We start from the raw sequence: 56,196 nt of genomic DNA on the forward strand, positions 1-56,196 counted from the left end.
CGAGGTAGTCGCGGTACCGGGCCCCGTGCGTACGCGGCTGGGTCAGGAAGCGCTACCGCGCGGGAAGGACACCTCCACGCGCCGGTTCTTCTTCCGGCCCTCTTCCGTGCTGTTGTCGGCGATCGGGTACTGCTCGCCGTAACCGCGGATCTCGAAGGTGATCGACGATCCGAGCGACTCGACCAGCACCCCGTGCACCGCGTCGGCACGCTGCTTGGACAGCACGTCGCCGTGTGCGGCAGACCCGAGATTGTCGGTGAAGCCGAAGACGCGCACCTTGGTGGCGTTCTGCTTCTTGATCTCGGCTGCGACGGCTGCGATGCGGGACTTGGCTGCGGCGCTCAGCTTCGCACTGTCCTTGCCGAAGAGGACTTCCGCCTGGAGCGCGAACTTGATGCTGGCGTTGCTGTCCTCGCGGCGCTCCTCGCCGCCCTGGTCCTCGACGACCTGGATGATGTCGAGGACCTTCGCCGGGGCGAGTGTGGCCCCCTCGGCCATCTTGAGGTCGGGGTCGTTGCCGTCCACCTTGACGGGTGGCACCGACGACGCCTCGGTGCCGGGCGGCACGCTGGGACCGTCGTCGGCAACGGCCTGCGAGGCCCCCAGCATGGTGACGCTGGCCATCAGCAGTGTGGCCGCGATGACCTGTCCCGCGAGACGCGGCGGCCTGCGGTGCATACGGGTATGGGTCATGTCGGCCGTCACTCGGAGATCTTCAGCGAGGTGGTGGCAAAGGTCGGGAGCATGAAGTCGACCTCGGTCGTGCTGCTGGGCGGCGCGGGGAACTGCATGAAAACGGAGGTTGACTTACCCGGCTGAAGCGGCAGGATGCCTGTCGTGCACAGGCAGCGGTTATCGGTGTCCCGAAGAACGTAGTAGCGCTTCTTCCCGACCTTGTCGATCAGTGCAGCACCAGCGACCGAGTTGGGGTTCTGCGGAGCAACTCCTGCCTCCGTACCGGCCCAGCCCGAGGTGGGCTGGTTCCTGTCGCTCCCGTTCTTGATCTCACCTTGCACTGTGACAAATCCACCTGAGTCGCGCTTCACCTGATTGATGACGAGCGTGACTCCGTCCTGCCCCCTGGCCTCGGCGAGCTTCACATTCGGGTCCACTTTCTCCCCGGCGGCAGTGTCCTCCTGCTTCGCCCCCTTGTCCCCGTCGGAGGACTTGGAAGGCGAGGAGGACGACTCAGAACCCGTGTCCTTCGTCTTTCCACCGCCGTCGTCAGCACCGCACCCGGTGACGGCCAGGGCCAATGCCGCTGTCAGTGAGACAGCTGCCACAACCCTTCGGGACTTGGTGGTGCGCCGAATGCTCATGGGTTCTGATTCCTTTAGTCGTCGTTCGCTGTCAGTCGTCGATCAGGTGCACGTCGTAGAGAATCTTGCTCACCTGGGACCAGGGCGGTGGGCTGCCAGGTGCAATTTCGACGACCCCGCCGCCATCGCACTTGAAGATGTACAAGTCCTGGACTCCGTCATCATTGAAGTCCAATGCCTTCCAAGTGCAGCGGAACTCGATCTCGGCAGTCGCCTCGGCCGTCGCGACCTTCTTCTTCGACCCGGGAAGCACAGACGAGTCCACCGCCTTGCGTCCCTGGACCTCGACCTTGATCCGGTCTCGGTAGCCACCAGGAATCGGCCAGCAGCGCTTGAGATCCGCCTCGTTGGCTGCGGCATAGCCCTGAGCGGCAGTGCACCCGCCAACGGGGTGCGCGCGGAGGTACAGGTCCAGCGTGTTCCCTGGAAGTGACGCGAGGAACGGCGCCTCGAACTCCTCACGAGCCTGCTGGGCGGCGGCGAGTGCGGCGGCGTCCGCCGCACCCTGGGCCCCATTGCGCAAGGCTGCAGCCTTACCGACAGCGAAGAACGCCAACGCGAGAAAGAGCAGGCCCGCCACCATCACTACATAGATGGGGAAGGCCTGCCCTGAATCGCGGCGTCGACGGACAATCATCAGCCCGCGGTGATGGAGTTCACCAGGCCGGAGATCCGAGCCGAGATCGCACCACCGATACCCGTAGCCACGATCGCACCGATGATCGCCACGACCACGAGGATGATGCCCAGGTACTCGAAGGCCGTCTGGCCGCGGTCCTTGGCCTCGTAACGCTTCTGGATCTTGCTGACGGCAGTGTTGGCCCAGCCGTTGACGCGGACGGCGGTCTTCAGGGTGATGTTCGACATGGTGTTCCCCTCCGGGTTCGGCCGACCGGTAGCCGGCCGACTCGCACGTTTCTGTGGTGCCACCCGCGGTACCGGCTTCCTCCTGGCCGGTCCCGCTGGCGACATGAGAAACATACGGCGGCACGCCCTGTCCACCAGAGGGTCCCAGGGCCCATTCCCGGGCCCAAAAGGGGAGTTGGGTCCCGAGGCCCGCACTTCTGTCCGGTGTCCTGCCCTTCACCTCAGCCACGACCACCAGTCCCCCGCGCGCCGGGCCCACCCGTCGGGGCCGTGCCGAGCCAGCGGGCGATCGCCTCGCTGCGGCTGCCACTGTGGAGCTTGGTGAAGATGCGGTTGATGTGGTTCTTGACCGTCTTCTCGCTGATGAAGCAGGTGGCGGCGATCTGCTGATTGCTCATGCCGGACGCGATCAGCTCCATGACCTCCACCTCCCGCGAACTCAGCCCGTACTGCTGCCTGTTGGGTACCGCTCCCGGCGTCCCTCTCAGTGAAGACTGTGCCACAACCGATTGCAGATGCGAAAGACCCTGAGCGGTTCGGCCCGGTTGCGGCGCAGGTGGGACCATTTCGGGCCCCGAACCATGTGCATGCGCACCGTCCTGCTGCGCCACGCCCGCCGGGGGTCCGTCGTATCCGGGCCTCGGGTAGGGGACGCCCGTGGTCAGCGCCGTCCCCAGCCCCTCCGGAAGAGGTTGCCCCTGTGGTGCCGTTCCCTGCCGCATATGGGCCAGGAGCGCGTTCGCCGCGGTCACGGTGAAGTGGGCGCGGCCGCTCTTGGTGTCCCGGACCGCCTGCACCAGTTGGTCCGCCGTGAACTCGCCGTGCACCAGATAGCCACCGGCGCCCAGCCGCAGCGCCTCGTGGACGATCTCGCTCTCGCGGCTGTAGGTCAGCATCATGACGGGGGCGACCCGCACGAGGTGCGGCAGCGCGGAGATGCCGTCGACGCCCGGCATGCGGACGTCGAGCAGGACGACGTCCGGGCGGTGCTGCACGGCCATGTCGTAGGCCTGGCGGCCGTCCACGGCCTCCGCCACGACTTCGATGTCCTCACGGCCGGAGAGCAGCACGCCCAGGCCGGCCCGGACCACGGGGTTGTCGTCGGCGACGACGACCCGCAGGGGGCTGGGGAGAGCCAGGGGCGGGGCTGCGGGGAAGGGAGGTGTGACCTCGGATGCCGCGGGCTGCTGGGGGACGGGGAACCCGGAGGAGCTGAGCTCCGAGTTGAGCGGGGTGAGGTGCGAGGACGTGTGCTGGGAGGTGTGGTTCTGTGCCGCCCAGTTCTGGCCCGACGCGCGGGAGACATCGTCCGGCATTCTGCGACCTCCTCTCAGGATCTATGGGGGGTGAGGGTGGGGTGGAGCGGGTCAGTTCACTTGCTGTGTTTCCGGACCGGCAGCGAGAGCGGCCACCGGGAGTTCCAGGCGTACTTCGGTGCCCTTGGCCGCCTTGCCCTTGCCGATGCGGATGCGGGCGCCGATGGACGCGGCGCGTTCGACCATGCCGACGAGACCGAAGTGGCCGGCGCGCCTGAGGTCGTCGAGCGTCGTGCCCGGGGGCAGGCCGCGCCCGTCGTCGTACACGCTGATGCGCAGGACATCGCCCTTCACACCTGCGAGCACGACGAGATAGGTGGGGTGGGCATGGCGATGGGCGTTCTCCATCGCTTCGGAGGCGACCGTGAGCAGCTGGCGGGCGACCACATGCGGCACGGACGGGACCGGGTCCTCGTTGAGCATCCGGAAGATGGCCGTGAGTCCGTGGCGGCGGGTGAAGTCGTCCGCGCGGGCGCGGAGCTCGCCGACCACGTCCACTCCCCCGTCGAGTCCGGACTCACGGCGCAGGTCGGAGAGGAGTTCCCGCGATTCCGCCGCTGCCCGGCGGGCGGAGCGTGCGACCAGTTCTGCCTGGTGCTTGACGGTGAGCGGATCCATCCGGTCGGAGGAGCTGGCCAGACCGTCGGCTGCCAGCGCCAGACCGTGCAGGGTCTTGGCCACCGAGTCGTGCATCTCCCGGGCGAGCCGGGTGCGCTCGCCCTCCACTGCCTCGTTCACCGCGAGCCGTGCCCGGGTCTCGGTGAGCGCCTGGCTGGCGGCGCCGAAGCGCAGGAGCAGATTGCGCAGAGTGACCCCGACGGCGCCCGCGATCACACAGAAGCCCGGAAGGAGAAACGCCGTAGCGTCGGCGGGCTCCAGTTTCGGATCGGTGCCGTACACGCCGAAGACGATCAGCGTTTGGAGCGCCGCGAAGACCGCCGCGCCCCGCCAGCCATAGACGAGTCCGGCCAGCAGCGGGGTGCAGACGGTGACGTACGCGAGGGTGGACTCGGGCGTGGCGGTGATCAGCAGCAGGGCACCGAACACTGCGTCTATACCGAGCAGCCAGGGGTGGCGGAGCAGGACGGGGCCGAAGCGCTCCCAGTCGCGGAAGAGGACGTACGAGCCCATGAAGGTGACGAGGATCGCCGAGCCGATCAGCCAGGTGGCCGGTCCCGGTGCGGTGTGCGCGATTGCGAACGGGGTTGCCATACCGATCATGGCCAGCCGGAATCCGAAGACCTGCCGGCACATCGCCTGGAGCGCGTTGAGCTGGATCGCGAACGCCGGGCGAGGCCCGGGGTCGGCGATCGCCTGGCGTACGTCCGACGCCAGTCCTGTCTGCGCGCTGCCGAGTGGGAACGACATGTGCCTGTCACCTCCTCCGTGGATCGTGGTCATCGACTCCGCCGTCCATGTCATCCGCCCGTGAGGAAGCTGAAGTCGACGTTGGCTCCGTAGACGAAACCGACCGTCAGCAGCACGAGCGTCCCGGGGAGCAGGAACGTGGTGACCGCGAAGGTCGCCTTGGGTACGGCCCTGGCCGCCTTCCTGCGGGCATTCTGGGCGTCCGTGCGCCGCATGTCGTTGGCGATCTGGATCAGCGTCTCGACGATCGGCGCACCGAGCTCCTCACCCTGCTGGAGCGTGGTCACGAACATCGCGACCTGTTCCGAGTCGTTGCGCTTGCGCAGCTGCTCGAACGCCTCGCGGCGGCTCACACCCATGTCCATCTGGCGCAGGGTGATGCGGAGTTCGTCGGCCCAGGGACCCTCGTACTTCTCTGCGACACGACCGAGCGCCTGGCGGAAACCGAGGCCGGCAGAGACGACGACGGCGAGGACGTCGAGGAAGTCGGGGAGCGTCCGGTCGATGTGGTCCCTGCGGATGCGAACCGCCGCCAGGATGCCGACCTCGGACCAGAACAGGCCGAAGGCGATCAGCACAATGGCGAGAAAGAGCTGACCGCGCATCAGCATCGTGAGCGCACCGAACGCGCCGAGGGCGCCGTAGACGAAGCGGCGGGCGGCGTAGCGGTCGATGGTCAGACCGCCCGGGTTGCCCGCCATGTCGATCTGGCGGCGCTTCTTGTTGACCGCCTTGGGGCCCATCATCCGCAGCACCATGGGGGCCCAGCGCATGCCCATGCGGTCGATGCCGGAACCCACCGCGTTGGTGCGGGTGGCACCTACCTCCAGGGCAATCGCGAGGTCTCCGGGGAGTTTGGCGTCGGCCCGGTACATGCGGATACCGGCAATGGCTCCGAACACCGCGAGCCCTACGACGCCTGCGAGGAGCAGGTCCATGTTCCCTCCGCCCATCAGACGTCGATCCGGGACAGGCGGCGGATCACGATGAATCCGATCGCGTACAGGGCGATGGAGATGACCACTGCGACCTGGCCGATGAAGGCTCCGGTCATGCGGTCGAGTGCACCGGGCATCACCGCATTCATCAGGAGCATGGCGCCGAGTCCGAAGATGGGGACGGCGTAGGCGGTGACCGTGACCTGGGAGAGCTGGGTCTTGACCTCGCGCCGGGTCTCCTTGCGCTCCTCCAGCGTCTCGGTGAGGTTGCGCAGGGAGCTGACGACCGTACCGCCGGCCCGGTTGGACAGCACAAGGGTCGTCACGAGGACGACGAGTTCGCGCGACGGCAGCCGGTCGGTCAGTTCGCTCAGCGCGTCGTCGAGGGATTCACCGACGGCGAGGCGGCGGGCGACCCGGGCCAGCTCCTCGCCCGCCGGGTCCTCCATCTCGTCCGCCGCCATGCTGATGGACGTGCGGAGCGCGAGCCCTGCCTGGGTGGCGTTGGCGAGGATGCGGGCGAGTTCGGGGAGCTGGTTGATGAAGCGTTCGGTGCGCTTGGTCCGCTGCCAGTTCAGGAAGGCGTTGGTGCCCCAGAGGCCGACGAGTGCCGCGACCGGACCGAAGAAGCTGGCGAGGATCGACGAGGCGATCATCCACAGTGCGGCCATCGCGGCGAGCGCGTAGACGAAGAATTCGCCCGGCGTGATCTCGAGTCCGGTGGCCGCCAGTTTCAGTTCGAGCTTGCGGCCCAGTCCGGTCTTGCGCAGCCTGCGGTCGACGCCCCGGAAGCGGCGGTGGCGCCCTGCCTCGGGGATCTGACCGGTGTGCGACAGCCGGTCGACCAGCGCTTCCTGGTCGGCCTTCCCGCCGGAGTAGGCGTGCAGACCCATGACGCCCGTCACGCCGCAGAGCAGCGTGACACCGATCGTGAGAAGAGGAAGATTTGTCATGGCACAGGTACCTAGTTGGCCTCTCGGGTGGCGAGCTGTTCGGCGGACGCGGCGACTCCGAAGGCCTGCGGGATGGGCTGGCTGGCCATGTAGAGACGGTCGGCGATCTTGCGTGGGATCGGGAGGTACTGGAACTCGCCGTAGATCCGCCCGTCGGCGGCCATAGGCTGGGCGTTGAACCGGGCGACGGTCACGATGCGGTAGGGGTCGCGACCGTGCGAGTCGAGGACGGCGATCTCGGTGACCTTGCGGGAGCCGTCGGCGTGCCGGGTGAGCTGGACGATGACATCGACGGCGCTGTTGATCTGGTCGTGCAGGGCCTCGAACGGGATCTTGATCTCGGACATCGACGCCAGGGTCTGCAGACGCATGAGCGCGTCCTCGGCGTTGTTGGCGTGGACGGTGGCGAGCGAGCCGTCGTGACCGGTCGACATCGCCTGGAGCATGTCGAGCGATTCGCCGCCACGGACCTCACCGACGACGATCCGGTCGGGGCGCATACGCAGGGAGTTGCGGACCAGGTCACGGATGGTGATCTGGCCCTTGCCCTCGACGTTCGCCGGGCGGGACTCCAGGCGGATCACGTGGCTCTGCTGGAGCTGGAGCTCGGCGGAGTCCTCGATGGTGACGATGCGCTCCCTGTCCGGGATGAGCCCGGAGAGAGCGTTGAGCAGCGTCGTCTTTCCCGTGCCGGTGGCCCCGGAGACGATGACGTTGAGCTTGGCCTGGACGAGCCCGGAGAGCAGGATCAGCATCTGCTCGTCGAGCGAACCGATGTTGATCATCTCCTGGAGCGTGAAGGCCCGCGGGAAGCGTCGGATGGTGAGCGTCGCACCGGACAGCGAGAGCGGCGGGATGATCACATTGACACGCTCGCCGCTGGGCAGGCGTGCGTCGACCATCGGATTCGACTCGTCCACCCGGCGGTTGACGGTCGACACGATGCGCTCGATGGTCTGCATCAGCTGCTCGTGCGAACCGAAGCGCATCGGGAGCTGCTCGACCTTGCCGCTGCGCTCGACGAAGATCTGGTCCGGTCCGTTCACCATGATCTCGGTGATGGACGCGTCCTCGAGGAGCGGTTCCAGGATGCCGAGGCCGAGAGCCTCGTCGACGACCCGGCGGATCAGTTGCGTGCGTTCGACGGTCGAGAGGACCGGTCCCTCACGGCTGATGATGTGGCTGAGGACGCGCTCCAGCCGAGCCCGCCGGTCGGCCGCGGCGAGCGAGGACATCTCCGCCAGGTCGATCTCTTCGAGCAGCTTGGCGCGGTAGGTGGCGACCATATGGCCGTCCTCCCTCGCCCCGCTGTGCTTCTCGGGGGCGGTGACGCGTGCCCGCAGACTCATGTCCGTAACTCCTCGTTCTGGCTTACCGGTGGGGCCTCAGCCGTACGTGCGGCGCGCTGGGGGGGGGTCAGGTGCGGGGCATCGTGGAGCTCCGTTCGGCCCAGCCCCAGATGTCGACGCCGGGAATAATGCGCGGCACCTTGACGCGGACGGTGCAGGTGACCTCGTCGAAGGAGGGCTTCGCCCAGAAGTGGGCCCTGTTCGCGGTCCAGTCGCTCATCGCGTCCCTGCCCGCCCCCGCGCAGTCGGACCCGCTGGCGGACATGCTGGACAGGCGGGCTCCCGCACGGGCGCCGGTGCCCGCCTGGTTGGCGGCGTACGCGGCAAGGCCCATCTGGATCGCGAGGAGGCCGACCAGGAGCAGCAGCGGGATGAAGCCCATGTACTCGATGGCGACCTGACCGCGGTCGCGGCGGCGGGTGGTGCGTGCGGGTGTGTGCGTGCGTGTGTTCATCGCTCAGCCCTCCAGCGGTGCGGCGGCGTTGCCGGTGACGTGGAAGGGCCAGTTCAGGACACCGGGCACCAGGACCGGCACCTTGAGCTTGACCTCGGCCCTGTACATGTCAGACGAGGAGCGGCACGTCGTCCTGGACTTCTCCCGCCATGCCTTCGGAAGGTGCTCGGTGGCGACCTGCCTGCATGCCTGTGCGCGCAGACCGCCGGAGATGGCGCCCTTGTGGGCGGCCTCGTCCGCCGAGTTCCCCGCCAGGGAGAACGTGTAGCCGATCAGCGCGCACTGCCACAGCGCGATCATCAGCAGGATGATCAGCGGTGTGACGCCCAGGAACTCGATGGCGGTCTGCCCGCGGTCACGGTCCCGCCCCGTGGCGCGGCAGCCGTCGTGCTCACGGTCGGCCGTGCGGTAACGCCGTCCCCGTATTCCCTGTGTTTCCCGTATCTCCGGGCCGTTCATCTCGGTGGTCACCATGGCTCAACGTGCCTCCTCGGTCGTCGCACGGCCCCCGGTGTCGCCGTCGCGCCGTCTGCGCGGGCGTCCGATCGAGCCTCGGTCGTTCTTGAACTTGCCGCGCTTGTCCGCGTTTTCGGGGACCTTCACGATCCCCAGTTCTCCGGCCAGGCCCCACAGCGCCTGCTTCACCGTGCTCTTGGCATCGAGTTCATGCATCCGCCCCGCGTCGACGGCGCCCTGGAGCTCCTTGAAGTTCGCGGGGACGGCCGTGTTCGCCATCCGGGTCCCGGTGATCTTCTCGATCAGCGGGGGCTGGATCTCGGTGTTGCGGATGAACCGGTTGACGAGGGTCAGTGTCTCCTCCGCCTTGCGGATCTGCAGCCGGTCCCACATCCGCACGGTGCGCTTCGCGCCGCGCACCGCGATCACGTCTGGAGTGGTGACCAGCAGCGCCACGTCCGCCATTTCGATGGCCGCCGCGTTCGCGCCCTGGAGCTGGCTGCCGCAGTCGATGACCACGACCTCGTACCGCGACCGCAGGGCGCTGACGATCTGGCGGGCCGACCGGTCGCTGACCTCCTCCCCGCGTTCGCCCTCGCCGGGCGCCAGCAGCAGGGCGAGGCCGGAGCTGTGGCTGAACACGGCGTCGGACAGGACGCGGGGCGAGATGTCGGTGATCGCCGCCAGGTCGACGATGGAGCGCCGGAACTGCACATCGAGGTACGAGGCGATGTCGCCGGCCTGGAGGTCCATGTCGACGAGAGCGACCGTACGGCCCGACGCCTGGGAGGCCAGGGCGAGCTGGACCGCTGTGACGGTGGCGCCCACCCCGCCCTTGGCGCCGCTGACCGTGACGACCGTGCCGCCGGGGCCGGTGAAGACATCGCCTCCGGTGCCCAGATGGCGACGTACTCCGACCGACCACTGGGCGGCGGACTGGACCCGGTTGACCAGCTCCTCGTAACTCAGCGGGAGAGTGACCAGGCCGCGGGCGCCGGACTCCATTGCCGCGGCGAACAGGCCGGGGCTGGCGTCGGCGGTGATCAGCACGACCCCGATGGCGGGGAAGCGCAGCGAGACCTCCCGGATCAGTTCCAGAGCCGGCACCGGGCCGATCCGCTCATGGACCAGCACGACCTCGGGCAGTTCGTCGAGGGACTCGCCCGCGAGCCGGGCGAGGGTGTCGATCAGTTGCGTCGAGTCGCCGACGGGAGCCCCTGGCTCGGCGTCGGGGAGCTGGCTGAGCAGGGTGGTGACGGATCTGGCCGCGTCGGGGTCGCCGACCGCCGGGAGGATCCTCGTGGTCATTCGATCCTCACTTGTCCTTGTCGAGCGTGTAGGTGCGGTCGCCCGGGCGGATGGTGCTGTCGCTGCCGGAGGCGAGGAGCGCAAGGCGTACGTGCTCCGCGAAGGACTCGGCGTAGGCGACGCGCTGGGTGTCGAGCGTGTTGAGCGCGAAGGTGATCGGGACGGCCTCGGTGCCCATGTTCGACTTGGCGTCCCGGCCCGGCTCCAGGGCGGTCAGCTTGCCGACGTCCAGGACCTTGGCGTTGGAGACGATGACCTTCGACTGGGACGCCGCGCCGTCCCGTTCCCCGGCGAAGGTGGCATAGATGTTGACCGTCGCACCGGCGGTGATCTTGCCCGCGACACCGGTCGCGGCGTCGATCATGATGGCGATCTCCTGCTCACCGGGCTGCAGTTCGGGGCGCTTCTGCATCATGTCCGACTGCAGCAGCGAGCCCTTGCGCAGCTGGGTGACGGCGATCTTGCCGTTGACCTCGGAGAGGTCGGTCACGGCGTTGGTCGAGAGCCAGCGCTTCGGCATCGTGATCTTTTTGAACTGGCCGGTGGACAGCGCCGTATAGGGGGCGACGTCGGCCTTCAACTGGTAGGCGGAGACCTCTGGTCCGACCTTCGAGTTGACGTCGCTGATCACCGAGAGCACCCCGGCGAAGGCGCCGAAGGCGCACAGGACCGACAGGAGCAGGAGTATCACGCCGCGGCGCTGGCGGGAGTTCATGGGCCGGACAACCTCGTTCGTATGGATGCGTGGGGCAGCTGACAGAAGGGTGTGCGGTGACTCGGTTTATGTCTGAATCTGCGTCTGTATCTGCGCGTAGACCTCTCTATGGGCCTTGTGCGCAGCTTGACGGGGATTGCGGATGACAGAGAGCGGGGCTCAGGAGCGGTGGTCGAGGAGCGGAGCTCAAGAGCGGTGGTCGAAGAGCGGTGGCAGAGAACGGGGCTCAGGAGCGGTGGTCGAGGAGCGGAGCTCAAGAGCGGTGGTCGAAGAGCGGTGGTCGAAGAGCGGGGCGCATGAGCGGTCATCGGGGAGCGGGAAGCATTTATATGCGACTGCGGAGGAATCCGGGGGGCGCTAGGAGCCCGGTGGTGCAGGTGCCCCCTGGCTCAGGACACCGTTGGAAGGCATTCGGTTCTCGGGAGCGTGAAGCGGTGACGTACAGAATCCGCAACGGTCCCCGATGAGCTCCATTCCGCACCAGTGGCAGATCTCCCGCCTTACCGAGGCGACGAGTTGGTACAGCACGGAGATATCCGGAAGATAAGCCGCAAATTCCACCAGCTTTCCGGTCCCCCACCAGCCGGGGGAATCGGAAGGCAGGGCGGCCTCATGAATGGCCTGGACCTTCCATGCGGGGGCCAAGGTCTGTTGCACCCACTCGGACTGCGACTGCCCCTTGGCGACCAGCAGATCCGTCGCGAATTCGGGGCCGTCCAGAGGTTTGACGGTCGGACCGACCTTGATGAGTTGCGGGTCCGGGCCCGCAAGTACAGCGAACTGGGACCCCGGGACCCAGGACTTGGCATGCGTCTTCAGGCTGACCGGAACCCGGTCCAGCTTGGTGACGGAGTTCAGCAGGGCGCCGGCGTGGATGTAGTGGGGCAGCAGCCGAGCGGCGGATGCCACCACTCCCGGACTGAAGTCGCAGATCGACAACTGACGTAGCTGACGCACCAGTACGGCGATGCCCAACGGCGGCAGATCCACCTTGAGCAGGGCGATCCGGTCACTCTCCAGGACAGATCTGACGGAGTGCATCCTGCGCTCATGGGCGATCGGCAGGTTGGCCGAGTAGATGGCGACGACATACCCGTGCTGCTCCAGCAGCACATGCATGTCGCCGATCGCCTGGTCCATGGTCTGGTCTTCCGGAGCCCGGAGTAGAGCGGCTGTCGGTGTCTGCTGGTCGGTCGGCGGCAGCACGAGATCAGCACTGGTCACTGTTATTGCGGTCGGCACGCTGGTTCCCCGTTCGGCTCCGGCCGTTGTCGTCACGACAACGGCCGCAATCGCTCCTGCTCCGTGCTTCTGCGTCAGCACTTTATCCACGTCTTACCAGCCAGAGAACACTTTTCGGAGGCCAGTACGACAAGGTGCGCGCGGTGCGGGGGCGACCCGCCCGCAACGCACCGGTGCGAAATCGGACCAAACCCAGACTCGTTAACTTCCGTACCACTGCGGAGGGTTACTGGACTCCGTTCCGATTCCCGATGTTCAGAATTCGTATCCGCACGTCAGAATGGATCTCCGGCGATCGACGGCAGGCTCCGAGTCTGGTCTCGGTCACTGTCCGACGATCTCGGCCCGCCCACCCGCGAGAGTGCTCGAACTGTGCCCGAAAAGTTCACCGGAAAGCGTCAACGGAGGCTGCCTCCGGGCGACTTCGACCGGCGGCGGTACGGACCACTGAACCTCGCGATTGCGTCGCGCCCACCACGGCCACGAAGCCCGTCACCCAAAGCCGTTGCCGCCAGAGGTCTTGACAACTCGATTGGTCTGGACCAACTTATCGCCCAGCGGTGGTCACCCTTCCTCGTCCCACCTCCGCTCCACCCCCGCAACACCCCCGTGTCCTACCCCGACACTCGCCGGCACCCCCAGGCACCACTCCAGGCATCCCCCACTCCCCCACGGAGGCAGCAAGTGGAACGTTCACCCGGCACCCGGCACAGAAGAGGTCACACCCGCCCGCTCCTCGGCGCGGGCATGGCCGTTGTCGCCGCCGGCGCGCTGACCGCCACCGGCCTCGTCGGCACCGCCCAGGCGGCCGACGTCAACGTCGCCAAGAACGCGGGCTTCGAGTCCGGACTCGCCAACTGGACCTGTTCGGGCGGCAGCGGAACCACGGTCTCCTCCCCCGTGCACGGCGGCGCCGCGGCTCTGAAGGCGACCCCGGCCGGCCAGGACAACGCCCGGTGCACACAGACCGTGGCCGTGAAACCGAACTCCACGTACGCGCTCAGCGGCTGGGTACAGGGCGGATACGCGTACATCGGCGTGACCGGCACCGGAACGACCGACGTGTCGACCTGGTCCCCCGACTCCAGCAGCTGGACCAAGCTCTCCACCGGCTTCACGACCGGCCCGAGCACCACCTCGGTGACCGTGTACCTCCACGGCTGGTACGGGCAGGCCGCCTACCTCGCCGACGACATCTCCGTCACCGGCCCCGACGGCGGCGGCGGCACCGACCCCGCGCCGACGGTCCCGGCCGCTCCCGCCGGTCTCACCGTCGGCACGACCACGTCCTCCTCCATCGCCCTGTCCTGGAACGCGGTGTCCGGTGCGACGGGCTACTCGGTCTACAGGGACGGTACGAAGGTCACCACGTCCACCGGGACCTCGGCGACGGTCACGGGGCTGGCCGCCGACACTGCGTACCAGTTCGCGGTGACCGCCACCAACGCGGCCGGTGAGTCCGTCAAGTCCTCGACGGTCAGCGGGCGCACGGCCACCTCCGGCGGCGGCGGCACCGACCCCGGCACCTCCGTCCCCAAGCACGCGGTGACCGGCTACTGGCAGAACTTCAACAACGGCGCGACCGTGCAGAAGCTCAGCGACGTGCCCGCCAACTACGACATCATCGCGGTCTCCTTCGCCGACGCCACGACCACACCCGGCGCCGTCACCTTCAACCTGGACACGGCAGGCCTGAACGGCTACACCGTCGACCGGTTCAAGGCCGACATCAAGGCCAAGCAGGCGGCCGGGAAGAACGTCATCATCTCGGTCGGCGGCGAGAAGGGATCCGTCTCCGTCAACAGCGACGCGTCCGCCACCAACTTCGCCGACTCCGTCTACGCGCTGATCCAGGAGTACGGCTTCAACGGCGTCGACATCGACCTGGAGAACGGCCTCAACTCCACCTACATGACGAAGGCGCTGCGCTCGCTCTCGCAGAAAGCCGGATCCGGTCTCGTCATCACGATGGCCCCGCAGACCATCGACATGCAGTCGACCTCGGGCGAATACTTCAAGACGGCACTCGCCGTCAAGGACATCCTGACCGTCGTCAACATGCAGTACTACAACAGCGGTTCGATGCTCGGCTGCGACGGCAAGGTCTACTCGCAGGGCTCGGTCGACTTCCTCACCGCACTCGCGTGCATCCAGCTGGAGGGCGGCCTCGCCCCGTCGCAGGTCGGCCTCGGCGTCCCCGCCTCCACGAGCGGCGCGGGCAGCGGCTACGTCTCCCCGTCCATCGTGAACGCGGCCCTGGACTGCCTCGCCTCGGGCACCAACTGCGGCACCTTCAAGCCCGCGAAGACCTACCCGGGTATCCGCGGAGCCATGACCTGGTCCACCAACTGGGACGCCAAGTCGGGCAACGCCTGGTCGAACGCGGTGGCCCCGCACGTCCACGGCCTGCCGTAACCCATCACCCCGGTGTTCCCGGCACCAGCCCTTGACCAGCAGCGCCGCCGCTCCCCCGGTGGCGCTGCTGCATGGTCGACGGCGGAGGCCGGGCGGTGGCGCAGGGGCGACGCCGCCCGACGCGCCGCACGGTGGGGTGGCGTCTCGACCGGCTGTGGGGTGGCGGCGAGCAGCATGGGCAACTCCGTTGCGGACAGGATTTTCGGGCAGGGCGGTGCGCGGCACGGCGCCCACGCGGTGCGGGGCGCCGTGCCGTACGGCGTGGTGGTGCGGTGGGGCCAGCGGATCAGCCGCGGATCGTTCAGCTCAGGACGGCGAGCGCGTCGATCTCGATCAGCAGGCCCTTGGGAAGGCCGACGTACACCGTCGTACGGGCGGCAGGGGCCTCCTTGAGGTTCTGCTCGCCGAAGTAGGCGTTGTAGATCTCGTTCATCTCCGCGAAGTGGTCCACGTCCGTGAGATAGACGCGCATCATCATCACGTCGTCCCAGCTCGCGCCGCCCTCCTCCAGGATCGCCTTGACGTTGGCGAACGTCTGGAGGGTCTGCTCGCGCAGCGTCGGGCCGGCCGGGGTGGGGGCCTGGCCCTCGACGGCGGGCAGGAAGCCGACCTGGCCGGCGACCTGGAGGATGTTCCCCTTCTTCACGCCGTGCGAGAACTTGGCGGGGGGCGTGGTGTGGGTGCTGGGGGTGAGGGCGGTCTTCTCGGTCATCGCGGTTCAGGCTTTCTTGGGTTGGGTGGTGCCGGAGTACTCCCGGCTGATGGTGTCGGCGGTGCGGCGCACCAGCGGGAGCAGGGTGAGGAGTTCCTCGGCCGTGACCACCACATTGGGTGCGGAGACCGACATGGCGGCGACGACACGGCCGTCCGCGCCGCGGATCGGGGCCCCGATGCAGTTGATGGACTCCTCGTGGCCGCCGAGGTCGGTGGCCCAGCCCTGTTCGCGGACGACGGCGAGTTCCTTGAGGAAGGCACCGGCGTTCGGGACCGAACGGGACGTGTACATGGGGTAGTCGAGCTTCTCGGCGATCGCCCGCCGTTCGGACTCGGACAGATCCGCGAGCAGCAGCTTGGCGACGGCGGCGACGGTGATCGCGACGGGCTTGCCGATCCGCGAGTACATCCGGACCGGGTAGCGGCTCTCGACCTTGTCGATGTAGAGGACTTCCTCCTCCTCGTACACCGCGAGATGGACGGTGTGCCCGCACTGCGCGTTGAGCTCGACGAGGTGGGGGTGGGCGATCTCGCGTACGTCGAGGTTCTCGACGGCCTCCTGCGCGAGGGCGAAGAGGCGGGCTCCGAGGCGGTAGCGCTGGTCCTGCTGGCGGTAGACGAAACCGTGTTCGTGCAGCGTACGGAGCAGGCGGAGCGCGGTGGACTTGTGGACGCCCAGGCGGTCGGCGACCTGGCCGAGGTCGGCGGGACCCTCGGCGAGGAGCGGAAGGATGCTCAGTGCGCGGTCGACGGTCTGGCTCATGTCGGGTGGACCTCCTGCGGGGCCGGGCTCCGGTCGATGCCGGCGCGGTCGGCTGCCGTCCAGCCGGGACCGAGACGAAGTCTCCCCCAGGCGGCGTCGTCGAGAGCGACGAGTTCGTCGGCGTGGGCACGGGCCGGCGGGTCGGTGAGGTCGCCGGGGACGGTGAGGACCGCGGCGGCCATGAGGTGGCCGTGGCGGACGCTGTCGCGGACGGAGAGCTCGCGGAGGGTGGCGGAGAGGAAACCGGCGGCGAAGGCGTCGCCCGCGCCGACGGCGGCGACGACGTCCACGCGGAGCGCGGGGACGGTGGTGACGGTGTCGGAGGTCGCAGGCGCAGCCCCCGGGCCGCCGGTCCGGCGTTCGGGGCGGCGCGCCGAGAAGACCGTCGCCCCCTCCGACCCCCGCTTGACCACGAGCACCGCCGGCTCCGGCAGCGCCGCACGGATGGCGTCGGCGCCCCGCAGCCCCCAGGCCTCCTCCGCCTCGTCCTCACCGACGAAGACGAGATCGGCGCGGCGCGCGAGGTCGAGCAGCACGCCCGGTCCCTCGTCGCCGGCGCGCCACAGGTGCGGGCGGTGGTTCACGTCGAAGGAGATCAACGGGCGGTCGGGGCGGGGCTCGGTGAGGGAGCGGAGCAGCGACAGGCAGTCCGCGGAGAGGGCCGCCGTGATGCCGGTCAGGTGCAGGATGCGCGCGTCGAGCAGGTCCTCGTACGGAACGTTCGCCGGGGACATCGCGGAGGCCGCCGACCCTGCCCGGTAGTACGCGACCTCATGGGTACCCGTCGCCCGGTCCGCCGCCGTACGGAAGTAGATGCCGGTGGGGCGGCCGGGGTCGCGCCGGACTGCCGACGTGTCGACCCCGTAGGCCGCGATCGCGTCGACGAGGTGGTCGCCGAACCCGTCCGCACCGACCCGGCCGACCCACTTCGCGCGGTGCCCCGCCGCCGCGAGAGCGCAGGCGACGTTGGACTCGGCGCCTCCGATCGCACGGCCGAAGGACGGGACGTCGGCGAGGCGGCCGGGCTGCGAGGGCAGGAACGTCACCATGGACTCACCGAGGCAGACGACATCGGCGGTGGCGGCTGCACGTCCCACGGCTACGGGTCCGGACACTCTGGGCTCCTCGCTGGTCAGTGCTCCGCACCGGCTCTCACGATTGACCCGGCGTCGGCTCGGATGTTAGACAGCGTCAAGCGATATGCGCAACGGGTGTTGCACATGGTGCAACGAACAGATTTCGAGGAGGGTCCATGGCCGCCGCCGACGAGGACGTCGCGACAGCTCCCCACACGCTTGGCGAACTCGCCGCCGAGCGCATCGACCACCGCTTCAAGGCGCTCCCGCCCGACGCCGACGGACTCACCGTCGCCGCCCTCGCGGCCGAGCGCCGCAACCTCTTCACCGGCGGCTTCACGACGCCCGTCCTCGCCCTTTCCGCCGAGTCCGTCGCGCACAACCTGGCGCTGCTGGAGACGTACGCCGAACGTCACGGGCTCGCGTTCGCGCCGCACGGCAAGACGTCCATGGCGCCGCAGCTCTTCGCCCGGCAGCTGGAGCACGGCGCGTGGGGCATCACCGCCGCCGTTCCGCACCAGGTCCGGGTGTACCGCGCGTACGGGATCGAACGGATCTTCCTCGCCAACGAGCTCGTCGACGCGGTCGCACTGCGCTGGCTCGCCGGCGAGCTGGACTCCGACCCCGACTTCCACTTCATCTGTTACGTCGACTCGGTGCGCGGCGTCGAGCTGATGGACGAAGCGCTGAGCGCCGCGGGTGCGGTGCGTCCGGTGGACGTGGTCGTGGAACTCGGCGCCGGTGAGGGGGCCCGCACGGGTGCCCGTACCGAGGCCGACTGCGCGGCGGTCGCCGACGCGGTGGCCGCGGCGGGGACGCTGCGTCTGGTCGGGGTCGCCGGTTACGAGGGCGAGGTGCCGGACGCGTCCGCGGAGCGGGTACGGGACTGGCTGAGCCGGCTCGTCCGGGTGGCCGCCGACTTCGACAAGGCGGACCGGTTCGCCGCACTGGCCGACGACGACCGGATCGTGATCAGCGCGGGTGGCAGCGCCTGGTTCGACGCGGTCGCGGACGTCTTCGCGGAGATTCCGGACCTCACGCACCCGGTCTGCAAGCTGCTGCGCTCGGGGGCGTACGTCTCGCACGACGACGGGCACTATCGACACCTCACCCCGTTCAATCGGGTCCCGGAGGAGGGCGCCCTGCAGCCCGCGTTCCGCCTCTGGGCGCAGGTCGTCTCGCGGCCGTCCGACGAGCAGGCGTTCGTGAACGCGGGGAAGCGGGACGCGGCGTACGACCTCGATCTTCCGCAGGCGCAGGTCGTGCGGTCCGGGCGGGACGGTTCGGTGCGGGCTGCCACCGGCATCACCGTCACCGGGCTGTCCGACCAGCACGGGTGGTTGCGCACCGAGGCCGGGGCGGAGCTGGAGGTCGGGGACTGGGTCGGCATGGGGCTGTCGCACCCGTGCACGTCGTTCGACAAGTGGCAGCTGATTCCGCTCGTCGAGGCGGACGGCACGGTCACGGACTACATCCGCACCTTCTTCTGATCCCTGCGGGCGTCGCCCTCAACCGCCGGACGTCGCGCTCTCCCACCCCGCCGGGCCACCCCGATCCCCCGCTCTCCTCAAGCCCCTCCGCCGAGTCCGCTCATACCCCTCCGGCGCTCGAGGAGCGGGGGTGCGGGGGCAGCGCTCCCGGTTACGGGCCCGCGCCGGCCCGTCCGGCGCTCGAGGACCAGGAGGCCGGGGGGCGCCCCGGGTTGCGGAGAGGGGCGGGGAGGGGAAAGAACACCGGCACCGAAAGGCCTGCACACCATGGATCTCGTCATCCGCGACGCCACCGTCATCGACGGCACCGGCGCCCCCTCCTACCGCGCCGACATCGGCATCACCGGCGGCCGGATCGCCGAGATCCGCAAGGAGGGCGAGGGGCGCGGCCCCCGCCCGACCGCCCGCCGCACCCTCGACGCGGACGGCCTCGCCCTCTCCCCCGGCTTCGTCGACATGCACGCCCACAGCGACCTCGCGCTTCTCCGCGATCCGGACCACAGCGCGAAGGCCGCCCAGGGCGTCACCCTCGAAGTGCTCGGCCAGGACGGGCTGTCGTACGCCCCGGTCGACACCCGCACCCTCGCCGAAGTGCGCAAGGCGATCACCGGCTGGAACGGCGACGGCGGTGACATCGACTTCGACTGGCGCACGGTCGGCGAGTATCTGGACCGTCTCGACCGCAACTTCGGCGGCGAGGGCATCGCGGTCAACGCCGCGTACCTCATCCCGCAGGGCACCGTTCGGATGTACGCCGTCGGCTGGGACGACCGCCCCGCCACCGACGCCGAGCTGGCCCGGATGAAGGAACTCGTCGCGCAGGGGATGGCGGACGGCGCGGTCGGCATGTCGTCCGGGCTGACGTACACCCCCGGCATGTATGCCGACGACGCCGAACTCACCGAGCTGTGCCGGGTGGTGGCCAGGTACGACGGCTACTACTGCCCGCACCACCGCTCGTACGGCGCGGGCGCGCTCGGTGCGTACGAGGAGATGGTCCAGCTCACCCGCAACGCCGGCTGCGCACTCCATCTCGCGCACGCCACCATGAACTTCGGCGTGAACAAGGGCAAGGCGCCGGACCTGCTGGCCCTCCTCGACGACGCTCTCGCCGCGGGCGCGGACATCTCCCTCGACACGTACCCGTACACCCCCGGCTGCACCACGCTCGTGGCCATGCTGCCCAGTTGGGCGAGCGAGGGGGGTCCGGAGGCCGTCCTGGAACGGCTCGCGGACGACGCGACGGCGGAAACCGTCCGCCACCACCTGGAGGTCCTCGGCTCGGACGGCTGCCACGGCGTGCCGATCGAGTGGGACACCATCGAGATCTCCGGCGTGAGCGCGCCCGCGCTCGCCGACCATGTCGGCCGTACGGTGGCCGAGTCCGCGCGGCTGCGGGGCGAGGCCCCCTGGGTGACCGCCCGGCGGCTGCTCCTCGACGACCGGCTCGGTTCGACGATCCTGCAGCATGTCGGCCACGAGGAGAACGTCCGGCAGATCATGCGCCACCGCGTCCACACCGGCGGCAGCGACGGCATCCTCCAGGGCGACAAGCCGCACCCGCGCGCGTACGGCACGTTCCCTCACTATCTCGGCCGGTACGTACGGGAGTTGGGCATCCTTTCGCTGGAGGAGTGCGTCGCCCATCTCACCTCCCGCCCGGCGGCCCGGCTGCGGCTGCCCGACCGGGGCCACGTCCGCGAGGGCTACCGCGCCGACCTGGTCCTCTTCGATCCGGCGACGGTGGCGGCGGGCTCGACCTTCGAGACGCCTCGCACGCTGCCGGTGGGCATCCCGCACGTCCTGATCGACGGGCGCTTCGTCATCGAGGACGGCAGGCGGACCTCGGCGCTGGCGGGACGGGCGGTCCGGTCGTCCCGGTCGGCACGCGGCTCACGGTGAACCGTTCCTAGCCAGTGTGCGTGAGTGAGTCCTGGACCCACTGTTGCGTACTGGGCGCATCCCGAACGGTGTTGGATGCGCTGGGTTCCCCCGTTCGCGTCCCGTTCGGTGACGGCCCTCCGGGGGGCCGGTCCGTTGCGGGTGGGCGGGTTCCCTCACGCCCCCGGGTGCCTGGTCCGGCCTGGACGGTCCGATGCCCCGCACGATCACTCCGGTCGTGCGGGGGCGGTGCCGTCCTTCCCCAAGCTCTCAACTCCGTTCGAGCAGGGGATACCCCATCCCGGACCGGGTGCCCGAGGGCGCGTCGCCCGATCGCGATGCCCGCGGCATCGTGACGGGACATGGTGCGATGCGCGGTGACCAGTGGCTTCTGCCAGTGCTGGGCACCCCACAAAGTGGTGTAGGCGGGGTCGACCGCGACGATCGCAAGGCCGTGTTCGGCGGCCATCGACACCAGCCGGGCCTTGAGCTTCCCGGTCGGGATGCCGGAGATGAGCTGCCGGAACCGCTTCTTGCGGCCGTGTTTCTCGCGGGTCTTCTCGGTGGTGAAGTCGAGGTCTTCGATGCCGATCGCGGCGACACCGACACGCCTGGCCCAGTTGATCAGGCGGGTCAGCGCGTGGCGGAGCTGCGCGTCGCGGTGACCGGCGGTCCCGGACAGGTCGAAGCCGAAGCGGCGCGGGTCGCCCATGGGGTTGCCGTGCGAGTCGAGCCGGTAGGCGGCGAAGTGGTCGGCGTTGGTGTCGACACCGATCATGCCCCGGGCGCGGGCGGCCTCCAGCGGGATGGTCTTCACGACGGGGCGCTGCCACGAGGCCGTGAGGTACCAGCGTCCACGCCCCGTATCGAGGTGGATGCGGTAGGCGACCGCCCGGTTCGCGGTGATGCGGTCGGCCCACTCCGCGCCCCGGTGCGCAAACGCGATCCGGGTGGTGAGGGTGTACCGGCCGTGCCCGGCGTTGGCCAGGTGCGCGAGCGGGGCAGGCAGCTTGATGGACACTTCGCCGTCCGGGGTGACGCGGATCGTCTCGTTCCCGAACCGCTTCCCCGACTCACCATCCGCCGCGATGAACCAGCGCTCCGCCTCCCACCGTTGCCGCCACTGGTCTTCGGCGAGCCCGGCCTCGGCGAGGTGGTGGCGGGTGTTCAGGAGACGTCTGCCACCCCGTACCACCCGCACCCGTCCGGCCTGCCGGTCGGCGACAACGGCCGCATGCCGCGCCTCCAGTGCAGCCAGGCGGCGGGACTTGTGGAACCACTCACTCCGGGAGCGGTAGCCACCCGCCGCCCGCTTGGTGCCCTTCTCCCCGATCGGGAGGGACAGACGCTGCCGCAGCGTCCTGATCCCGGCCTCCAGCGTCTGGATGTGCGCGGCCTGGCAACGCCGGGCCAGCGCCCACTGATCGTGCGTGGCCTTGGTGATCGCACCCGCGATCCGCGACGACGACAGCGGCGTCAGGTCCCGCTTACGCGCCGCCCACGTCTGAGCGCTGTGCTCCAGACCGTCCGCACAGCGCGCCTTGAGATCACGCGAAGCCAGACGGCCCTGATGCTCACCGACCGCACGCAGCACCTCCTCGTCCCGGGCCGTGAGGTGCTTGAAACGGTCCCGGACCGCCACCCCGCAAGGCCCAGGCACCACGAAGGACCCGGCCAACTCCCGCACACCACCCACCGCGTCACCCCCTCCCACCAGGCCGGAAACCCATCACCCAGCCCAACGAGCAACAGCCGCCAAGGTCACCCATTCGACCCCAGAACCCCCGTTCCCACCCGCGCGAACCCGCCGACCGAACTCACTCCCGCTCACCACCACTCACTTCAGTGCAGCAAACCGACAGCAGCTCACAACCCTCCTCCGCCCGCTCCTTCGCCCAGGCCAGGTCCTCCTCGGTCGGGGCGTCGTCCTGGGTCAGCCTGAGCCGCCAGTAACCACTGAACTCCACCGCCGACCTGGGCATCCCGCGCTCCTCGACCAGGTGGCGGCGCAGCGCCCGCACGGTCCCCGACTCCCCCGCGAGCCATGCGGCCCCCGCCCTCGCCTCGCCCGGCAGCTCCGCCGCGCGGACCACGTCCGTCAGTTCCTCCCCGGCGTGCACCCAGCGCACGGTCACCTCGGCGGCGAAGGAGAGCCGCTGTTCCTCCGCCGCGTCGACGACCGCCACGTACGCCACCGCGCGCATCCCGGCCGGGAGTGCTTCGAGCAGCGTGCCGATCGCGGGGAGCGCCGTCGCGTCCCCGGCCAGCAGCAGCCAGTCGGAGGCGGGCAGCGGCCGGGCGTACGCCGAGGACGGGCCGACCATGCCGAGTACGTCCCCGGGCCGCGCGGTCCGCCCCCAGCGGGTGGCCGGTCCGGTGTCGCCGTGGAGCACGAAGTCGACGGTCATCTCGTTGCGCTCACGGTCGTACGCCCGGACGGTGAAGCTCCGCATCCACGGCCGGTCGGCCTCCGGGATCGCGAGGTACGCCTCGTACCACCGCATCCCGTACGTGTCGTCGGCGTCCTGTTCCGGCAGCACGGGCGCGCCCCGCCCCTTCGGGAAACAGAGCTTCATCTGCTGGTCCGGCCGGTCCTCGATCAGGTCGGCAAGCGCATCTCCGGTAAAGGTGACGCGCGCCATCCGCGGCGTGATCCGCTCCACGCCCACAACCTGGACGTACGACACCGGAAGCGACTGACTCATCGGAGCGGACACCTTCTTTCTCCCTGATACCTTATGCCGTAAAGAATCGTCTGGGCGAAGTTACTTTATGGTGTAAGGAGTCGCAAGTGGTGGTCTATGCGGGACAGGGCGACGCCCGCCGTTCGATCGCCCTGCTGTGGCGCACGGAGAGCGCTCCGGCACCGGGTGGAACAGGGCAGGGCAGAACGGGATCGGCCCGGTCCGGGCCCAAGCCCGGACTGACCGTGGACGCGATCGTGGGCGCCGCCGTCGCCGTCGCCGACGAGGACGGCATGGCGGCCCTCTCGATGCGCGCGGTGGGAGAGCGGCTGGGCCGGACGGCCATGGCCCTGTACACGTACGTCCCCGGCAGGAGCGAGCTCCTGGACCTGATGTACGACGCGGTGCATGCCGAACTCCCGTCCGACTACCCGGACACGGAGAACTGGCGCGCTTCCCTCACGCGCTGGGCGGAGGACACCCTCGCCTTCCACCTCCGCCACCCGTGGGTGCTCCAGGTCTCCCAGGCCCGGCCGGTGCTGGGCCCGCACGAGTACACCGCTCTCAACACCCTCGTACGCCTCCTGTACGGGACCGGACTCGACGCGCATCTCCTGCGGCGGCTGATCGGCACGCTGTTCCACTTCGTTCGCGGCTCGGCGCAGACGGTCGCCGAGTCCCGGCAGGCCGCGGCGGTGACCGGACAGTCCGACGAGGAGTGGTGGTTCGCGCGCTCGGCGCTGCTCGGCGAGGTGGCCCCGGACTTCGCGGACCGCTTCCCGGACGTCGGCCGCCTGGAGACCGAGAGCGCGCCCGAGCCGCCACCGGCCGACGACACGGTGCCCTACCTGGAGCGTCAGGCACGCGAGACGTTCACCACCGGGCTCGGCGTGCTGCTGGACGGGATCGAGGCGGCGGTGCGACGCACCGGCGCGCCGTGAGACCTGTGGGGTCTCACGGCGCGCGGGGACGGGTGCGCGACGGCCGAACGGCCCGGCTACCAGCGGTACCAGCGACCTCGGCCCGCACCGCTCCCGGGCCGGACGACGAAACCGAGCAGCCACACGGCCAGCACAATGATGGCGACCCACCACAACACCTTCAGCGCGAATCCGGCACCGAAAAGAAGCAGGGCCAGCAGGAGAACGAGAAGAAGGGGAACCATGGGATATCAACCTCCAGCCCGTCGAGTGCCCCGCATTTCTTCGTCCACACACGTGAGTTCCGTGCGGGCGCGCCCGGCGCGCCTTTCGGGCCCCGTTGTTCCTGCTTCCCGCCCCGGGGCAACCGGGTGACATGAAGACTTCCGCAATTCTGCGCCGGGGCCGGGGAAAGGCGGGCCCGGGCACACCGTGACCCGGTGCAGAGGTCAGGGCGTCAGCCGACCGGCTGGCGTTCCAGGGTGTCGGTGGCCGATCCGGTGCGCTGCATGCGGTGCCAACGCAGCGGGGATCCCAGGAGTGCAGTCACCACCGACTGGACAACGACCAGGTACATCAGCTGGCGGTAGACGAAGATCTGGAGCGGGAGCGTCCAGAGCGGTTCGAACTTCTCGCGGTCCAGGCGGAGGGCATACACCGCACTGAAGACCTGAATCGCCGTGAAGCCGAGCCACACCAGCAGCGCCTGCCCCGCGCCCTGGAAGAGAAGCCCGTACAGAGCAAAGACGTCCACCAGGGGGGCGAGCAGCGGGAGCACGGTCTGGAAGACCAGCAGGTACATCAGCCCGCGCCGGCCGAGCTTGCCCGACTGTCCGCGTTCGAAGACGGCCCTGCGGTGCTTCCAGATGGCCTGGAGCGTGCCGTAGCACCAGCGGTAGCGCTGCTTCCACAGCTGCTTGACGGTGGCGGGCGCCTCGGTCCAGGCGATGGCCTTCTCCTCGTACACGACGCGCCAGCCGTCGCGGCAGAGCGCCATGGTGAGGTCGGTGTCCTCGGCGAGGGTGTCCTCGCTGACCCCGCCGACGCCGACGAGTGCGTCGCGACGGAACGCGCCGATGGCGCCCGGCACGGTCGGCATGCACTCCATGATGTCGAACATCCGGCGGTCGAGATTGAAGCCGATGACGTATTCGAGGTGCTGCCAGCGACCCAGCACGCCCTGCCGGTTACCGACCTTGGTGTTGCCGCTGACCGCGCCCACCCGGGGGTCGGCGAGCGGCTGGATGAGATGGTGCACGGCATCCGGCTCGAAGACGGTGTCGCCGTCGATCATGACGACGATGTCGAAGTGGGCCCAGGCGAGACCGGTGTTGAGGGCGGCCGCCTTGCCGCTGTTGGGCTGACGGACCACCATCACCCGCTGGTCCTCGACCTGCATCGCTTCAGCGATCTCGAAGGTCCGGTCGCTGGAGCCGTCGTCGACCACGATGACCTGGATGTACTCATGGGTGGAGGCGAGGAGCGAGCGGATGGTCGCCTCGATGCCCGCCTCCTCGTTGTAGGCGGGGACGATCACGGAGACCGGATCGGTGAGCGGGGGGCAGCGCGGGGCGCCACGTCTGCGGGAACGCTTGACGCGGACGCGCTTCACGTGGACGCGGGCGACGGTGAAGAGCATCACCAGACGCAGCACAGTGATCACGCCGGCTATCGCGAGCAGCCAGGTCATGGCGTCGGCGAAGCCGCGCGCGGCCTGCTGGGCGCCGACCACGGCGGCGCCCCGCCAGCGGGCGGGCGCGGAGACCTCGTAGGTGGCGCCGGCCATGCCGATGCCGTGGCCCACGCTGGTGAACGTCAGGTCGTGGGCGCCGCCGGCCGTCAGGAGCTGCTCCGTCTCGCTGACCGCGGCGGGCGAGCCGACGAACTGCCGTACCGCGCCACGCTGCGGTGACCTGTCCGGGCCGTCGGCGGCCACCACGACGTAGCCGTCGATGAGTGCCCGGCGCGCGGCCTCCCACTGGGAGCCGCAGAGGGTGCCGGTGGTGGTGGTGTGCGGGAGGCGCAGCAGATGGGTACCGATACCGGCCGCACCGGCCAGGGTGTTCTGGGTGAGCGACAGCTCAAGGTTGGTGCGGGGCTTGGAGAGTCCGGCGAGATTGGCGTCGGTGTAGGTGTGCGAGCCGATCTCGTGGCCCTCGCGCTTGATCCGGCGGACGAGATCCGGGTGGGCGGCGGCCTGCGTACCGGTGAGGAAGAAAGTGGCCTTGGCGTCGTGGCTCTTCAGCAGGTCGAGCAGGTGTGGGGTCCAGGCGGGGTCGGGTCCGCCGTCGTAGGTGAGGGCGACGGTGTCACCGGGCATCTCGGTGGTTTCGACACCGCCGGTCTTGGGGCTCTGGCGGATGACGGGACCACCGCTGAGGCTCACCGTGGGCTCGGTGGCGCAGGTGGTGGTTGAGGGTGTGGCCGTCGGGGCTATCTCGTGGCGTCCGTACCCGCTGAAGATCAGCGCGGTGGCGGCGACGACCAGGGTCAGGCTGAGCAGGAACCAGTGGGCTCGCGGGTCGCGTCTCAAGGCGTGCCGGGTCACTTGGGTCCCTTGGTCGAGCCAGGTGCGGCGGTGCTGCGGCTGGAGCCGTTGCCGTTGCCGTTGCCGCGGGAGGCGGACGGGGCCGCCGTCGCGGGGGCAGGGGCGGGCGCGGCCGATGTCGCGGGGGCGGAGGTGGCCGACTGCGCGGGCGCCGCGGTGGTCGCCTTCCTGGGCGTGCTGGAAGCGTCCTCGGCGGGCGAGGCAGCGGCCGAGGTGTCGGCGGCCGGCACCGTGGAGGACTTCTTTGTGCTCGTGGGGGCGGGAGGCTCCGCTGACTCCTCGGCGTGGGCGGGCGCCTTGCCGCCGCCGCCCGGGCTCCAGGGCACGGCGCCGCCCGAGGGAACCGCACCGAACAGGCCGGCCACGATAATCGCGACAAATCCGACGCAGACTACGCCGACAAGGGTGACCACGTACCGCATGAGGCGACCCCTGCGGCCGGACGTGTCGACGAATACAGCATGGTCCCGATGAGTCACGGGGGCGGAGTCTATGGAGCGCAACTCTCGATGAAAAGCTTCCCCCGATACCAGGGCATAACAAGCTGACCGTGGGAGACCGGTTGATATCACCCCGCTCGGCCGGCAGTGACCGCGTCCGGGACCGCCGCGTTGCCGCCCGTGTCGCAAAGGCCGACCACGGTGTCGTGCTGCACATCCACCGGAACGGCACGCACATCCTGACCGGCGACATCGACCCGTGATGCCGCCGGTGACCGAGGGGTCGGATGCATCGCCTCGGGTGAGGCGAACTCGCTTCGCCGGATCAGGCGTCGGGCCACGCACAAAGAAGGACTGAGCTCGAACCGGTGCAACCCGGGCGGGGCGCAAACCGCCCGGGCGACGCGCGCGGACGCCTTCCGACTACGGCCTGGGCAGGGTGCACCCCGTCCGGTTGAGGTCGATCTGGCTGCCGGCGCCGATGCACGGCACGATGCCGTACGTCTCCTGCGCGTAGTTGATGCCCTGGCGGACCGTCACATTGCCGCTCTCGTCAACCTCGCACGGATTGTTGTCCGTGCACTGCTGTCCGTCCTCGTTACCGGTGTTGTTGACGGCGACGACCTTGCCGGTCGCGTTGTCGATCACCGGGGAGCCGGAAGTACCGCCGATGGTCTGACAGGCGGAGGTGTAGCGGACCGAGTCCTTCCATGTCCACGCGCCCTCCTTCAGGCGGTAGACGAAGCCGTCGACGTTGCAGCTGTACGTGCGCTTCCAGTAGCCGGAGACGACCGTGATCGCGGTGCCCTGGACCGGGTGCGCGGCGTTGAGCTCCAGCGCCTTGATGCCGTAGGTGTTCTCGATCTGAGCGTAGGTGCGGGTGAGTTGGTACAGCGATATGTCGGTGTCGGTCATCGTCCCGTACGCGATCTTGCTGGCGCGCAGGGTGCCGACTCCGCTGCCCGCGGAGTTCAGCAGGGTGAAGCTGCGGGTGGACCGCCGGCCGAGGACGACCTCCCCCGGACCGGGGAATCCGGTCTCCATGCAGTGCCCGTTGGAGAGCACGAGCGCCGGGTCGCTCGGGAGCGAGGCAGCCGTGCGGACCACGGAGCCGGAGCAGTTGCTGAGCGCGACCGTGCCGGCGAAGTCGACCGCCTTGGCCGTGATCCGCTCGGCCCGTGTCGTCTTCTGCGGCGCGGCCGCGTCGTGGCTTGTGGCCGCGACAGCGGGTGCCGTTCCCGCTCCGAGGAGCAGAACAGCGAAAAGCGCGCCGAGGAGAGGCTTTTTCATGTGGGGGTCCCCTCTATGACCTCTGTGACCGAAGTTCCTTCGGTTTTGTCATGCGCATTGTTAGGGGTGCGCGGGTCCGGGGCAAGACCCTCTTTCCGGCCTCGGGACAGCCCTTAGGCTGTGCGCATGGTGCAGAGCAAGGCGGAGGACGTGGACGGATACCTGGCCGAGGTGCCGGAGGAGCGCCGGGACGCCCTGCGCCGGCTGCGGTTGATGTGCCGCCAGGAACTCAAGGGCTTCGGCGAGATCATGGCCTACGGAATGCCCGCCTACGAACGGGACGGGGTCGCCGAGATCGCCTTCGCGAGCCAGAAGAACTACGTCTCCTTCTACCTGCTGCGCACCGATGTCCGCGCGGCATTCGAGGAGCGGCTGGCCGGACAGGACATGGGCAAGGGCTGCCTGCGCTTCCGCAAGCCGGAGAACATCGACTTCGACCTGGTGCGCGACCTGTTGAGGGCCACCGCGGCCCGGCCGGGCACGGTCTGCTGACGGGGTGGCCCCTCGACCGCACGCCGGTTGGGGCGCCACCGCCGCGCGGCCCCGGCAGGAACGAAGCGGCGCCGGCCGACCTGGCGGTGGGCCCTCTCTCAGCGGGCCGGCGCGGGTGCCTGTGCCGCTGCCCGGGACTCGACCGGTGCGCCGAAGCGGGCCAGGCAGTGCCAGACCATCTTCAGCGACTGCGTCGCGTAACGGCCCGTCCGCGCCGCGTCCCCGATGATCCGCGGATCGAGCACGCCGCCCTGCGCGATCTCCGCGCCGAGTTCCACGAACTCCTGTCCGCGGTAGTCCGCATGGTGGCGCAACTCGTCGACGGACAGCCGGAATCCGCCGTGCCATTCCGTGGCACACGGCAGTCGGCGGGCGGCTTCCTCCACGGCGGTGCCGCGGTGGCTCGGGTCGAGAACCAGGGCCTCCATATGGCGGTCGAGCACCACCGGGCCGTGCACCTGTGCCTCGATGTAGTCGTTGAGCGCGTCCTGACTGTCGGCCTCGGCCAGTTCGACTAGCCGCATACGGTCCGCGACGCCGAAGTCCGTGGGTTCGGCGGCACTGTCCGGGTAGCAGAACGTGGCGCGCGAAAGTGCTTCGGCGGTCAGCCGGAAGTGCGCCGAGCCGAAGCGTGGCGCCGCCCCGACCTCCTTGCGCCGGAAGTTCAACGCGCCGTACACCGGCCGCTGTTCACCGGGCACACCGTCGTAGGCACCGCCGAAGATCCGGCTCTCCCAGCGCCACCGGTCGCCGCCGGGGTGCGCTGTCAGCCCGCCGTTGCTGGTACCCGTGACGAATTGCGAGTGGTAGACGCCGTCCTCGGCCAACTTGGCCAGGATCGGACGGTCGCCCGCCATCCGGTCGGGGTGGAAGTTCAGCGTGAGCGCCACGGCCCGGTCCAGCGGCTGCCCCCGAGAGAGAGAAGCGACATGTCTCAGGGCGCGCGCCGAGGCAGAGGCGGATGCGGGATCAGCTGTCACCGGCGCAGTCTGCCGGAACGCGGTCCGCCGTCGCATGTGGATTGCGCGTGTCCGGCACGGCCTCGGGGCCGCCCGGACCGCCTTCGGGGGCACCCTGGCCGAGCACGTGCTCCCGTCCCCACGCGCCGAGCGGCCCGAGCGCCTCGTTGAGCGCGTACCCGAGCGGGGTCAGCGAGTACTCGACGCGGGGCGGCACCTCGGCATGCACCTTGCGGTGCACGATGCCGTCGTCCTCCAGCTCCCGCAGATGCGAGGTGAGCACCTTCTCGGTGATCCCCGGCACCAGTCTGCGCAGCTCACCGAAGCGGCACGTCTGCTCGTTCAGCGCCCAGAGGATCAGCACCTTCCACTTCCCGCCGATGACATCCATCGCCGCGTCGATCCCGCAGACGAACGTCCCCGGCCTGCGTACGGTCCCCATGGCGCGCCCCTCCCACCTGGTCACTCACCCCGCGGTAACCACCCACTCCGAAGTGGGTACTTGATCACTCCGAGGGCTGCGACCAGCCTAATCCCATGACCGACAACACCCGCGGCAAGCAGCCGCTCACCCTCCTCGGGCTCGGCGCCATGGGCACCGCGCTCGCCCGTACCTGGCTCGCCGCCGGGCATCCCCTGACCGTCTGGAACCGGAGCCCCGCCCGTGCCGACGCACTCGCCACCGAGGGGGCGAGCGCGGCCGGGACTGCGGCGGAGGCGGTGGCCGCGAACCGGCTCGTCGTCCTCTGCCTGCTGGACGACGCCTCCGTCGGGCAGACCCTGGCCGGCGCCGACCTCGCCGGCAAGGACCTGATCAACCTCACCACTTCCACTCCGGGGCAGGCGCGTGCCCTCGCCGCGTGGGCCCGGGAGCGGGGCGCCCGGCTCCTGGACGGCGGGATCATGGCGGTCCCGCCGATGATCGGCGCCGCGGGCTCCGGCGGCTACATCTTCTACAGCGGGTCCCGCGCCCTGTTCGACGCGCACCGGGAGACGCTCGCGGTGCCGGCCGGCGCCACCTATGTCGGCGAGGATCCCGGCTTCGCCGCCCTGCACGACGTGGCGTTGCTGAGCGCGATGACGGGGATGTTCGCGGGGGTCGCGCACGCCTTCGCGCTGATCCGCAAGGAGAACATCGAACCTCGGGCGCTCGCACCGCTGCTGGCCGACTGGCTCACCGCCATGGCGCCCGCGGTGCACACGACCGCCGCTCAGCTGGACAGCGGCGACTACAGCGCGGGCGTGGTCTCCAACCTCGCCATGCAGGTCGCGGGCAGTGCGACGCTCCTGCGCACGGCCGGCGAACAGGGTGTCAGCACCGAACTCCTGAACCCGTACCTGGCGCTGATGGAGCTGCGCCTCGCGCAAGCGGAGCGGGGCAACGAGGAGGGCACCACGGGCGTCATCGACCTGCTGGTGCGCTGAGCGCCACCGGCAGTGCGGGCCCGGACGTCCACGCCCCACCGGTCACGCGGGTCCGCCGCCCCCGTTGCGTACGGTCGGACCATGACGACCGACCTCGACCGCACTCTCGACCTCGACGCGTACTTCGCCCGTATCGGCTGGACCGGAGAGCGCCTCCCCACCGTGGAGGTGCTGCGTTCCGTCCACCGCGCCCATGCGCTGGGCATCCCGTTCGAGAATCTGGACCCCGTGCTCGGCCGTGCGCCCTCGCTCGCGCTCGCGGATCTGCAGGCGAAGCTCGTACGCAGTGAGCGCGGCGGGTACTGCTACGAGCACAACACCCTCTTCGCCGCCGTGCTGGCCGAGCTCGGATTCACGGTGACGCTGCTCTGCGCGCGCGTGGTGCTGGGGGCCGCGCCCGGGGACGTACGGCCGCGCACCCACATGCTCATGCTGGCCGAGGTGCCGGGCGAGCCGACCCCGTATCTCGCCGATGTCGGCTTCGGCGCGAGCAGCTCGCTGCTGGAGCCGATCGCACTGATGGCGGACGCCGAACTGCACGACGCACCCCGCCGTCACCGGCTCGTCCACGCGCCGCACGGCGGCCCGCTGCCGCTGTGGAAGCTGCAGGCGCGGTCCGCGGGCGGGGAGTGGGAGGACCAGTACGCGTTCACGCTGGAGCCGTTCGAGGCGCCGGACTACGAGGTCATCAACTGGCACATCGCGACCAATCCGCGCTCCCCGTTCCAGCACCTGGTGTACGTCCAGCGCACCACCGGGGACGGCCACGTGGCCCTGTCCGGCCGGACGCTCACGGAGACGGCGCCCGACGGCACGCGGAAGGAGCGGGAGCTGGCGGACGGCGACGAGGTGCTGCGGGTCCTTGCGGACGACTTCGGCATCCGGCTCCCGGACGGCACGCGCCTGCCCGAGTGACGGCGACGCCCCATTCGCGTGGCGCATCTCACCCGTCCAGGCCCGTCACACACCCATTCCAAGCCGCTCCGCCGCCCTCGGCCCCGGTTCCCACGGTCGGGGACGGCGGGTGCATGGCGATGGAAGACCGGGTGCGCGGACCGGGTTCCCCGGGCGGGTCAACCCGCGGGCAAACCTCGCGCACCCTGTGAAACACCACCGTATCCTCGCTGACATGCAGGTCATCCAGTCCACGAAGCTCGCCAATGTCTGTTACGAGATCCGCGGCCCCGTGCTCGAGGAGGCGATGCGGCTGGAAGCAGCCGGTCACCGCATCCTCAAGCTGAACACCGGCAACCCCGCCGCGTTCGGGTTCGAGTGCCCGCCCGAGATCCTCGAAGACATACTGCGCAACCTCTCCGGTGCGCACGGTTACGGCGATGCGAAGGGGCTGCTGTCCGCGCGCCGCGGGGTGATGCAGCACTACCAGACCAAGGGGATCCCGCTCGACGTCGAGGACATCTACCTGGGCAACGGCGTCTCCGAGCTGATCCAGATGTCGATGCAGGCGCTGCTCGACGACGGCGACGAGGTGCTCGTACCCGCACCGGACTATCCGCTGTGGACCGCCTCCGTGTCGCTGGCCGGCGGCACGGCCGTGCACTACCGGTGCGACGAGCAGGCGGACTGGATGCCGGACCTCGCCGACATCGAGCGGAAGATCACGGACCGCACCAAGGCGATCGTGATCATCAACCCGAACAATCCGACGGGTGCGGTCTACGACGACGAGATGCTGCGCGGGCTGACGGAGATCGCCCGCCGCCACGACCTGGTGGTCTGCTCCGACGAGATCTACGACCGGATCCTGTACGACGGAGCGACACACACCCCGACGGCGGCCATCGCGCCCGATCTGCTGGTGCTCACGTTCAACGGGCTCTCCAAGAACTACCGGGTGGCGGGTTACCGGTCCGGGTGGCTGGCGGTCTGCGGCCCGAAGGGGCACGCCGCCTCGTACATCGAAGGGCTCACGATCCTCGCCAATATGCGGCTCTGCGCCAATATGCCGTCGCAGCACGCGGTGGCCGCGGCGCTCGGCGGGCGGCAGTCGATCGACGACCTGGTGCTGCCGGGCGGACGGATCCTGGAGCAGCGGGATGTCGCGTACGACCTGCTGACGCAGATCCCGGGCGTCACCTGCGTGAAGCCGAAGGGGGCGCTGTACCTCTTCCCGCGGCTCGACCCCGCGGTATACAAGATCAAGGACGACCGGCAGATGGTCCTCGACCTGCTGCGGGCCGAGAAGATCATGGTGGTGCAGGGTACGGGGTTCAACTGGCCGGAGCCCGATCACTTCCGGATCGTGACGCTGCCGTCGGCCAAGGATCTGACGGACGCGGTGACCAGGATCGGCGCGTTCCTGGACGGGTACGGACAGCCCTGACGCAGCCAAATCCCGACACCGCTCAACTTTAGACTGAATCCAATGTAGGATGGTCTCCTGACCGTGAGCAGGAGGCCGTCCCCATGTACGAACCGATCCGCACCAAGTCGGTCCACTCGATGGCCGACACGGCGCAGTACCCCCACCGCACCCGCGAGGAGGAGCTGGACATCCAGCTCGCCGGGCATCTGGCCGCCCTGCTCGCCGTCACCGACGAGCTGGGGCTCGGCCGGCAGGGCGATCGCATTGCCGAGCAGGTGGCCCGGCTGCGCGGGGCGCCACCGGCGCGGCACGCCGCGCTGACCCGGGCCGCCCCCTCCGCACTGCACCACCGGGCGCTCGCCCTGGCCGGCCGCGCGCTCGTCGTCGCCGCGTCCCGCGCGGACACCGTCGCCGCGATTCTCGCCGCCGAGCGCATGGACGCACACACCGCCGCCCTGCGCGACGCCGAGCTGGTCGGCACCCCCTGACGGCCCCGGTCCGCGGGCCGGGGAGGCGCGCGGACCGGGTGCCATTCGTGTGCCGCACCAGGCCGTCCCGACCGGCCACCGGCCCGTCCGCGGACACCGGCCTGCGACGCGAAGACTCTCCCGGCCGGGCCCCGCGGTGGCGCCGACCCCGGTCAGGGGTTCACGAGTTCCCTCGAACCCAGCTTCTGCCGGGCGAACTCGAGGTTGCCGACCACGCGGTCGTGGTGCTCGGGGGGCACCTTGCCACTCTTGAGGAGGCGTTCACTGCAGCGCTCCGACTCCTCATAGTTTCCGGTCCAGTAAGCGGCTACGGCGAGTTCGTCGAGCGAGCACCAGTCGTACCACTCGAACTCGACGAACAGAATGTCTTCCGGGTAAGGGATCTGCGCTGCTTGCTGCGCGAACATGTGCGCAAGTGGCCAACGCTGGCCGTTCGTGCGGCAGTAGCGCGCGAGTTCACCGATTGCTTCGGCGCGAGAAGGACGGCTTTCGTGCGCGCGGAGGTAGCGGTCGATCACCTCGGCCGGCGGCCTGCCCAGTTCTACCGCAAGCCGTGCGGCGTAGAGGTGGGAGCAGAAGACTTCCTCCGCGAAGCCGCCCATGCCTGCCCGGCGGTCGTAGACGGCGAGTGACTTCTTCGGTTCTCCGGCATCGCGCCAGCTCTGGGCGAGGTAGAAGACGTAGCGGGCGTTGTCGGGTTCCTTGATCAGGCCTTGCTGAAGGACCTTGGCGTCGCGCAGGTACTTCTTCCGCTGCCCTTCTCCTCTCAGGCGTGCGCCGCCTCCCACCGAGAGGATGTTGGCGCCTTTGAACGTCCCGAAGGTGTACGGCGTTCCGCAGTCGATGTACTCGTGCAGGACGCCGACGTAGCGCCAGGGCAACCGGGTTGAGACCATAGCGAGGCGCCAGTGGGTGATGGGTCCGTCGTGCAGCGCGACTTGGTAGGCGTCGTGGGTCAGCTCCGGCATGCGAAAGCCGGGCTCCACCTCCATCTCGTCATCGGCGTCGATGAACAGCAGATAGTCCGCTTCGGCGCGCGCCAGGTCGATCGCCTCGCTGCGGCTCCCGTCGTATCCCTTCCAGGGACTTTCGTGCAGGGCGCCGGGCAGGTCACTGAAGACGTCACGGATGACGTCCTGGGTGCCGTCGGTCGAGCCCGTGTCCAGAATGACCCACGTGTCGATCAAAGGGCGCACGGATTCGAGGCAGCGCCTGATGACCGGGGCCTCGTTCTTGACGATCATGTTCAGGCAGACCGTTGATTTCACGGGTCACCTCCAACTCGGTGAGACAGAAGACCGACGACACGACGTCAGCTCGGACGCTTGAGCAGTACGAAGCCCTGTTCACTGCTCACGGTGAGATAACCCTGTGCCCGCGCAATGCCCAGGGTCTGCTGTTCCTGAAGGACGTTCTGCGGCCAGCGCTCATTGAGCGGCACCCTGGTGTCCACCATGATCCACTGAGGATTCGGGCGGCTGTCGGGCCAGCCGTAGAGGCTGGCACTCGTACGGTTCGTGAGCTGGGGCACGAGCAGATTGGATGCCTGCACCGTGGCGCCGTCAGGAATCCGGTCCATCAGACGGTGGGCGACAGCGATGCGGGGGTCGTCCCGCCAGGTGGCCGACTGGACCAACTGCCAGAACGGATACTGCGGAAGGACCAGGAGTGTGATCGCAGCGGAGCCCGCGAGGTATCGGCGCAGGCTGCTTCTGCTCGGGTTCCGTCGGATCAAGGCGTCGATGAAGGCCGCGAAGACGATCGGCATCAGCACGAGCGAATAGTGGTAGGCGGTGCCCCAGTGGGTGCTGAGCTCCGAGGCGGCCCGCCACAACAGGGTCGGCACCGCGATCCACATCAACGGGGACCGCAGGGCCAGGAACAGGGTCGGGGCCAGTACGAGCAGGAGCGTCGAGATCTTGACCTCGGGGGTGATGAGACCGATCGTGCTCTTGTACAGCAGATCCGTCAGCCCGCCCTCACTGCCTTCCGAGCCGTTCAACCAGTGCCAGTAGTCGTAGGACCCGCTCGGGCTGAAGGCCGGCAGGATGACCATCGTCGCCAGCAGCGCCCCGGCCAGACCGACTGCGGCGGTTGTGATCCCGAGCTTGCGGTCGCCACGCCGGGCGATGACGAGGCCGATCACGACCACGGTGAGCCCGAGGTCCTCCTTCACCAGCAGCAGGGGCAGAGCCCACCAGACCGCGGCACGCATCCGGCCCGTCGCAAGAGCGGTGAGTGAGCACGCGAGAAGGGGAACGGCGAAGGCCCACTCGTGGAAGTCGGAGCCGACCCCGCTCGCGAGACCCCAGGAGAGGCCGTAGCAGACCCCGATGACCGCAGCGGCGGGGGAGCCCAGCGCTCGGCGCGCCCAGAGAGTCAGGGGCACAACGCTCGCGGCGATCAGCGCCGCCTGCACCACGAGCAGGGCCATCGGCGAAGGCCACAGCCGGTAGACAGGTGCTACCAGGGCCAGAATGGGAGAGAAATGGTCCCCCAGGATGGGAAAGTCCGGCCCCTTGATTTCGGAGACGGGCAGGTGCCCATGCGCGTAGGAGCGGACGATCTGCTCGAAGATTCCCAGGTCGAAACTGTGGGAGAGCATGCGTTGATGGATACGCAAGGACAATGTCGCGTATGTGAAGAACAGTGCTCCCGCCAGCGTCCAGATCCACCACGGGATGTCGGAGCGGCTCCCCCGAGACGGCGCGACCACCGGCCCTTCATCCACACTTGATTTTTGTTGTACCGGGAGCGTGGCGCTGTCGGTGGGTGGGGCATGCATGACTTATCCCTTCCGGAAACTGACCCTGAGGACCTCAAGATGCCAGCAGCCTTCACGGCCTGGCTCTGAGCCGCCATGTGCGCGCGCAGAATAATCCGAACAGCGGCACACCTGGGGCGTGGTGGAGTCACCCGCGCTTCTCGCGAGGGGCATTGACCGATGCCTGTCGCACCGTTACCGACTTGATGACGACAGCCTTCTTCGGCCTTCCGTCGGAGGATCCGTCCTGCGTCCCGTTCCTGGCGATCTCCTTCAGTACGTCCAATCCGCTCAGGACTTTCCCGAAGGGAGTCCACTCGGACGGCATGGAAAAATCAGGATCGGCATAACTGATGAAGAACTGACTGCCGTTCCTGCCGGGAACCGCCTTGGACATCGCCACGGTTCCGGCCGGATATTCGGCTCCGTCCAGATTCTCGTCCTGGAAGAAATAGCCCGGATCGGCCGTACCTTCCCCCTTGGGGTCACCGCAGTCCAATACGAAAATCCCTCGGGTCGTGACGCGGTGACACCTGCTGCCGTCGTAGTACCCCTTCCGTGCCAGGAAGGAGAAGGAGTTGGTGGTGCAGGGCGCCTTGTCGGTCAGGGCCTCAAAGGTGATGGTTCCCCGGTTGGTCACCACTTCTGCCGTGTATGGCCGAGCCGCCTCCTGGGCGTCGAAGGTGGGAATTCCCACGGTCTTGGCACCATTGGTGAGGTTGTATGAGCACGCGACCGGCGGCTTCGCATCGACGCTGTTTCCCGTCAGGGAGACCGCCGCCCATGTCAGTCCTGAACATGTCGCGGCTACGGCGAGCGCGACCGCCGCCACCTTGACCACACGTTTCCTGGCCCTGGTGGAGAAATTCATTTTTCCTTGAAAATCCCTGACGGACATTCGAGCCTCGATTTGGCGAGTGGGGGCTGATGAAGCATGCAGAGCGTATCCATCCGTCTGCGTGTCGGCTGCACCGACACACACTCGGAACTGAAACCACTATGGGGCTGCATGGCCCAACACTTCGAGGCCCATCCTCTTTCGGCCCCCTTCCTCACTCTGCCGATCGCCTGAACGTCTGGTGTGTCTCGCCCACTTTCTTGCACATGCACCCGAATGTTGCGTCAGAGGCTCTGCATGCCTCGTCGAGACCACTCCATTCGGTTCCCCAAGGAGCAAATTCATGAGTCCTGAGACCAGGACCCCCTCACGTCTGGGCCCGGTGCCCCGCGGTCGCAGGTGGATGGCCAGCGGTGCGATGGCAACGCTGAGCCTCGTCATGCTGGGCTTTTCCAGCCCTGCTGTGGCGTCCGCCCAGAACGCCTTCTCTCCGGGCGAGATGAACCGGTCTGTGCTTATGGGCGGCGACAAGTGCGAGCGCCAGAAGAATAAGCATGACAAGGACGAGTGCTGCGATCACAAGAAGAACAAGCACGACAGGGACAAGTGCAAGGAGAAGGGCAAGCGCGGGCCCACCGGCCCCACCGGCCCCACCGGCCCCACCGGGCCGACGGGAGCGACCGGAGCCACGGGTGAGAACGGCGAGAACGGAGCCACCGGCGCCACCGGACCGACCGGACCCACGGGACCGACCGGGGCCACGGGACGCACCGGAGCCACGGGACGCACCGGCGCCACCGGGGCCACGGGACGCACCGGAGCCACGGGACGCACCGGAGCCACGGGACCGACCGGAGCCACGGGTCAGAACGGAGCCACCGGAGCCACCGGACCGACCGGACCGACCGGACCCACGGGACCGACCGGCGAGAACGGAGCCACCGGCGCCACCGGACCGACCGGACCGACCGGACAGACCGGACCCACGGGACCGACCGGAGCCACGGGACGCACCGGAGCCACGGGACCGACCGGAGCCACGGGACGCACGGGACCGACCGGACCCACCGGAGCCACGGGACGCACCGGAGCCACCGGACCCACCGGAGCCACCGGTGCGACCGGCGCCACGGGAGCCACCGGTGGGACCGGGCCGTGCATCACTGTCACCTCGACGCAGCCCAACGGCGAGGAGCAATTCCTCGGCGCACTCTTCAACGGGAAGGCGTTCTACGGTAGGCGCCACCTCGTAACCGGCTCGGGCCCGGAGAATCAAAACATCACCTTCGGACCGGCGAACACCGCAGGCTGGGGCGACCTGAGCACAATCACAGGCTTCCCCACGGACTTCCCCGTCTGCGGCATCTCGGTCGACGCCAACGGAAGTGACGTCTTCTACAAGATCATCACCACGGATGGTGACGTCTACACCCTGCACTGCGCCGCCAACGGGCAAACTCTCGTGTGCCCCGCCGCAGGTTCGCAGTGGAGGGAAGTAACGACTCTGCCGAACGCGCCGACTTTCGCCCCCAGCGAGCCGTTCGGGAACGACGAACCACTGAACCCGAGCGAGCAGTCCAGCCTGATGGACCAGCTGATGGAAAGCCTCGCCGCCAACGGGGCGATGGGGCCGGGCATGGACGCAGCCGAGAAGGGACTCTCGAAGAGCCAGTAGCGGTCCTGACCTCGTTGGGATCCCTCTGAAGTGTGCCGTGCCCGGGTTCGTCCGGGCACGGCACACGTGCGTGCGCCGTGCGGCGCAGCCCAAGTCCCACCTGCGACCGGGTTGCCGGAGAGAATCGGCCGCTCCCGTTACGTACTGGGATACGCACGTCACCTGACGTCCACTCAACTCGACCTGGAATTTAGACTTCCGCGAGCAGGCTGCCTCCGTGAGACGCATCGTGGGAATCGTCCTGGCGGTGCTGCTGATCGGCGGAGTGGCAGTAGCCGTCGTAGCAGGCCGCGACAGCAAGGACACGAGCACGGCAACGAAGACCGTGCGTGGAGTGATCGGGTCGGAGAAGGCGGAGTTCTTCGCCGATCCCGATGTGGTGAAGGCCCTTGCTGCCAAGGGATTCACCGTGAAGGTGGAGACGTCCGGGTCCTGGGCCATGGACCGACTTCCCCTGAAGGGGTACGACTTCGCCTTTCCCGGCTCGAAGGCACCGGCCGATGAGCTGCAGCGCAAGTCCCCCGTCAAGGGCGGCCCGCTCAGGCCCTTCTACTCGCCGCTCGTCGTCGTCGCGCACCGCGGCGCCGCTCAGGTGCTGGCGGACAACGGGCTGGCGACGCTGAGCGGCAGGTCCAGCGGGAAGCTGCACATGGCCCCGTATCTGAAGGCCGCGAAGGCGGACCGGACCTGGCAGCAGCTGGAGGGCGCGGACGAACACGCCGAGCTGACCGGGACGTTGTTCATCACGAGCACCGATCCCGTCGCATCCAACTCCGGCGCCCTCTACCTCGCCGCCGCCTCGTACGTCGCCGACGGCGGCCGGGTCGCCGCCGACGACGCCGCGATCGACCGCACCGCGCCGCTGCTGAAGAAGCTGATCCAGGTGCAGGGTGCGCAGCAGACCAGCAGTGACGCGCCGTTCCGGGACTTCATCAGCGGAGTCGGCAATCCGCTGGTCCTGGTGTACGAGTCGCAGGTCACCTCGCTGCTGATGCAGAAGCAGCAACAGGAGCTCGGGGACCTGGTCGTCCTCTACCCGGACACCACCGTCTCCAGCGATCACACCCTCGTACCTCTGACCGCCTCGGGCCGGCAGCTCGGCGAGCTGCTCTCCGCCGACCCCGGGCTGCGCAGGCTGGCCGTGCGGCACGGCTTCCGCCCTCAGGGCGCGGCAGCCGAGTTCACCGCCGCGACCGGCGGCCACACCGACTACATCGACCAACAGCTGACCGGGATCCGCCAGGCGCCCGTGCCCACCGCAACGGTGCTGCGCGCGATGGCCCGCCGGACCCGCGGCTGATGACACACGCCTTCCGGGAGACCTCACCCATGACCGAAACCGAGCCTCAGCCGCTCGTCCTCACCCCGCCCGAGCCCGTCGCCCCCGTCCGTACCGAGCAGGCCGCCGGTCTCGTCCCGGTCGAGGACTCAGTGCGCACGGAGATGACGCGACGCGCCACCGAGTACGTCGCAGGCCTCGCCGGGCTCGATGCCCGCTCGCCCGAGTTCACCACCAGGATCGGGGAGATCGCCGCCCTCGGGCAGGGCGACATCCGAAGCGCCGCCCAGCAGTCCAACCGGATGCTGGACCGTACGGTCCGTGAGCTCTCGGCCGGGTCGGGGGACGGTGACGCCCGGTCGAGGGTCGGTGCCTCCCTCGTCGAGCTGCGCCGCACCGTCGAGGACCTCGACCCGCGTGACACCCCCGGTCGCGGCGCCCGCCGGCTGCTGGCGAAGCTGCCCGGCGGCAACAGGCTGCGCGATCATGTCGCGAAATACGCCTCCGCGCAGTCCACCCTGAACGGGATCGTGGGCTCGCTCCGCGGTGGCCAGGACGAACTGCGCCGCGACAACGCTGCCCTGCACACCGAGCGCACCCGGCTCTGGGAGACAATGGGCAAGCTCCAGGAGTACGTGGTCCTCACCGAGGCCCTGGACGGCGCGGTCGAGGAGCGCATCCGGGCGACGGAGGCCGCCGACCCCGTGCAGGCGGACGCCCTGCGGGCCGATGTGCTGTTCCCCGTACGGCAGAAGCACCAGGATCTGCTCACCCAGCTCGCGGTCTGCGCGCAGGGGCACCTGGCGATGGATGTCGTACGCCGCAACAACGAGGAGCTGATCAGGGGCGTCGACCGCGCCGCGACCACGACCGTCTCCGCGCTGCGGATCGCCGTGATGCTGGCATCGGCGCTGGAGAGCCAGCGCAAGGTGACCGAACAGGTGCAGGTGCTGCGCTCCACGACGGAGGATCTGATCCGCGGCAATGCGGAGATGCTCGCCACCCAGAGCGGGGAGATCCAGCGGATCGCCGCGGACCCGGCGGTGGGCGCGGAGACACTGCGGACTGCGTTCCAGCAGATCTACCGGACGCTGGACGCGATCGACACGTACAAGGTGCAGGCGACCGAATCCATGGCGGCGACGGTCGAGTCGTTGACGGCCGAACTCCAGCAGGTCGGGACCCACTTGGAGCGCAGCCGGACGGCGGGGGCCCTTGAGGGCGGCGGTCTCGGATGAAGGGCCGGTTCAGAAGGCTGCGCCGTCGGGTGTCGCGCAGGCTCGCCGCACTCCTGGCCGCCGCGGTACTCGTGCCGGTCGCCGCGTGTTCCGCGGCGGACGGTCCCGCGGCGTCCGGGAAGAAGGACGACGGTGCTCCGCGGGCCGGCACGCTGCGGGTGCTGGCATCCAGTGAACTGGCCGATATGAAGCCGCTGTTGGAGCAGGCGCGGAAGGCCACCGGGATCACTGTGCGGCCCACCTGGACCGGGACGCTCGACGCCGTCCAGCAGCTCGGCTCCGGGAAGGCGGACGGGGCGTACGACGCGGTGTGGCTGTCGTCCAACGACTATCTGCGGCTCCACCCGGAGGCGGCGAAGCGGGTCACGTCCGAGACGCCGCTGATGGCGTCGCCGGTCGCCATCGGCGTCAAGCCGGCAGTGGTGAAGCGGCTGGGCTGGGACCCGTCGCGCGTCACCTGGTCGCAGGTGCACCGGGCGGTGGCCGACGGGGAGCTGACGTACGGAATGACGGATCCGGCGCGGTCCAACTCCGGTTTCGCCGCGCTCGTTTCGGTCGCTTCGGCGCTGTCGGGCGCCCAGTCCGCGCTGACCGACGCCGATGTCCGCAAGGCGAGCGGAATGATGGAGGAGTTCTTCGGCGGGCAGCGGCTGACCTCCGGATCGTCCGGCTGGCTGGCCACCGCGTACGCCCGGCGGGGCACGGTCGACGCGCTGATCAATTACGAGTCCGTGCTGCTCTCCCTGAGCCGGGGCAGTCGTACCGGGCTGACGGTGATCCGCCCGCGCGACGGTGTGGTGACGGCGGACTACCCGCTGAGCCTGCTCTCCGCCGCCTCGCCGGAAGCGAAGGACTCGGTGCGCGCCCTGACCTCGTACCTCCGCTCCCCCGCCGTGCAACGGCAGCTGACCCGGGAGACGTTCCGCCGCCCGGTCGTCACGTCCGTGCGGCCCGCGGCGCCGCTGGCCGCCGAGGCGCGCCGTGAACTGCCCTTCCCCGGCTCTCGGTCCGTCGCGGACGGACTGGTCGACAGTTACGAGAACAAGCTCCGGCGGCCCTCGCGGACCGTGTACGTCCTGGACACGTCCGGGTCGATGAAGGGCGAGCGGCTGCGGAGGCTGAAGGCGGCGCTGACCGGGCTGACCGGGGACTTCCGGGAGCGCGAGGAGGTCACACTGCTGCCGTTCGGGTCGTCGGTGAAGCGGGCGCGCACACATACGGTCGATCCCGCCGATCCGCGGGCGGGGCTTGCGGCGATCGAGGCGGACACCGCCGCCCTGACCGCGAGCGGCGAGACGGCGATCTTTTCGAGTCTGGAGTCCGCCTACGACCGGCTGGGTCCGGACACCGGGTCCGCGTTCACCTCGATCGTCCTGATGACGGACGGCGAGAACACGACCGGCGACTCGGCCGACGACTTCGCCGGCTTCTACCGTTCGCTCCCGGCTGCGCGCCGCGTCACCCCCGTCTTCCCGGTCGTCTTCGGCGACTCGGACCGTGCGGAGCTGGACGCGATCGCCTCCCTGACCGGAGGCCGGCTCTTCGACGCGACGAAGGACCAGGGGCCGGGCTCTCTGGACGGGGCGTTCGAGGAGATCCGTGGCTACCAGTAGAGCGCCGGGCCGGCTCCTGGCGTACATCGAGTCGCGCAAGAACCTCACCGGGAGCGCCTGCGGGATCGCCGGGCTCGCCCTCACCTTCACCGGGCTCGCGGGGGCGTACTGGCCGGTGGTGATCGTCGGGCTGTACGGCGCGGGTGCGCTGATCGCCCCGCCCGAGCGGCCGTCCGCCCCGGACTTCCCCGACCCGTCGTCCCAACTGGATTCGTTGCGGGCCGACTTCGTGACTCTGCGGGCGTATCTGGACGAGGTCGAGCTGCCGCCCGCCGCGTCCGGGCGGCTCGTCGAGCTGACGGAGCTGCTGGCGGGGCTGCTCGCACCCGGCTGGGTCTGCGAGGCCCTCGCCACCGACCCGGAAGGCATCCACGCCCTGTCGCGCGCCGTGCACCAGGACATCCCGGAGTCCGTGGACACGTATCTGCGGACCCGCTGGTGGACGCGGATCGCACCGGGCACCGAGCCGCCCGAACGTCACCTCGAACAGCAGCTGTCGCTGCTGCACCGGGAGGCGGAGTCGCTGGTCGCGGGGTTGCGGGAGGCCGAGGCGCGCCGACAGCGGACGCACACGCGATACCTGGAGGACCGGGGTCGGTCCGACTGAGCCCCGTCGGACGCGCACCGTCGCCGACGCCGTCGAGTCCGTGTGCAGAGCGTCGCCGGCGTAACTCACCGTGCACGTCACCGAGTCCCCCACAGGCCCGGTCGGCCTCCGGACGGCTCGACCGAAGGCGATGTGAAGGGGCATCAAAGCCATGTGAAGGTCTCGTGTGCAACCCTGCGGCGATGTGCGGATGTTCTCTATAAAAAGGGGCGGGAAAGGGCGGCCCCCGGAACCGTAAGGGGATTCCGGGGGCCGTTCCGCGGCGGGCTGTTGACCCCACAGGTCAGGGCGGATGTCGGAAGACCCGGCCGCGGGGATCGAAGGGGCGCGCTCCAGGAGTACGCCCGGGTGGGCGACGCCTCGAAGGCGCCGCCCGGGAGCATCAGCCCAGGCGCTGGACCAGCGCGCGGTACTCGTCCCACAGTTCCTTCGGCGTGTGGTCACCAAAGGTGTTGAGGTGCTCGGGGACCAGCGCCGCCTCCTCGCGCCAGACCTCCTTGTCGACCGTGAGCAGGAAGTCCAGGTCGGACTCGGAGAGGTCCAGGCCCTCGGTGTCCAGGGCGCCCTTGGCGGGCAGGATGCCGATCGGCGTCTCGACGCCCTCGGCCGTGCCCTCCAGGCGCTCGACGATCCACTTCAGAACACGGCTGTTCTCGCCGAAGCCCGGCCACACGAACTTGCCCGCGTCGTTCTTGCGGAACCAGTTCACGTAGTAGATCTTCGGGAGCTTCGCCTGGTCCTTGTCGGCGCCGACCTTGACCCAGTGGTTCATGTAGTCGCCCATGTTGTAGCCGCAGAACGGCAGCATGGCGAACGGGTCGCGGCGCAGCTCGCCGACCTTGCCCTCCGCGGCGGCGGTCTTCTCGGAGGCCACGTTGGCACCGAGGAAGACACCGTGCTGCCAGTCGAAGGACTCGGTGACCAGCGGCACGGCCGAGGCGCGGCGGCCACCGAAGAGGATGGCCGAGATCGGCACACCCTTCGGGTCCTCCCACTCGGGCGCGATGATCGGGCACTGGCCGGCCGGGACGGTGAAGCGGGCGTTGGGGTGGGCGGCGGGCGTTTCGGACTCGGGGGTCCAGTCGTTGCCCTTCCAGTCCGTGAGGTGCGCGGGAAGCTCCTCGGTCATGCCCTCCCACCACACGTCGCCGTCGTCGGTGAGCGCGACGTTCGTGAAGACGGAGTTGCCCCACATCGTCTTCATGGCGTTGGCGTTGGTGTGCTCGCCGGTACCCGGGGCGACACCGAAGAATCCGGCCTCGGGGTTGATCGCGTAGAGACGGCCGTCCTCACCGAACCGCATCCAGGCGATGTCGTCGCCGATCGTCTCGACGGTCCAGCCGGAGATCGTGGGCTCCAGCATGGCGAGGTTGGTCTTGCCGCAGGCGCTCGGGAACGCGGCGGCGACGTACTTCGACTCACCCCGCGGCGGCGTGAGCTTGAGGATCAGCATGTGCTCGGCGAGCCAGCCCTCGTCGCGGGCCATGACCGAGGCGATGCGGAGCGCGTAGCACTTCTTGCCGAGCAGGGCGTTGCCGCCGTAGCCGGAGCCGTACGACCAGATCTCGCGGTCCTCGGGGAAGTGCGAGATGTACTTGGTGGAGTTGCACGGCCACGGAACGTCCTCCTGGCCCTCCTCCAGGGGCGCGCCCAGCGTGTGGACCGCCTTGACGAAGAAGCCGTCCGTGCCGAGCTCGTCGAGGACGGCCTGGCCCATGCGCGTCATGGTGCGCATCGAGACGGCGACGTACGCGGAGTCGGTGATCTCGACGCCGATCGCGGACAGCGGGGAGCCGACGGGGCCCATGCAGAACGGCACGACGTACATCGTGCGACCCCGCATGGAGCCGCGGAAGACACCCTTCTCACCGGTGAAGATCTCCCGCATCTCGGCGGGGGCCTTCCAGTGGTTCGTCGGGCCCGCGTCCTCCTCCTTCTCGGAGCAGATGAAGGTGCGGTCCTCGACGCGGGCGACATCGCTCGGGTCGGAGGCGGCGTAGTACGAGTTCGGGCGCTTGATCTCATCGAGCTTGGTGAACGTGCCCTTGGCCACGAGCTCCCCGCACAGGCGCTCGTACTCGGCTTCGGAACCGTCGCACCAGACCACACGGTCCGGCTCGGTGATGGCTGCGATCTCGTTCACCCAGGAGGCCAGCTCCTGGTGACGGGTGGGAACAGTGAGGGGAGCCGCGATGTCGCGCGCCACGATCGCTCCTTGTTGAGGGTGTCTTTGGGCAGTTGCCCCGTGGGGGCTGCGACCCGGATGCTTCGTAGCCGCTCATCCGGTGCCGACCATACTCATTTGATCATCCGACCGATTCGCCCATATGTCCAGAGGAGTGCCCACGTGAGCATCGCCACTCACGTCCGCAACCTACGGTGGCGTAGGTAGCATGCGGTCATGACTGCTGCCGCCGCCGCGCCCGAACCAGCCGAGGTCGAACCAGCCGAGCCGGGCCCGGCCGAATCGGCGCCGGGCCCGGTGAAGCCGCGCATGCGCGGCTGGCTGCATGCCGGAATGTTCCCCGCGGTACTGATCGCGGGGATTGTTCTGATTGCGCTCACGGACAGTATCCGCGGCCGGATCGCCTGCGGCATCTACATCGTGACCGCATGCCTGCTCTTCGGCGTGAGCGCGGTCTACCACCGCGGCACCTGGGGTCCGCGCGGCGAGGCGGTGCTGCGCCGGCTGGACCACGCCAACATCTTCCTGATCATCGCGGGCACGTACACGCCGCTTACCCTGCTGCTGCTCCCGGAATCGACCGGGCGTCCGCTGCTCTGGGCGGTCTGGGCGGCAGCCGCCGCCGGCATCGCCTTCCGGGTGTTCTGGGTCGGCGCCCCCCGCTGGCTGTACACCCCCTGCTACATAGCGATGGGCTGGGCGGCGGTCTTCTTCCTGCCCGATTTCATGCGCACCGGCGGGATCGCGGTCCTGGTCCTGGTCGTCGTCGGCGGCCTGCTCTACAGCGCGGGCGGCGTCATCTACGGGATCAAGCGACCCAACCCGTCACCGCGGTGGTTCGGCTTCCACGAGGTCTTCCACTCACTGACCCTGGCGGCCTTCACCGTGCATTACGTCGGCATCTCGCTGGTGGCGTACAACCACGCCTGAGCGAACCCCCTCCCCACCCCCAAGGGCCGCGGCATCCGAGCCGCGGCCCTTTTGCATGGCAAGGCACCGTCGCCCGGCGCCCACCGCATCGACGGACCATCGGCGCCGCGCCGCCGGTGACCGCGCCACCGGCGGGGGCACTGCCGACGGACGCCGGCCCGACGCGGACCGGGACGCCGACGTGGCCGCCGAATCCGTCGATGCATGAGAATGGCAACCATGGCCGCCACCTCCCGCACCTCCTCCGCCACGCCCGTCGAGGCGCAGGCCCGGCCGGGGCTGCGCGAGCGCAAGAAGCTCAAGACCCGGGTGGCGATCCGCAGCGCCACGTACCGGCTGATCGCCGAACAGGGGTACGAAGCGACGACGATCGAGCAGATCGCCGAGGCGGCGGAGGTGTCACCGAGCACGGTGTTCCGGTACTTCGCGACCAAGGAGGACATCGTCCTCACCGACGAGTACGACCCCGTCATGGAAGCGGAGATGCGGAACCGTCCCGCGGACGAGCCGCCGCTGGAATCGCTGCGGTTCATCATGACGGAGGCGCTGACGGCGTTCCTCGCCACCGAGGAGGAGGAACTGCGCCGACGCACCCGGCTGATGGTGGAGGTCCCCGCAGTCCGGGCACGCATATCCGAGACCATGTCGGACACGGCGAAGGTCCTGGCCCGGGTACTCGCCGACCGCAGCGGCCGCAGCGCCGACGACCTGGAGGTCCGGGTGTTCGTCGCCGCGGTGCTGGGGGCGCTGCGCGAGGCGACGTTGTACTGGGGCGAGCACGACCAGAAGGGCGACCTGATAGCGACGGTCAACCGGGCCATGGACACACTCGAGGGCGGCCTGACGCTCTGACGCAAGCGGTGCGCCGGACCGTCGGCCCCGGTGGGTGGGGACCGCGGACGCAGCGCCGACCGGGCTCCTCCCGGGGTCACCCCCCGAGCTTCCGTGCCAGCTCCCCCGCATCCGTGGTCGGCGCGTCGCACACAAAGTGCCGGCAGACGTACGCCGTCGGCGCCCCGCCCACCATCGGCCGGTCCACCAGCAGCGGAAACTCCGCGCCACCGGTCTCGCCCGCCGCGACCACCGCCCCCGGCGCCCGCCCCAGCAGTGCCGCACGGTGCAGTCCGCCGCCGACCGGGCCGGAGACCGCCACCTCGCGCGGGCCGTCGAGCAGCGCCTCGGCAACCGCGAGCCCCCACCCGATGAACCGTGGAACACGTGGCCCGAGCGCCTTCACCACCCCCAGCGCACTTTCCGCGGCCGCGCGATGGGCCTCGGATCCGGTGTGCGCGGCGTACGAGAGCAGCGCTCCGGCCGCCGCCGTCCAGCCCGCCGGAGTCGCACTGTCGGTGGGGTCCTGCGGGCGGCGGATCAGCTGCTCGGCGTCGTCCGCCGTGTCGTACAGCTGCCCGCCCTCGCCGGTGAAGTGCTGCAGCACGATGTCGAGCAGGAAGCCGGCGAACTCCAGCCAGACACCCTCGCCGGTGACGGCGGCCAGCGCGAGGAAACCCTCCGCGACATCGCCGTAGTCCTCCAGGACCCCGGCGTTGTCACCCGCCCGGCCGTCCCTGGACGTCCGCGACAGACGGGCGTTGTCGCCCATGTGGACCCGGACCAGCAGGTCCGCCGCCTCGGTGGCGCGTTCGATCAGGTCGGGCCGGTCGAAATACGCCCCGGTCTCGGCGAGCGCGGCGATCGCCAGACCGTTCCAGGCCGCCACCACCTTGTCGTCCCGCCCGGGACGCGCCCGCTCCTCGCGCGCCGCGAGCAGCCGGGCCCGCACGTCGGCGGCCCGGTCCGGGTCCACCGCGTCGTCGGTGCGCGGCAGTTGGAGCACGGACGCACCCTCCTCGAAGGTGCCCGCCTCGGTCACCCCGAAGTACTCCGCGGCGAATGTGGCGTCCTGCTCTCCCAGCGCCTCGCGCAGCTGCGCGGGCGTCCACACGTAGAACGCGCCTTCCGCGTGGCTGCCGCCGCCGTCCTCGCTGTCGGCGTCGAGCGCCGAGGCGAACCCGCCCTCCGTCGTCCGCAGTTCGCCCACGATGAAGTCGGCGGTCTCCAGCGCGACCCGCCGGGCCAGGCCGGAGCCCGTCGCCCGCCACAGATGCGCGTACACCCGGCAGAGCAGCGCATTGTCGTAGAGCATCTTCTCGAAGTGCGGTACGACCCATTCCCGGTCCACCGAGTAGCGGGCGAAGCCGCCGGCGAGCTGGTCGTACATCCCGCCCCTGGCCATCGCCTCGCAGGTGTCGGCGGCCATCTGCAGGGCGCCCTCGGCACCGGTCCGGGCGTGGTGGCGCAGCAGGAACTCGATCGTCATGGACGGCGGGAACTTCGGGGCGCCGCCGAAGCCCGCGTACTTCTCGTCGTAATCCCTGGTCAGCCCGAGCAGCGCCTGCGAGAGCTCCTGCTCGCCGGGCAGTCCCTCCCCGCCGTGCGCCAGCGAGCGGCCTGCCAGGTCGTGCACGATGCGCCCGGCGACCTCGGCGACCTCGTCGGGACGTTCGGTCCAGGCGGCTACGACGCCTTCGAGGATCTGCCGGAAGGACGGCATGCCGTGACGGGGCGCAGGCGGGAAGTACGTACCGAAGTAGAAGGGCTCGGCGTCGGCGGTCAGGAAGACGGTCATCGGCCAGCCGCCCTGCCCGGTCGCCGCCTGCACCGCCTCCATGTAGACGGCGTCGACGTCGGGCCGCTCCTCGCGGTCGACCTTCACCGGGACGAAGTGCGCGTTCATGTATGCCGCGGTTTCTTCGTCCTCGAAGCTCTCGACCGCGAAAACATGGCACCAGTGGCAACTTGAGTAACCGACGCTCAACACCACCGGAACGCCCCGCTCCCGGGCCTCCTCAAAGGCCTCGGGCGACCAAGGCCACCAGTCGACCGGATTGTCGGCGTGCTGAAGGAGGTACGGAGACGTCTCATGGGCCAGGCGGTTCGGCATACCTCCATCCTGCCTGAATGGACCCGCTCCATCCCGTGACCCGGCCCTCAAGCCGCAGGATCGGATGCCGACACTCGGTCCGCCCACTTCCGGACCGGCGTCACACGTGAGTAGTCCCAGGCCCGGTTTCCCTTCACCCCCGGCCGGATCACGAAGCACTCGAAGACCGAGGCGATCACCTTGCGCCGCTCAGCAAGGTCCATGGCACCCGACATCCAGCGCTCGCGAATGGACTCCGGCAGTCGCACGGGCCCGCGGCCTCCGTCGGGAAAGAGAAGCCTCTCGATGGCGTCGTCCACGAGCGGGCCACTGATCGCGCATCGTCCGCAGCCGCGACCTGCGGCGCCATTGCAGATGTAGTTGTACGGGCTTCTGCGACTCCTGCTGCTCCTGGAGCCACCCATCTTGCGGTCGCACACCTGGCCGGGCGCGGTCTTCCCGCCGCAGCGCAGAAATCCACTGGCCAGGTATCCCGGCTCGCCGCCTGAGCGCAACGGCTGTTCAGGTCCGGCCACTTGCCCCTCATGCTCTCTCGCGCTCAGCCGCCCCACGAAGGACACTTGTCCCGAACAGAGCTCTCGGAGGGGGACGGACATGCGGGACAGCCACCGGGCTGAAGCCGAACGGCTGTTGGTACGCGCCGTGGAGGAGGAAGTACGCCGTTCGGGGGGCAGGGCCGACGCGGGTGCGCTGACGGCGCGCGGGCGGGCGGCGCTCGACTCGCTGGCGGCGAGCGCGGCCGAGGAGTACGCCGCGTACACGCAGGCGCTCGACGCGATGGAGGCCGGGCAGAAACCCCTGTCGCAGCAGTTCAGCAAGGCGGCGATGGGAACTCCCCTGCTGGTCACGGGGGTTGCCGCGGCAGCGGCGTTCGGCGCCGATCTCGCGTTCGGTACGGCGGCGGGGCCGGCGCTCGGCGCGGGCGCCGTCGTCGCCGTCGCGGGCGCCGCGGCCACCGTCGTCAAGGTGACCGCCTCGCACTGGCCCGCCGCCCACCGGCACGCGGGTGCGGCGGGCCAGCCCGGCGGGCCCGAACAGCTGCGGCTGCAGTGGCTGGCGGCGCTGGAGGTGCGGGGCATCCGCCCGTTCCTGGACCAGCAGCGGATGCTGAGCGCGTCGTCCCGTGCGCCGAAGAAGAAGGCCGCCGCCGCCGTGCCGCAGCTGCGCGGCGGTGACCGCAGTGCGGCGGCGCGCAGGCGGTCGCTGCTCGACCAGTCCTTCGGGCATCTGCCCGCCCCCGACGGTCCGTTCGCCGGCCGCCGGGCGGAGCTGGCGCAGATCGCCCAGTGGGTGCACGCGGCCCGCGCGTCGACGGAGACCAAACCGACCGTCGTCGTCCTGCACGGCACGCCCGGCTCCGGGCGCACGGCACTCGCGGTGCGGGCGGCGCACGAGCTGAAAGACCAGTTCCGGGGCGCGTGCGTGGTGGATCTGCGTTCCGATGTCACCGGCGAGAACCCGCTGCCGACCCGCGACGCGCTGCTGCACCTGCTGAACCGGCTCGGCGCGCCGCGCGAACAGCTGCTGTTCCGGGATGGGGTCTCCCCCGATCGAGCGGAGTCGGGATCCCGGGGCAGGTCCTCCGCCGAGCAGCAGGTGCGACGGCTCAGCGAGCTCTACCACCAGCATCTGACCGGTACGCCCGTGACGATCGTCCTCGACGACGCCGGTGACCCGGCGCAGGTCCGTACGCTCATACCGGAACGCTCCGACAGCCTGGTTCTCGTCACCGCCCGCGCCCCTCTCGACCTGCCTGCCGACATTCCGGCGTGGGTGCATCAGCTGCCCGTGGGCCCGCTGGACCCGGCGGGTGCGGAGGAGCTGCTGCGCGTGTCGGCGCAGGAGGAGGAGCAGGGGCCGTACGACTCCCAGTCGACGGACGCGATCGCGGAGCTGTGCGGTGGGCTGCCGCTGGCGCTGCGGGTCGCGGGTTCCTCGCTCGGGCCGCGTACGCGCACGGCGCTGGCCACCGAACTCGCCGCGTACGGTCCCGTCGCGCCCGTCGAACGGGCTCTGTGGCTGCGCTACACCGACCAGTCCGAGCAGGCGCGGAGGCTGCTGCGCCGGCTCGCGCTGGCCGGGCGCGCCAGCCTGGGCGCGGCGGCGGCCGCGGCGCTGCTGTCCGCCGAGGAACAGGAGGCGCAGTCGCTGCTGACGGCCCTGTCCCGGGCCGGGCTGCTCGACCATGTGCGGGGTACGCGCTACCGGTTGCACGATCTCGTACGGGGTTTCGCCCTGGCCCGGCTGCGTGACGAGGAGGAGGCGGCGGACCGTACCGCCGCGCAGGAGCGGCTGATCCACAACTATGCGGAGCTCGCCGGTGCGGTGATCCGGATGGTGGACGGGAAGATGTCCACCCGGGCGGCGCAGTTCGGTTCGCACGGGTTCGGTTCGCTGGACGCGGCACTGCACTGGCTGGACGACGAGTCGAGCTTCATCACCTCCGCGCTGCGGCATGCGGAGGGCGTCGACCAGGGGGCCGTGCTGGACCTGCTGGGCGCACTGTGCGACTACTGCCTGCTGCGCGGCGACCTCTACCGCCTGGGTGAGATCAGCGAGCTGACGCAGGCCGTCGACAAGGGGCTGCTGGAGCGGTCGGTCCAGTGGCGTACGGGCATCGCGGCCCGGCAGCTCGGCGAGCTGGACAAGGCCCGCACCACGCTGTCCTCGGTCGTCGGTCTCTACCGCGAGGCGCAGAACGACGCGGGCACGGCGCTGGCGCTCTGCTCGCTCGGCATCACCCTGCACCACCAGGGCAACCTCACCGAGGCGTCCGCGCGGCTGCGCGAGGCGATCGCGCTGCAGTCCTCCGACGGACAGGCCGAGGACCGGGCGTGGTCGCTGCACGCCCTGGCCGCCGTCGAGCGCGACCGGGCGAACCTGGCGGAGGCCCTGGCCCTCCTCGACACGGCGCTGATCCTGCACCGGGAGGGCGAGTCGCTGCACGGCGAGGCGTGGACGCAGTTCCAGCTGGGCCAGGTGCTGCTGCGGATGGGCGATGTGCCCGGGGCCGAGGAGACGCTGCGTACGGCCCTGGAGCTGTACGGCCACACCCGTGACGAGCGCGGCGAGGCGTGGGCGCTGACCCAGCTGGCCCGCGCCCGGCTGCTCGAGGGCGCCCCGGGCCCGGCAGTCGACGAGTTGCGCCGGGCGCTCTCCCGCCACCGTGACAACGAGGACGCGCGCGGTGAGGCGTGGACGCTGTACTACCTGGGCCAGGCGCTGGAGGAGGCGGGCGACACCGACCAGGCGGTGCGGGAGCTGGAGCGGTCGCGCACGATGTTCTCGCGGATGCGGGACGTCTACGGGCTGGCGTGTGCCCGGCACCACTCGGGCCGGGTCACCCGCGACCAGCGGGCCGCCCGGACCGGCAATCTGCGCAACTCCGGTTTCGCCCGTCAGCTCCTGGCCGACGCCCGGGCCGACTTCCGGCGCATCGGCGTCGCCCACGGCGAGGCGTGGACGTGTCTGGAACTGGCCCTGGTCGACGCGGGGAACAACCGGGCGGCCCAGGCGCTCGCGCTGTGCGACGAGGCGGTGGAACTGTTCGACTCGTACGGCGACACGCGGGGCGCCGACTGGGCCCGCTTCCTGCGCTGCACTCTGCTGCCGTACGCGTCGGCGGGCGGCACGGAGGTGGGCACCGTGGTGGCCCAGCAGGAACTCGCCGACCTGCTCCGGGCCGGGCACCCGAACCGCGACGGCAAGCTGGTGGACTGCGCGGAGGCGTTCACCGTGGTCCTGAACCGCGGGATCGACCTGGAGGACGGCTGGCAGGCCTGGCGCCTGGGCATGACACCGACCCGCCATGCCCGGGAAATCATGGGCGTGGCAGTGGAAGCACGGTCATAGCCGCCGTCCCGGCACTCTCGCCGGACGGGCCTTTCAAGCCCGTCCGGCTTGAGGACAAGGGCACCGACCGGTTGCGCCGGAACCCGCTATTTCGCGGACCCGGCCCGCGCCCCGGATGCGTCGGCCCCGGCCGACCCCGCATCCGGATCCGGCGCCTCCTCGAAGTTCACCCTGCCCATGTGCCGGTTCATGGACTTCATCAGCAGCCACACGCCCACCGCGAGCGCCGCGAAGACGAGGAAGCCGAGGACGCCGGGTGTCACCTTGTTCTTGTCGAACTCCTCGGCGAGAGGAACGACGTGGGTCAGTGCCTGGGTCGCGTACATATCAGGCATTGTCGCGGATGCCCGCGAAGAGGTCGCTCTCGGGGAGGGAGGTATCGACGAGAGACTTCGCCAGCTCGTACTCCTCGGTCGGCCAGACCTCCCGCTGGATGTCCATCGGCACCCGGAACCAGCCGCCGTCCGGGTCGATCTGCGTGGCGTGCGCGATCAGCGCCTTGTCCCGGATCTCGAAGAACTCCGCGCACGGAACGTGCGTGGTCAGCGTCCGCTCGACGCGCTCGAACTCCTTCCAGCGCTCCAGCCACTCGCCGTAGGGCGACTCCAGGCCGCGGGCGAGCAGCGCCTCGTGCAGCGCCACCGTGCGCGGACGGTTGAAGCCCTGGTTGTAGTAGAGCTTCTGCGGCTGCCAGGCGGGGCCGAATTCGCTCTCGGGGAACGTCTCGGTGTCCGCGGCGCCCTCGAACGCGATCATCGTGATCGTGTGGGTCATGATGTGGTCGGGGTGCGGGTAGCCGCCGTTCTCGTCGTACGTGGTGATGACCTGCGGCCGGAACGCGCGGATGGAGCGGACGAGACGCCCCGCCGCCTTCTCCTCGTCCTCCAGGGCGAAGCAGCCCTCGGGCAGCGGGGGCAGCGGGTCGCCCTCGGGCAGCCCCGAGTCGACGAAGCCGAGCCACTCCTGCTTGACGCCCAGGATCTCCCGGGCCTCGTCCATCTCCTTCTTCCGTACCTCGTGGATGTGCTCCTCGATGTACGGGTCGCCCTGGAGTTTCGGGTTGAGGATGGAGCCGCGTTCGCCTCCCGTGCAGGTCACAACCAGCACGTCCACCCCCTCGGACACATACTTGGCCATGGTGGCCGCGCCCTTGCTCGACTCGTCGTCGGGGTGGGCGTGGACGGCCATCAGTCGAAGCTGCTCAGTCAAGACTCGATCCTCAGTGATTCGGCCGCCACCGGGTGGCGCCGTCCCGGAGGGACGTCGGTGCGGGGCGGCGGTCGGGTGGCGGGTGAGAGGCTTCTATAGTGACCGAACCGGGGGGCGGAAAATTCCTCGATCTCCGGTACGGGAGGAACGATCATGGTTGCGGTGCGTGAAGCACTTCCGGAGGGCCGCTACGGGCGCTCCGCGGACGAGCGCGCGGACCGCAAGCTCAAGATCATCGGCTCGGTGCTGGGCGTCGCGCTGCTCGGCGTGGTCGGCTGGATCGGTTACGACTACGTGGCGGGCCAGGGCATCAGCGCCGAGGTGATCAAGTTCAGGATCGCTGCGGACGACCGGGTCGACATCCACCTCGAGGTGCGCAAGGACCGGGACGCGAAGGGGTACTGCACGCTCCGCTCCCAGCAGGTGGACGGCAGCGACGTGGCCCGGAAGGACATCCGCTTCGACGACCGTTCCGACCGGATCGACCGGATCGTCTCGTTGCGTACGACCTCGCGGGCGACCAGCGTCGAGCTGCTGGGCTGCACGGTTGACGGCGGGTCGTCGAACTGACCGGAACGGACCTGCTCTGACCTGCGATTATCGCCGCTGACCTGCATTGACGCGGTCATAGCGGTTTACCTTCTCCCCCTTTTCCTGGGGAATTGTTAGGCTCGTGGTTTCGCCCACCCGTGGAGGCACATGCTTCTGGGTAGGGCGATGCTTTGTATTCCCAGTACCGACGCTTGAATATCCAGTACCGACTAGGAGCACCTGTGACCCAGACCAGCGAAAACGTCACCTGGCTCACGCAGGAGGCGTACAACCAGCTCAAGGCCGAGCTGGAGTACCTGTCTGGTCCCGCGCGCACG

Annotated in this window: 53 protein-coding genes (1 of these 53 only partly in view); 20 read left to right on the forward strand and 33 right to left on the reverse strand. The window is 69.6% G+C overall.

Annotation, left to right across the window (positions count from 1 at the left end; translation table 11 throughout):
- Positions 1-42: 42 nt before the first annotated feature.
- The 14 genes from ACFU6I_RS20850 to ACFU6I_RS20915 form a co-directional block, all read right to left on the reverse strand.
- Complete coding sequence (locus ACFU6I_RS20850) at positions 43-678, reverse strand: OmpA family protein (protein ID WP_384368895.1); 636 nt, start codon at positions 676-678, stop codon at positions 43-45.
- A 23-nt stretch (positions 679-701) separates the two neighbouring features.
- Complete coding sequence (locus ACFU6I_RS20855) at positions 702-1,319, reverse strand: hypothetical protein (protein ID WP_384368735.1); 618 nt, start codon at positions 1,317-1,319, stop codon at positions 702-704.
- Positions 1,320-1,350: 31 nt separating this feature from the next.
- Positions 1,351-1,956, reverse strand: coding sequence for a pilus assembly protein TadG-related protein (locus ACFU6I_RS20860; protein WP_384368737.1), 606 nt, complete (start codon positions 1,954-1,956; stop codon positions 1,351-1,353).
- On the reverse strand, positions 1,956-2,186 hold the full coding sequence (locus tag ACFU6I_RS20865; protein WP_384368740.1) for a hypothetical protein: 231 nt from the start codon (positions 2,184-2,186) through the stop codon (positions 1,956-1,958). Before ACFU6I_RS20865 ends, ACFU6I_RS20860 begins: the two co-directional genes overlap by 1 nt.
- 221 nt (positions 2,187-2,407) lie before the next feature.
- Positions 2,408-3,502 carry a response regulator gene (locus tag ACFU6I_RS20870; RefSeq protein WP_384368743.1) on the reverse strand — a complete coding sequence of 365 codons (1,095 nt, stop codon included), beginning with the start codon at positions 3,500-3,502 and terminating at the stop codon, positions 2,408-2,410.
- Positions 3,503-3,553: 51 nt separating this feature from the next.
- A complete protein-coding gene (locus tag ACFU6I_RS20875; RefSeq protein WP_384368746.1) occupies positions 3,554-4,870 on the reverse strand; it encodes a sensor histidine kinase in 1,317 nt (438 codons plus the stop codon).
- 50 nt (positions 4,871-4,920) lie between these two features.
- Positions 4,921-5,808 (reverse strand): DUF5936 domain-containing protein, encoded by an 888-nt coding sequence (locus ACFU6I_RS20880; protein ID WP_384368749.1) that lies wholly within the window; start codon positions 5,806-5,808, stop codon positions 4,921-4,923.
- 14 nt (positions 5,809-5,822) lie between these two features.
- Positions 5,823-6,761, reverse strand: coding sequence for a type II secretion system F family protein (locus ACFU6I_RS20885; protein ID WP_384368752.1), 939 nt, complete (start codon positions 6,759-6,761; stop codon positions 5,823-5,825).
- An 11-nt stretch (positions 6,762-6,772) separates the two neighbouring features.
- Complete coding sequence (locus ACFU6I_RS20890) at positions 6,773-8,110, reverse strand: CpaF family protein (protein WP_037688583.1); 1,338 nt, start codon at positions 8,108-8,110, stop codon at positions 6,773-6,775.
- A 67-nt stretch (positions 8,111-8,177) separates the two neighbouring features.
- Complete coding sequence (locus ACFU6I_RS20895; protein ID WP_384368755.1) at positions 8,178-8,564, reverse strand: TadE/TadG family type IV pilus assembly protein; 387 nt, start codon at positions 8,562-8,564, stop codon at positions 8,178-8,180.
- 3 nt (positions 8,565-8,567) lie between these two features.
- Positions 8,568-9,038: a TadE family protein gene (locus ACFU6I_RS20900; protein WP_384368757.1), complete on the reverse strand. Its 471-nt coding sequence runs from the start codon at positions 9,036-9,038 to the stop codon at positions 8,568-8,570.
- 3 nt (positions 9,039-9,041) lie between these two features.
- A complete protein-coding gene (locus ACFU6I_RS20905; RefSeq protein WP_384368760.1) occupies positions 9,042-10,328 on the reverse strand; it encodes a CpaE family protein in 1,287 nt (428 codons plus the stop codon).
- Between the two features lie 7 nt (positions 10,329-10,335).
- Complete coding sequence (cpaB, locus tag ACFU6I_RS20910; RefSeq protein ID WP_384368763.1) at positions 10,336-11,043, reverse strand: Flp pilus assembly protein CpaB; 708 nt, start codon at positions 11,041-11,043, stop codon at positions 10,336-10,338.
- A gap of 357 nt (positions 11,044-11,400) precedes the next feature.
- Positions 11,401-12,267 carry a hypothetical protein gene (locus tag ACFU6I_RS20915; RefSeq protein ID WP_384368765.1) on the reverse strand — a complete coding sequence of 289 codons (867 nt, stop codon included), beginning with the start codon at positions 12,265-12,267 and terminating at the stop codon, positions 11,401-11,403.
- Positions 12,268-12,969: 702 nt separating this feature from the next.
- Here ACFU6I_RS20915 and ACFU6I_RS20920 point away from each other — a divergent pair.
- Positions 12,970-14,700, forward strand: a complete 1,731-nt coding sequence (locus tag ACFU6I_RS20920; protein ID WP_384368768.1) for a chitinase — start codon at positions 12,970-12,972, stop codon at positions 14,698-14,700.
- 301 nt (positions 14,701-15,001) lie between these two features.
- Here ACFU6I_RS20920 and ACFU6I_RS20925 read toward each other — a convergent pair whose 3' ends face one another.
- The 3 genes from ACFU6I_RS20925 to ACFU6I_RS20935 are packed head-to-tail and all read right to left on the reverse strand — an operon-like array spanning position 15,002 to position 17,292.
- Positions 15,002-15,412 carry a RidA family protein gene (locus tag ACFU6I_RS20925; protein WP_277328058.1) on the reverse strand — a complete coding sequence of 137 codons (411 nt, stop codon included), beginning with the start codon at positions 15,410-15,412 and terminating at the stop codon, positions 15,002-15,004.
- 6 nt (positions 15,413-15,418) lie between these two features.
- Complete coding sequence (locus ACFU6I_RS20930) at positions 15,419-16,177, reverse strand: IclR family transcriptional regulator (RefSeq protein ID WP_384368771.1); 759 nt, start codon at positions 16,175-16,177, stop codon at positions 15,419-15,421.
- A complete protein-coding gene (locus ACFU6I_RS20935) occupies positions 16,174-17,292 on the reverse strand; it encodes a sugar kinase (RefSeq protein ID WP_384368774.1) in 1,119 nt (372 codons plus the stop codon). Before ACFU6I_RS20935 ends, ACFU6I_RS20930 begins: the two co-directional genes overlap by 4 nt.
- Positions 17,293-17,429: 137 nt before the next feature.
- Here ACFU6I_RS20935 and ACFU6I_RS20940 point away from each other — a divergent pair, with 137 nt between their 5' ends.
- Both ACFU6I_RS20940 and ACFU6I_RS20945 read left to right on the forward strand, forming a co-directional pair.
- On the forward strand, positions 17,430-18,743 hold the full coding sequence (locus tag ACFU6I_RS20940; protein ID WP_384368777.1) for an amino acid deaminase: 1,314 nt from the start codon (positions 17,430-17,432) through the stop codon (positions 18,741-18,743).
- A 267-nt stretch (positions 18,744-19,010) separates the two neighbouring features.
- Complete coding sequence (locus tag ACFU6I_RS20945) at positions 19,011-20,645, forward strand: amidohydrolase family protein (RefSeq protein WP_384368780.1); 1,635 nt, start codon at positions 19,011-19,013, stop codon at positions 20,643-20,645.
- Between the two features lie 7 nt (positions 20,646-20,652).
- On the opposite strand, the gene ACFU6I_RS20950 is transcribed toward ACFU6I_RS20945, so the two are convergent.
- Both ACFU6I_RS20950 and ACFU6I_RS20955 read right to left on the reverse strand, forming a co-directional pair.
- Positions 20,653-22,320, reverse strand: a complete 1,668-nt coding sequence (locus ACFU6I_RS20950; RefSeq protein ID WP_384368783.1) for an IS200/IS605 family accessory protein TnpB-related protein — start codon at positions 22,318-22,320, stop codon at positions 20,653-20,655.
- Between the two features lie 121 nt (positions 22,321-22,441).
- Positions 22,442-23,329, reverse strand: a complete 888-nt coding sequence (locus tag ACFU6I_RS20955) for a siderophore-interacting protein (RefSeq protein WP_384368786.1) — start codon at positions 23,327-23,329, stop codon at positions 22,442-22,444.
- Positions 23,330-23,415: 86 nt separating this feature from the next.
- On the opposite strand from ACFU6I_RS20955, the gene ACFU6I_RS20960 reads away from it, so the two are divergent.
- Positions 23,416-24,249: a TetR/AcrR family transcriptional regulator gene (locus ACFU6I_RS20960; protein ID WP_384368789.1), complete on the forward strand. Its 834-nt coding sequence runs from the start codon at positions 23,416-23,418 to the stop codon at positions 24,247-24,249.
- Positions 24,250-24,305: 56 nt separating this feature from the next.
- Here the strand turns inward: ACFU6I_RS20960 and ACFU6I_RS20965 are convergent, their stop codons facing one another.
- From ACFU6I_RS20965 to ACFU6I_RS20975, 3 genes are all read right to left on the reverse strand, one after another.
- Entirely contained in the window at positions 24,306-24,473 is a 168-nt protein-coding gene (locus ACFU6I_RS20965) for a hydrophobic protein (protein ID WP_384368792.1), read from the reverse strand.
- A 212-nt stretch (positions 24,474-24,685) separates the two neighbouring features.
- Positions 24,686-26,776, reverse strand: a complete 2,091-nt coding sequence (locus ACFU6I_RS20970; RefSeq protein WP_384368795.1) for a bifunctional polysaccharide deacetylase/glycosyltransferase family 2 protein — start codon at positions 26,774-26,776, stop codon at positions 24,686-24,688.
- Entirely contained in the window at positions 26,773-27,255 is a 483-nt protein-coding gene (locus ACFU6I_RS20975) for a hypothetical protein (RefSeq protein WP_384368798.1), read from the reverse strand. The genes ACFU6I_RS20970 and ACFU6I_RS20975 overlap by 4 nt, the downstream gene beginning before the upstream one ends.
- Before the next feature lie 83 nt (positions 27,256-27,338).
- Between ACFU6I_RS20975 and ACFU6I_RS20980 the strand changes: the two genes are divergently transcribed.
- On the forward strand, positions 27,339-27,479 hold the full coding sequence (locus ACFU6I_RS20980) for a hypothetical protein (protein WP_384368801.1): 141 nt from the start codon (positions 27,339-27,341) through the stop codon (positions 27,477-27,479).
- Positions 27,480-27,639: 160 nt separating this feature from the next.
- Here the strand turns inward: ACFU6I_RS20980 and ACFU6I_RS20985 are convergent, their stop codons facing one another.
- Complete coding sequence (locus tag ACFU6I_RS20985; RefSeq protein WP_384368804.1) at positions 27,640-28,506, reverse strand: serine protease; 867 nt, start codon at positions 28,504-28,506, stop codon at positions 27,640-27,642.
- Positions 28,507-28,632: 126 nt separating this feature from the next.
- Between ACFU6I_RS20985 and ACFU6I_RS20990 the strand changes: the two genes are divergently transcribed.
- Positions 28,633-28,998, forward strand: coding sequence for an iron chaperone (locus tag ACFU6I_RS20990; protein WP_384368807.1), 366 nt, complete (start codon positions 28,633-28,635; stop codon positions 28,996-28,998).
- A 98-nt stretch (positions 28,999-29,096) separates the two neighbouring features.
- Here ACFU6I_RS20990 and ACFU6I_RS20995 read toward each other — a convergent pair whose 3' ends face one another.
- Both ACFU6I_RS20995 and ACFU6I_RS21000 read right to left on the reverse strand, forming a co-directional pair.
- Complete coding sequence (locus ACFU6I_RS20995) at positions 29,097-29,888, reverse strand: DUF3626 domain-containing protein (protein WP_384368810.1); 792 nt, start codon at positions 29,886-29,888, stop codon at positions 29,097-29,099.
- A gap of 79 nt (positions 29,889-29,967) precedes the next feature.
- Entirely contained in the window at positions 29,968-30,399 is a 432-nt protein-coding gene (locus ACFU6I_RS21000; protein WP_384368898.1) for a winged helix-turn-helix transcriptional regulator, read from the reverse strand.
- A gap of 95 nt (positions 30,400-30,494) precedes the next feature.
- On the opposite strand from ACFU6I_RS21000, the gene ACFU6I_RS21005 reads away from it, so the two are divergent.
- The 4 genes from ACFU6I_RS21005 (at position 30,495) to ACFU6I_RS21020 (ending at position 34,193) form a co-directional block, all read left to right on the forward strand.
- The gene (locus ACFU6I_RS21005) at positions 30,495-31,382 is read left to right on the forward strand and encodes an NAD(P)-dependent oxidoreductase (protein ID WP_384368813.1); all 888 of its coding nucleotides are present in this window, start codon (positions 30,495-30,497) and stop codon (positions 31,380-31,382) included.
- Between the two features lie 81 nt (positions 31,383-31,463).
- Complete coding sequence (locus ACFU6I_RS21010; protein ID WP_384368816.1) at positions 31,464-32,297, forward strand: arylamine N-acetyltransferase; 834 nt, start codon at positions 31,464-31,466, stop codon at positions 32,295-32,297.
- A gap of 214 nt (positions 32,298-32,511) precedes the next feature.
- Complete coding sequence (locus ACFU6I_RS21015; protein WP_384345270.1) at positions 32,512-33,723, forward strand: pyridoxal phosphate-dependent aminotransferase; 1,212 nt, start codon at positions 32,512-32,514, stop codon at positions 33,721-33,723.
- Between the two features lie 83 nt (positions 33,724-33,806).
- Positions 33,807-34,193 carry a hypothetical protein gene (locus tag ACFU6I_RS21020; RefSeq protein WP_384368819.1) on the forward strand — a complete coding sequence of 129 codons (387 nt, stop codon included), beginning with the start codon at positions 33,807-33,809 and terminating at the stop codon, positions 34,191-34,193.
- 152 nt (positions 34,194-34,345) lie between these two features.
- Here ACFU6I_RS21020 and ACFU6I_RS21025 read toward each other — a convergent pair whose 3' ends face one another.
- The 3 genes from ACFU6I_RS21025 to ACFU6I_RS21035 all read right to left on the reverse strand — a co-directional run bounded on the left by ACFU6I_RS21025 (position 34,346) and on the right by ACFU6I_RS21035 (position 37,828).
- Positions 34,346-35,437, reverse strand: a complete 1,092-nt coding sequence (locus ACFU6I_RS21025) for a glycosyltransferase (protein ID WP_384368822.1) — start codon at positions 35,435-35,437, stop codon at positions 34,346-34,348.
- 68 nt (positions 35,438-35,505) lie between these two features.
- The gene (locus tag ACFU6I_RS21030; protein ID WP_384368825.1) at positions 35,506-36,798 is read right to left on the reverse strand and encodes a DUF2079 domain-containing protein; all 1,293 of its coding nucleotides are present in this window, start codon (positions 36,796-36,798) and stop codon (positions 35,506-35,508) included.
- 307 nt (positions 36,799-37,105) lie between these two features.
- Entirely contained in the window at positions 37,106-37,828 is a 723-nt protein-coding gene (locus ACFU6I_RS21035) for a peptidylprolyl isomerase (RefSeq protein WP_384368828.1), read from the reverse strand.
- Positions 37,829-38,138: 310 nt separating this feature from the next.
- On the opposite strand from ACFU6I_RS21035, the gene ACFU6I_RS21040 reads away from it, so the two are divergent.
- The 5 genes from ACFU6I_RS21040 (at position 38,139) to ACFU6I_RS21060 (ending at position 44,207) form a co-directional block, all read left to right on the forward strand.
- Entirely contained in the window at positions 38,139-39,470 is a 1,332-nt protein-coding gene (locus tag ACFU6I_RS21040) for a hypothetical protein (RefSeq protein ID WP_384368831.1), read from the forward strand.
- Between the two features lie 229 nt (positions 39,471-39,699).
- Complete coding sequence (locus tag ACFU6I_RS21045; RefSeq protein ID WP_384368900.1) at positions 39,700-40,770, forward strand: hypothetical protein; 1,071 nt, start codon at positions 39,700-39,702, stop codon at positions 40,768-40,770.
- Positions 40,770-41,987 carry a toxic anion resistance protein gene (locus ACFU6I_RS21050; RefSeq protein ID WP_384368834.1) on the forward strand — a complete coding sequence of 406 codons (1,218 nt, stop codon included), beginning with the start codon at positions 40,770-40,772 and terminating at the stop codon, positions 41,985-41,987. Before ACFU6I_RS21045 ends, ACFU6I_RS21050 begins: the two co-directional genes overlap by 1 nt.
- On the forward strand, positions 41,984-43,600 hold the full coding sequence (locus ACFU6I_RS21055) for a substrate-binding domain-containing protein (RefSeq protein WP_384368837.1): 1,617 nt from the start codon (positions 41,984-41,986) through the stop codon (positions 43,598-43,600). The genes ACFU6I_RS21050 and ACFU6I_RS21055 overlap by 4 nt, the downstream gene beginning before the upstream one ends.
- The gene (locus tag ACFU6I_RS21060) at positions 43,587-44,207 is read left to right on the forward strand and encodes a hypothetical protein (RefSeq protein WP_384368840.1); all 621 of its coding nucleotides are present in this window, start codon (positions 43,587-43,589) and stop codon (positions 44,205-44,207) included. Before ACFU6I_RS21055 ends, ACFU6I_RS21060 begins: the two co-directional genes overlap by 14 nt.
- Before the next feature lie 382 nt (positions 44,208-44,589).
- Here ACFU6I_RS21060 and ACFU6I_RS21065 read toward each other — a convergent pair whose 3' ends face one another.
- Positions 44,590-46,413, reverse strand: coding sequence for a phosphoenolpyruvate carboxykinase (GTP) (locus tag ACFU6I_RS21065; RefSeq protein ID WP_345515216.1), 1,824 nt, complete (start codon positions 46,411-46,413; stop codon positions 44,590-44,592).
- Positions 46,414-46,608: 195 nt separating this feature from the next.
- On the opposite strand from ACFU6I_RS21065, the gene ACFU6I_RS21070 reads away from it, so the two are divergent.
- Together ACFU6I_RS21070 and ACFU6I_RS21075 are read left to right on the forward strand one after the other, a co-directional pair.
- Positions 46,609-47,322, forward strand: a complete 714-nt coding sequence (locus ACFU6I_RS21070; RefSeq protein ID WP_384368843.1) for a hemolysin III family protein — start codon at positions 46,609-46,611, stop codon at positions 47,320-47,322.
- 219 nt (positions 47,323-47,541) lie between these two features.
- Positions 47,542-48,174: a TetR/AcrR family transcriptional regulator gene (locus ACFU6I_RS21075; protein WP_384368845.1), complete on the forward strand. Its 633-nt coding sequence runs from the start codon at positions 47,542-47,544 to the stop codon at positions 48,172-48,174.
- A gap of 76 nt (positions 48,175-48,250) precedes the next feature.
- Here the strand turns inward: ACFU6I_RS21075 and ACFU6I_RS21080 are convergent, their stop codons facing one another.
- Together ACFU6I_RS21080 and ACFU6I_RS21085 are read right to left on the reverse strand one after the other, a co-directional pair.
- On the reverse strand, positions 48,251-50,266 hold the full coding sequence (locus tag ACFU6I_RS21080) for a thioredoxin domain-containing protein (RefSeq protein WP_384368848.1): 2,016 nt from the start codon (positions 50,264-50,266) through the stop codon (positions 48,251-48,253).
- A 47-nt stretch (positions 50,267-50,313) separates the two neighbouring features.
- Positions 50,314-50,781, reverse strand: a complete 468-nt coding sequence (locus ACFU6I_RS21085) for a recombinase zinc beta ribbon domain-containing protein (RefSeq protein ID WP_384368851.1) — start codon at positions 50,779-50,781, stop codon at positions 50,314-50,316.
- Between the two features lie 79 nt (positions 50,782-50,860).
- Here ACFU6I_RS21085 and ACFU6I_RS21090 point away from each other — a divergent pair, with 79 nt between their 5' ends.
- On the forward strand, positions 50,861-54,118 hold the full coding sequence (locus ACFU6I_RS21090) for a tetratricopeptide repeat protein (protein WP_384368853.1): 3,258 nt from the start codon (positions 50,861-50,863) through the stop codon (positions 54,116-54,118).
- Positions 54,119-54,204: 86 nt separating this feature from the next.
- Here the strand turns inward: ACFU6I_RS21090 and ACFU6I_RS21095 are convergent, their stop codons facing one another.
- Both ACFU6I_RS21095 and mca read right to left on the reverse strand, forming a co-directional pair.
- Positions 54,205-54,444 carry a hypothetical protein gene (locus ACFU6I_RS21095; RefSeq protein WP_384368856.1) on the reverse strand — a complete coding sequence of 80 codons (240 nt, stop codon included), beginning with the start codon at positions 54,442-54,444 and terminating at the stop codon, positions 54,205-54,207.
- A gap of 1 nt (position 54,445) precedes the next feature.
- Positions 54,446-55,327 (reverse strand): mycothiol conjugate amidase Mca, encoded by an 882-nt coding sequence (mca, locus tag ACFU6I_RS21100; RefSeq protein WP_345515209.1) that lies wholly within the window; start codon positions 55,325-55,327, stop codon positions 54,446-54,448.
- A gap of 153 nt (positions 55,328-55,480) precedes the next feature.
- On the opposite strand from mca, the gene ACFU6I_RS21105 reads away from it, so the two are divergent.
- Both ACFU6I_RS21105 and greA read left to right on the forward strand, forming a co-directional pair.
- Positions 55,481-55,897 carry a DUF4307 domain-containing protein gene (locus ACFU6I_RS21105; protein ID WP_384368859.1) on the forward strand — a complete coding sequence of 139 codons (417 nt, stop codon included), beginning with the start codon at positions 55,481-55,483 and terminating at the stop codon, positions 55,895-55,897.
- A gap of 203 nt (positions 55,898-56,100) precedes the next feature.
- Positions 56,101-56,196, forward strand: the 5' portion of a protein-coding gene (gene greA / locus ACFU6I_RS21110) for a transcription elongation factor GreA (protein WP_384368862.1). 402 nt of this gene lie beyond the right edge of the window; the window shows 96 of its 498 coding nt (coding positions 1-96); its start codon is at positions 56,101-56,103; its stop codon lies beyond the right edge, outside the window.

This window comes from Streptomyces sp. NPDC057486 (genome assembly GCF_042802415.1).
GTDB classification, from domain to species: Bacteria; Actinomycetota; Actinomycetes; order Streptomycetales; family Streptomycetaceae; genus Streptomyces; species Streptomyces yanii.

What these genes read in the sequence shown, in the direction of transcription:
- ACFU6I_RS20850 (WP_384368895.1), bottom strand. Translation starts at nt 678, where the DNA reads ATGCACCGCAGGCCGCCGCGTCTCGCGGGACAGGTCATCGCGGCCACA.
- ACFU6I_RS20855 (WP_384368735.1), bottom strand. Translation starts at nt 1,319, where the DNA reads ATGAGCATTCGGCGCACCACCAAGTCCCGAAGGGTTGTGGCAGCTGTC.
- ACFU6I_RS20860 (WP_384368737.1), bottom strand. Translation starts at nt 1,956, where the DNA reads ATGATTGTCCGTCGACGCCGCGATTCAGGGCAGGCCTTCCCCATCTAT.
- ACFU6I_RS20865 (WP_384368740.1), bottom strand. Translation starts at nt 2,186, where the DNA reads ATGTCGAACATCACCCTGAAGACCGCCGTCCGCGTCAACGGCTGGGCC.
- ACFU6I_RS20870 (WP_384368743.1), bottom strand. Translation starts at nt 3,502, where the DNA reads ATGCCGGACGATGTCTCCCGCGCGTCGGGCCAGAACTGGGCGGCACAG.
- ACFU6I_RS20875 (WP_384368746.1), bottom strand. Translation starts at nt 4,870, where the DNA reads ATGTCGTTCCCACTCGGCAGCGCGCAGACAGGACTGGCGTCGGACGTA.
- ACFU6I_RS20880 (WP_384368749.1), bottom strand. Translation starts at nt 5,808, where the DNA reads ATGGACCTGCTCCTCGCAGGCGTCGTAGGGCTCGCGGTGTTCGGAGCC.
- ACFU6I_RS20885 (WP_384368752.1), bottom strand. Translation starts at nt 6,761, where the DNA reads ATGACAAATCTTCCTCTTCTCACGATCGGTGTCACGCTGCTCTGCGGC.
- ACFU6I_RS20890 (WP_037688583.1), bottom strand. Translation starts at nt 8,110, where the DNA reads ATGAGTCTGCGGGCACGCGTCACCGCCCCCGAGAAGCACAGCGGGGCG.
- ACFU6I_RS20895 (WP_384368755.1), bottom strand. Translation starts at nt 8,564, where the DNA reads ATGAACACACGCACGCACACACCCGCACGCACCACCCGCCGCCGCGAC.
- ACFU6I_RS20900 (WP_384368757.1), bottom strand. Translation starts at nt 9,038, where the DNA reads ATGGTGACCACCGAGATGAACGGCCCGGAGATACGGGAAACACAGGGA.
- ACFU6I_RS20905 (WP_384368760.1), bottom strand. Translation starts at nt 10,328, where the DNA reads ATGACCACGAGGATCCTCCCGGCGGTCGGCGACCCCGACGCGGCCAGA.
- cpaB (WP_384368763.1), bottom strand. Translation starts at nt 11,043, where the DNA reads ATGAACTCCCGCCAGCGCCGCGGCGTGATACTCCTGCTCCTGTCGGTC.
- ACFU6I_RS20925 (WP_277328058.1), bottom strand. Translation starts at nt 15,412, where the DNA reads ATGACCGAGAAGACCGCCCTCACCCCCAGCACCCACACCACGCCCCCC.
- ACFU6I_RS20930 (WP_384368771.1), bottom strand. Translation starts at nt 16,177, where the DNA reads ATGAGCCAGACCGTCGACCGCGCACTGAGCATCCTTCCGCTCCTCGCC.
- ACFU6I_RS20940 (WP_384368777.1), top strand. Translation starts at nt 17,430, where the DNA reads ATGGCCGCCGCCGACGAGGACGTCGCGACAGCTCCCCACACGCTTGGC.
- ACFU6I_RS20945 (WP_384368780.1), top strand. Translation starts at nt 19,011, where the DNA reads ATGGATCTCGTCATCCGCGACGCCACCGTCATCGACGGCACCGGCGCC.
- ACFU6I_RS20955 (WP_384368786.1), bottom strand. Translation starts at nt 23,329, where the DNA reads ATGAGTCAGTCGCTTCCGGTGTCGTACGTCCAGGTTGTGGGCGTGGAG.
- ACFU6I_RS20965 (WP_384368792.1), bottom strand. Translation starts at nt 24,473, where the DNA reads ATGGTTCCCCTTCTTCTCGTTCTCCTGCTGGCCCTGCTTCTTTTCGGT.
- ACFU6I_RS20985 (WP_384368804.1), bottom strand. Translation starts at nt 28,506, where the DNA reads ATGAAAAAGCCTCTCCTCGGCGCGCTTTTCGCTGTTCTGCTCCTCGGA.
- ACFU6I_RS20990 (WP_384368807.1), top strand. Translation starts at nt 28,633, where the DNA reads ATGGTGCAGAGCAAGGCGGAGGACGTGGACGGATACCTGGCCGAGGTG.
- ACFU6I_RS21000 (WP_384368898.1), bottom strand. Translation starts at nt 30,399, where the DNA reads ATGGGGACCGTACGCAGGCCGGGGACGTTCGTCTGCGGGATCGACGCG.
- ACFU6I_RS21005 (WP_384368813.1), top strand. Translation starts at nt 30,495, where the DNA reads ATGACCGACAACACCCGCGGCAAGCAGCCGCTCACCCTCCTCGGGCTC.
- ACFU6I_RS21010 (WP_384368816.1), top strand. Translation starts at nt 31,464, where the DNA reads ATGACGACCGACCTCGACCGCACTCTCGACCTCGACGCGTACTTCGCC.
- ACFU6I_RS21015 (WP_384345270.1), top strand. Translation starts at nt 32,512, where the DNA reads ATGCAGGTCATCCAGTCCACGAAGCTCGCCAATGTCTGTTACGAGATC.
- ACFU6I_RS21020 (WP_384368819.1), top strand. Translation starts at nt 33,807, where the DNA reads ATGTACGAACCGATCCGCACCAAGTCGGTCCACTCGATGGCCGACACG.
- ACFU6I_RS21025 (WP_384368822.1), bottom strand. Translation starts at nt 35,437, where the DNA reads ATGATCGTCAAGAACGAGGCCCCGGTCATCAGGCGCTGCCTCGAATCC.
- ACFU6I_RS21030 (WP_384368825.1), bottom strand. Translation starts at nt 36,798, where the DNA reads ATGCTCTCCCACAGTTTCGACCTGGGAATCTTCGAGCAGATCGTCCGC.
- ACFU6I_RS21035 (WP_384368828.1), bottom strand. Translation starts at nt 37,828, where the DNA reads ATGAATTTCTCCACCAGGGCCAGGAAACGTGTGGTCAAGGTGGCGGCG.
- ACFU6I_RS21040 (WP_384368831.1), top strand. Translation starts at nt 38,139, where the DNA reads ATGAGTCCTGAGACCAGGACCCCCTCACGTCTGGGCCCGGTGCCCCGC.
- ACFU6I_RS21050 (WP_384368834.1), top strand. Translation starts at nt 40,770, where the DNA reads ATGACACACGCCTTCCGGGAGACCTCACCCATGACCGAAACCGAGCCT.
- ACFU6I_RS21055 (WP_384368837.1), top strand. Translation starts at nt 41,984, where the DNA reads ATGAAGGGCCGGTTCAGAAGGCTGCGCCGTCGGGTGTCGCGCAGGCTC.
- ACFU6I_RS21070 (WP_384368843.1), top strand. Translation starts at nt 46,609, where the DNA reads ATGACTGCTGCCGCCGCCGCGCCCGAACCAGCCGAGGTCGAACCAGCC.
- ACFU6I_RS21075 (WP_384368845.1), top strand. Translation starts at nt 47,542, where the DNA reads ATGGCCGCCACCTCCCGCACCTCCTCCGCCACGCCCGTCGAGGCGCAG.
- ACFU6I_RS21080 (WP_384368848.1), bottom strand. Translation starts at nt 50,266, where the DNA reads ATGCCGAACCGCCTGGCCCATGAGACGTCTCCGTACCTCCTTCAGCAC.
- ACFU6I_RS21090 (WP_384368853.1), top strand. Translation starts at nt 50,861, where the DNA reads ATGCGGGACAGCCACCGGGCTGAAGCCGAACGGCTGTTGGTACGCGCC.
- ACFU6I_RS21095 (WP_384368856.1), bottom strand. Translation starts at nt 54,444, where the DNA reads ATGTACGCGACCCAGGCACTGACCCACGTCGTTCCTCTCGCCGAGGAG.
- ACFU6I_RS21105 (WP_384368859.1), top strand. Translation starts at nt 55,481, where the DNA reads ATGGTTGCGGTGCGTGAAGCACTTCCGGAGGGCCGCTACGGGCGCTCC.